40 protein-coding genes and 1 pseudogene (1 of these 41 running past the window's edge) are annotated in these 57,671 nt (G+C 73.3%); 21 read left to right on the forward strand and 20 right to left on the reverse strand.

The features are described 5' to 3' along the window. Positions 1–444, forward strand: a pseudogene (locus GA0070215_RS25340) (AAA family ATPase); the annotation flags it as partial. On the opposite strand, the gene add reads toward GA0070215_RS25340, so the two are convergent. Together add and GA0070215_RS25350 are read right to left on the reverse strand one after the other, a co-directional pair. Beyond that, positions 435–1,421 (reverse strand): adenosine deaminase, encoded by a 987-nt coding sequence (gene add / locus GA0070215_RS25345; RefSeq protein ID WP_091050681.1) that lies wholly within the window; start codon positions 1,419–1,421, stop codon positions 435–437. The pseudogene GA0070215_RS25340 and the gene add sit on opposite strands and share 10 nt — an antisense overlap. Further along, positions 1,421–2,221, reverse strand: coding sequence for a helix-turn-helix domain-containing protein (locus GA0070215_RS25350; RefSeq protein ID WP_244167150.1), 801 nt, complete (start codon positions 2,219–2,221; stop codon positions 1,421–1,423). The genes add and GA0070215_RS25350 overlap by 1 nt, the downstream gene beginning before the upstream one ends. Positions 2,222–2,633: 412 nt before the next feature. Between GA0070215_RS25350 and GA0070215_RS25355 the strand changes: the two genes are divergently transcribed. The 10 genes from GA0070215_RS25355 to GA0070215_RS25400 are packed head-to-tail and all read left to right on the forward strand — an operon-like array spanning position 2,634 to position 16,031. Beyond that, on the forward strand, positions 2,634–3,605 hold the full coding sequence (locus tag GA0070215_RS25355) for a DUF1702 family protein (RefSeq protein ID WP_091050684.1): 972 nt from the start codon (positions 2,634–2,636) through the stop codon (positions 3,603–3,605). 4 nt (positions 3,606–3,609) lie between these two features. Beyond that, the gene (locus tag GA0070215_RS25360; RefSeq protein ID WP_091050686.1) at positions 3,610–5,562 is read left to right on the forward strand and encodes a CRTAC1 family protein; all 1,953 of its coding nucleotides are present in this window, start codon (positions 3,610–3,612) and stop codon (positions 5,560–5,562) included. After that, the gene (locus tag GA0070215_RS25365; RefSeq protein WP_244167146.1) at positions 5,559–6,530 is read left to right on the forward strand and encodes an enediyne biosynthesis protein; all 972 of its coding nucleotides are present in this window, start codon (positions 5,559–5,561) and stop codon (positions 6,528–6,530) included. The genes GA0070215_RS25360 and GA0070215_RS25365 overlap by 4 nt, the downstream gene beginning before the upstream one ends. A 32-nt stretch (positions 6,531–6,562) precedes the next feature. Beyond that, positions 6,563–12,328, forward strand: coding sequence for a type I polyketide synthase (locus tag GA0070215_RS25370; protein WP_091050693.1), 5,766 nt, complete (start codon positions 6,563–6,565; stop codon positions 12,326–12,328). 1 nt (position 12,329) lies between these two features. Then, positions 12,330–12,779: an acyl-CoA thioesterase gene (locus GA0070215_RS25375; RefSeq protein WP_018788286.1), complete on the forward strand. Its 450-nt coding sequence runs from the start codon at positions 12,330–12,332 to the stop codon at positions 12,777–12,779. Further along, complete coding sequence (locus tag GA0070215_RS25380; RefSeq protein ID WP_051090527.1) at positions 12,772–13,332, forward strand: flavin reductase family protein; 561 nt, start codon at positions 12,772–12,774, stop codon at positions 13,330–13,332. Before GA0070215_RS25375 ends, GA0070215_RS25380 begins: the two co-directional genes overlap by 8 nt. After that, a complete protein-coding gene (locus GA0070215_RS25385) occupies positions 13,329–13,892 on the forward strand; it encodes a hypothetical protein (protein ID WP_091050696.1) in 564 nt (187 codons plus the stop codon). The genes GA0070215_RS25380 and GA0070215_RS25385 overlap by 4 nt, the downstream gene beginning before the upstream one ends. After that, positions 13,889–14,575 (forward strand): copper resistance protein CopC, encoded by a 687-nt coding sequence (locus GA0070215_RS25390; protein WP_167361571.1) that lies wholly within the window; start codon positions 13,889–13,891, stop codon positions 14,573–14,575. The genes GA0070215_RS25385 and GA0070215_RS25390 overlap by 4 nt, the downstream gene beginning before the upstream one ends. 23 nt (positions 14,576–14,598) lie before the next feature. Further along, positions 14,599–15,459, forward strand: a complete 861-nt coding sequence (locus tag GA0070215_RS25395; protein WP_026268581.1) for a class I SAM-dependent methyltransferase — start codon at positions 14,599–14,601, stop codon at positions 15,457–15,459. 29 nt (positions 15,460–15,488) lie between these two features. Then, on the forward strand, positions 15,489–16,031 hold the full coding sequence (locus GA0070215_RS25400) for an EF-hand domain-containing protein (protein ID WP_018788291.1): 543 nt from the start codon (positions 15,489–15,491) through the stop codon (positions 16,029–16,031). Positions 16,032–16,101: 70 nt separating this feature from the next. Here GA0070215_RS25400 and GA0070215_RS25405 read toward each other — a convergent pair whose 3' ends face one another. The 8 genes from GA0070215_RS25405 to GA0070215_RS25440 form a co-directional block, all read right to left on the reverse strand. Next, a complete protein-coding gene (locus GA0070215_RS25405; RefSeq protein ID WP_091050704.1) occupies positions 16,102–17,445 on the reverse strand; it encodes a cytochrome P450 in 1,344 nt (447 codons plus the stop codon). A gap of 95 nt (positions 17,446–17,540) precedes the next feature. Continuing rightward, positions 17,541–18,086 (reverse strand): pyridoxamine 5'-phosphate oxidase family protein, encoded by a 546-nt coding sequence (locus GA0070215_RS25410; RefSeq protein WP_018788293.1) that lies wholly within the window; start codon positions 18,084–18,086, stop codon positions 17,541–17,543. Positions 18,087–18,159: 73 nt separating this feature from the next. Beyond that, the gene (locus GA0070215_RS25415) at positions 18,160–19,269 is read right to left on the reverse strand and encodes a DegT/DnrJ/EryC1/StrS family aminotransferase (RefSeq protein ID WP_091050709.1); all 1,110 of its coding nucleotides are present in this window, start codon (positions 19,267–19,269) and stop codon (positions 18,160–18,162) included. A gap of 332 nt (positions 19,270–19,601) precedes the next feature. After that, positions 19,602–20,717 (reverse strand): nucleotide disphospho-sugar-binding domain-containing protein, encoded by a 1,116-nt coding sequence (locus GA0070215_RS25420; RefSeq protein WP_091050712.1) that lies wholly within the window; start codon positions 20,715–20,717, stop codon positions 19,602–19,604. A 107-nt stretch (positions 20,718–20,824) separates the two neighbouring features. Beyond that, positions 20,825–21,808 (reverse strand): NAD-dependent epimerase/dehydratase family protein, encoded by a 984-nt coding sequence (locus tag GA0070215_RS25425; RefSeq protein ID WP_091050716.1) that lies wholly within the window; start codon positions 21,806–21,808, stop codon positions 20,825–20,827. Then, complete coding sequence (locus GA0070215_RS25430; protein WP_244167147.1) at positions 21,805–22,557, reverse strand: class I SAM-dependent methyltransferase; 753 nt, start codon at positions 22,555–22,557, stop codon at positions 21,805–21,807. Before GA0070215_RS25430 ends, GA0070215_RS25425 begins: the two co-directional genes overlap by 4 nt. Then, entirely contained in the window at positions 22,554–23,786 is a 1,233-nt protein-coding gene (locus tag GA0070215_RS25435; RefSeq protein ID WP_091050721.1) for a class I SAM-dependent methyltransferase, read from the reverse strand. Before GA0070215_RS25435 ends, GA0070215_RS25430 begins: the two co-directional genes overlap by 4 nt. A 33-nt stretch (positions 23,787–23,819) precedes the next feature. Further along, positions 23,820–24,644 carry an SAM-dependent methyltransferase gene (locus tag GA0070215_RS25440; protein WP_091050726.1) on the reverse strand — a complete coding sequence of 275 codons (825 nt, stop codon included), beginning with the start codon at positions 24,642–24,644 and terminating at the stop codon, positions 23,820–23,822. 163 nt (positions 24,645–24,807) lie between these two features. Between GA0070215_RS25440 and GA0070215_RS25445 the strand changes: the two genes are divergently transcribed. From GA0070215_RS25445 to GA0070215_RS25455, 3 genes are read left to right on the forward strand one after another with little or no spacing between them, the layout of a single operon-like run. Further along, positions 24,808–25,812: an ATP-binding cassette domain-containing protein gene (locus GA0070215_RS25445; protein WP_051090528.1), complete on the forward strand. Its 1,005-nt coding sequence runs from the start codon at positions 24,808–24,810 to the stop codon at positions 25,810–25,812. After that, on the forward strand, positions 25,809–26,633 hold the full coding sequence (locus GA0070215_RS25450; protein WP_091050728.1) for an ABC transporter permease: 825 nt from the start codon (positions 25,809–25,811) through the stop codon (positions 26,631–26,633). Before GA0070215_RS25445 ends, GA0070215_RS25450 begins: the two co-directional genes overlap by 4 nt. A 57-nt stretch (positions 26,634–26,690) precedes the next feature. Next, positions 26,691–27,167: an SRPBCC family protein gene (locus GA0070215_RS25455; protein WP_018788303.1), complete on the forward strand. Its 477-nt coding sequence runs from the start codon at positions 26,691–26,693 to the stop codon at positions 27,165–27,167. A 68-nt stretch (positions 27,168–27,235) separates the two neighbouring features. Here GA0070215_RS25455 and GA0070215_RS25460 read toward each other — a convergent pair whose 3' ends face one another. The 3 genes from GA0070215_RS25460 to GA0070215_RS25470 all read right to left on the reverse strand — a co-directional run bounded on the left by GA0070215_RS25460 (position 27,236) and on the right by GA0070215_RS25470 (position 30,586). Next, positions 27,236–28,633 carry an NDP-hexose 2,3-dehydratase family protein gene (locus GA0070215_RS25460; protein ID WP_091050731.1) on the reverse strand — a complete coding sequence of 466 codons (1,398 nt, stop codon included), beginning with the start codon at positions 28,631–28,633 and terminating at the stop codon, positions 27,236–27,238. A 561-nt stretch (positions 28,634–29,194) separates the two neighbouring features. Further along, a complete protein-coding gene (locus GA0070215_RS25465) occupies positions 29,195–29,416 on the reverse strand; it encodes a hypothetical protein (protein WP_018788305.1) in 222 nt (73 codons plus the stop codon). A 105-nt stretch (positions 29,417–29,521) separates the two neighbouring features. Further along, positions 29,522–30,586 (reverse strand): sporulation protein, encoded by a 1,065-nt coding sequence (locus GA0070215_RS25470; RefSeq protein WP_167361572.1) that lies wholly within the window; start codon positions 30,584–30,586, stop codon positions 29,522–29,524. A 323-nt stretch (positions 30,587–30,909) separates the two neighbouring features. Between GA0070215_RS25470 and GA0070215_RS25475 the strand changes: the two genes are divergently transcribed. The 5 genes from GA0070215_RS25475 (at position 30,910) to GA0070215_RS29350 (ending at position 41,136) form a co-directional block, all read left to right on the forward strand. Further along, entirely contained in the window at positions 30,910–32,478 is a 1,569-nt protein-coding gene (locus GA0070215_RS25475) for a TIGR02677 family protein (RefSeq protein ID WP_091050738.1), read from the forward strand. Next, positions 32,475–33,866, forward strand: a complete 1,392-nt coding sequence (locus tag GA0070215_RS25480; RefSeq protein WP_091050741.1) for a DUF2398 family protein — start codon at positions 32,475–32,477, stop codon at positions 33,864–33,866. The genes GA0070215_RS25475 and GA0070215_RS25480 overlap by 4 nt, the downstream gene beginning before the upstream one ends. A 13-nt stretch (positions 33,867–33,879) precedes the next feature. Further along, positions 33,880–38,007: a TIGR02680 family protein gene (locus GA0070215_RS25485; protein WP_091050744.1), complete on the forward strand. Its 4,128-nt coding sequence runs from the start codon at positions 33,880–33,882 to the stop codon at positions 38,005–38,007. Further along, positions 38,004–39,290, forward strand: a complete 1,287-nt coding sequence (locus tag GA0070215_RS25490) for a TIGR02679 domain-containing protein (RefSeq protein ID WP_091050748.1) — start codon at positions 38,004–38,006, stop codon at positions 39,288–39,290. Before GA0070215_RS25485 ends, GA0070215_RS25490 begins: the two co-directional genes overlap by 4 nt. 628 nt (positions 39,291–39,918) lie before the next feature. Next, a complete protein-coding gene (locus tag GA0070215_RS29350; RefSeq protein WP_244167148.1) occupies positions 39,919–41,136 on the forward strand; it encodes a polysaccharide lyase family 7 protein in 1,218 nt (405 codons plus the stop codon). A 217-nt stretch (positions 41,137–41,353) separates the two neighbouring features. On the opposite strand, the gene GA0070215_RS25500 is transcribed toward GA0070215_RS29350, so the two are convergent. The 3 genes from GA0070215_RS25500 to GA0070215_RS25510 all read right to left on the reverse strand — a co-directional run bounded on the left by GA0070215_RS25500 (position 41,354) and on the right by GA0070215_RS25510 (position 44,630). Beyond that, a complete protein-coding gene (locus GA0070215_RS25500) occupies positions 41,354–43,564 on the reverse strand; it encodes a hypothetical protein (protein WP_091050753.1) in 2,211 nt (736 codons plus the stop codon). 5 nt (positions 43,565–43,569) lie between these two features. Further along, positions 43,570–44,193: a helix-turn-helix transcriptional regulator gene (locus GA0070215_RS25505; protein WP_091050756.1), complete on the reverse strand. Its 624-nt coding sequence runs from the start codon at positions 44,191–44,193 to the stop codon at positions 43,570–43,572. Between the two features lie 80 nt (positions 44,194–44,273). After that, the gene (locus tag GA0070215_RS25510; RefSeq protein WP_018788313.1) at positions 44,274–44,630 is read right to left on the reverse strand and encodes a hypothetical protein; all 357 of its coding nucleotides are present in this window, start codon (positions 44,628–44,630) and stop codon (positions 44,274–44,276) included. 298 nt (positions 44,631–44,928) lie between these two features. Between GA0070215_RS25510 and GA0070215_RS25515 the strand changes: the two genes are divergently transcribed. Both GA0070215_RS25515 and GA0070215_RS25520 read left to right on the forward strand, forming a co-directional pair. After that, positions 44,929–47,115, forward strand: a complete 2,187-nt coding sequence (locus GA0070215_RS25515) for an ATP-binding protein (protein WP_244167149.1) — start codon at positions 44,929–44,931, stop codon at positions 47,113–47,115. Positions 47,116–47,183: 68 nt separating this feature from the next. Beyond that, positions 47,184–50,627, forward strand: a complete 3,444-nt coding sequence (locus tag GA0070215_RS25520) for an ATP-binding protein (RefSeq protein WP_091050790.1) — start codon at positions 47,184–47,186, stop codon at positions 50,625–50,627. Here GA0070215_RS25520 and GA0070215_RS25525 read toward each other — a convergent pair. The 4 genes in view from GA0070215_RS25525 to eccB are tightly spaced (at most 39 nt apart) and all read right to left on the reverse strand, a layout consistent with a single transcriptional unit that may run on beyond the window. Continuing rightward, the gene (locus GA0070215_RS25525; RefSeq protein WP_018788316.1) at positions 50,614–50,913 is read right to left on the reverse strand and encodes a YbaB/EbfC family nucleoid-associated protein; all 300 of its coding nucleotides are present in this window, start codon (positions 50,911–50,913) and stop codon (positions 50,614–50,616) included. The genes GA0070215_RS25520 and GA0070215_RS25525 overlap by 14 nt on opposite strands. A gap of 39 nt (positions 50,914–50,952) precedes the next feature. Then, the gene (locus GA0070215_RS25530) at positions 50,953–54,261 is read right to left on the reverse strand and encodes a right-handed parallel beta-helix repeat-containing protein (RefSeq protein WP_091050762.1); all 3,309 of its coding nucleotides are present in this window, start codon (positions 54,259–54,261) and stop codon (positions 50,953–50,955) included. After that, on the reverse strand, positions 54,258–56,927 hold the full coding sequence (locus GA0070215_RS25535; protein WP_091050766.1) for a hypothetical protein: 2,670 nt from the start codon (positions 56,925–56,927) through the stop codon (positions 54,258–54,260). Before GA0070215_RS25535 ends, GA0070215_RS25530 begins: the two co-directional genes overlap by 4 nt. Before the next feature lie 4 nt (positions 56,928–56,931). Continuing rightward, on the reverse strand, positions 56,932–57,671 hold the 3' portion of the coding sequence (gene eccB, locus GA0070215_RS25540; RefSeq protein ID WP_091050770.1) for a type VII secretion protein EccB. Its footprint extends 625 nt past the window's final position; the window shows 740 of its 1,365 coding nt (coding positions 626–1,365); its start codon lies off the right edge, out of view; its stop codon occupies positions 56,932–56,934.

Raw genomic sequence — 57,671 nt, forward strand, 5'->3', positions numbered from 1 at the left:
TCTGAGGACTCCGAGTCGAACTACGACCGGATGAAGCAGAAGGTCAACGACGAACTCAAGCAGCACTTCCGGCCCGAGTTCCTCAACCGCATCGACGACACCATCGTCTTCCACCAGCTGCGCGAGAACGAGATCCTCTCGATCGTGGACATCATGATCCAGCGGATCGAGACGCAGCTACGCAACAAGGACATGGGTCTGGAGCTGACCGACAACGCCAAGAAGTACCTGGCGAAGAAGGGCTTCGACCCGGTACTGGGCGCACGGCCGCTACGCCGCACGATCCAGCGCGACATCGAGGACAACCTGTCCGAGCGGATCCTCTTCAACGAACTGACCCCGGGCCAGATCGTGGTGGTGGACTGCGAGGGCGACCCGGAAAACATCGACAAGTCCAAGCTCGTCTTCCGGGCCGGCAAGCCGATGCCGACGGGTCAGCCGTAGGCCCGCCGGCCCACCTCCGCCAGATGAGCACGCGTCGCGTCGTCGCAGAGCGCCCCGGTCACCCCGGCGGCGTACGCCCGCTCGGGCCCGAGCCCGAGACGCGCCGCCAGCTCGTGCTCACGAGCCAGGTCGGTGCCGAACATCGCCGGGTCGTCGGTGCCGACGGTACAGAGCAGACCGGCGGCGACCAGACGGGGTAGCGGATGCGCCGCCTCGGACCCCACCACCCGGGTCCGCAGGTTCGACGTGGGGCACACGTCCAGCACCACACGCCGGTCCCGCAGTTCGGCGAGCAGACCGTCGTCCTCGGCGGCCCGGACACCGTGCCGGATCCGCGCCGGGGCCAGTTCCAGCAGGTCACGCACCGAGTCGGGACCGCCCGCCTCGCCACCGTGCGGGACGAACGCCAGGCCACCGTCGCGGGCGATCGCCACGGCCCTGGCGAACACCTTCGCCGGTGCGGCCAGCTCCGGCCCGCCCAGCCCGAACCCGACCACGCCCCGGTCCCGGTAACGCACGGCCTGGCGGGCGCACTCCTCGGCGTCGGCCGGCGACAGCTCGCGATCCACGTCGGGAGTCAACAGCACACGTACGCCATGCCGCTCGTACGCCTCGGCCGCGCCATCGGCGTACCCCTCGAAGACGGCCGTCCAGCCGACGCCCCGGCGCACCCGCTCGGCCGGCGAGAAGATGCCCTCCAGGTAGACCGCGCCGTGGGCGGCGGCCTCGGCGGCGTACTCCACCACGACGCGCCGGAAGTCGTCGGCGGTACGCAGGCAGTTGGTGGTGAGCACCCACGTCCGGACGAAGTGCGCGAAGTCGGTGAACTCGTAGAGCGGACGCAGCCCCTCGACCGTCTCCGCGGGCAGCCGCTCGCCGTTGCGCCGGGCGATGACCAGCAGTGTCTCCGGCCGTACCGTCCCCTCGAAGTGGACGTGCAGTTCGATCTTCGGGGACGGCTCGACCCACGCCGCCATCAGGCGGCTCGCAGCGGGTGCCGCTCGTCCGCCACCGGCGCCCGCCCCCGCCAGCCGGCCTGCGACACGCCCAGCAGCCAGCGCAGCGGCGTGGCCGAGAGCAGCGGCGGATCGGTGATCCGCACCTGCCGTACCGGCACCGTGAGCGTGGCCAGCGCCGTGGGCCGGGCGTGCTGGTCACCGGCCGGTACTTGCAGCTCCATGTCACCGACCAGGAAACTGTCCGGCGCGCCGTCGACGAGCGCTGCGGTGGCGTCCCGGTCCGGCCGCAACAGCAGGACGCGGGCGCGGTGCTCGCCCGGCGGCACGGTGGCGGGCAGCGCGGCGGGTAGTGGCCGCGGCGCGGCCGTCCACCACTCGTTGCGCCCGCCGTTGCGGGGCGCCACCGCGGCGAGCAGCAGACCCGGCAGGTCAACCGTGTCGAGGTGCACCAGCGCCCGGTGCGCCTGGCCGGCGACGATCGCGCGACCCCTGATCACCGGCAGTAGGGCCGACACCGACACGCCTGCCAACTGGCGGGCGAGCTGGCGGAACCGCTCCGGCGGTAGGCTCACCCAGCGCCGGAACTGGGTCGTGAACGTGCCGACGCTGGAGTACCCGACCTGGGCACTGATCGCCGTGACGGTGAGCGAGGAAACCAGTAGCAACCGTCGCGCCTCGGCCATGCGCAGGGCTGCCAGGAAACGTGCCGGTGTCATCGAGGTGGCCTGCTTGAACACGCGATGAAAATAGAAGGGGCTGAACGGGGCCAGGCGCGCCAAAGTCTCCAGCGGCAACGGCCTGCTGAGTTCTCTTTTCATGTGCTCGATCACCCGGACAATGGCGGCCAGCCGACCGCCGTGATCCTTGCAGTCGGCACCGGAAAACAGCCCCATGGCCCCTCCATCGCTACGTGGAAACCGTGGCCAATGGTGCTGTGCAGCTCTTGAACGAGTCTTGATTGGCTGCGCACCGGCAGCTCCGGCGCACGTGACAGCCGTCCGTCCCTCCTGGTCGAGCCGGTCCGGAAGCCGCTGCCCGGCCTGCGCGCGACCGGCTTCTCCGGCCCGGCGGACCAGCCCTCGGCACCCGCCGGAGGCAACACAGCAACCTGCGAGAAGACAGTGGCCGAGGCTTCCGCAAGTATTGGCCGGAGCGCGCACGCCAATCGAAGAGCTTCGCTGCAGGCGAGCGGCATCCGCATGCGTACACCCACGGCGAATTGGACTTGCCATGGCCCGAATCTTGTTGGCACTGCGACAACGCATCCTGACTCCGGATAAGCGCGAGGCGTTGTTTGACGTACGCGGCTTCCACGTCAAGAGCGACGCCGCGCGGCAGGCCCTGGAAAGTGCCGGGCTGAGTTTCATAGGCGGTTTCGGCGACGCCGCCGGGGCACCTTCGCCCCGGGCCGCCGAGGAACTGCTGGAACGACGCCCGGCACCGCTGCGCGGTTTCGCCTACGAGGGCGCCGCGATGGCGTACGCCCTGATGGACAGCCTGCGCCCCGGCGGCGGCCGGAGTCTGGCACGATTCCTGGCCGGACGCGGCGACGCGCACGCCTACATGGCGCACGTCGGCACCGGGTGGGCCATGGCCCGGCTGCCCCGCTGGCGCTGGCCGGCGGTCCTTCCGCCCGACCCGCTGTTGCGCTGGCTCGCCCTCGACGGCTACGGCTTCCACCAGGCCTACTTCCACACCGGCCGGTACGTCCACGAACGCCACCGCGACCCGGCGCACATCTGGCCGGCGGAGCTGCGGCACTACGCCCCGCGCGCGGTGGACCAGGGCATCGGCCGGGCGCTGTGGTTCGTCGCCGGCGCCGACCCGGCCGAACTGGTCCGCCTGCTCCACCGCTTCTCCGCCGACCGGCACCCCGACCTGTGGAGTGGGGTCGGCCTGGCCGCCAGCTACGCCGGTGGCGCCGAGCTGGGCGAGCTGAGAATGCTCCGCGAGGCTGCCGGCGAGCACCGTCCGGCGCTCGGCCAAGGCGGCGCGTTCGCGGCCAAGGCCCGGATCCGCGCCGGGCACGTCCCGACGCACACCGCTGTCGCGGTCGGGGCGTTCTGCGTCACAAACGTCGAGCAGGCCGCCTCGATCACCGACGCGGCGCTCGCCGACCTGACCGATTCGGCCTCGCGGCCCGCCTTCGCGGTGTGGCGTCAGCGGATCGCCGACCATCTCGTCCTGCTGGGGAGGTGCTGACCGGGTGTCCATGATCCTTGGTTGGGGCCGACGTCACTGCGCCGGGCTGACCGCCCTGCTGCTGATCGTCGGCCTGTTCCTGATCTCCGAGCCGGCTACTGCCACCGACGACGAACGGCGGCGCATGGCCGAGGGCTACCGGTTCACGCCGCTGTCCATCGCGATCCCGGGCGGCCTGCCGCAGCAGAGCATCCGCCGGGTCAACAAGGAGTACACGCACATCGACGCGTGGATCTCCTCGGTGGGCGCCGGGGTAGCCATGAACGACATCGACGGCGACGGCCTGGCGAACGACCTCTGCGTCACCGACGTACGGATCGACCGGGTGGTGGTCACCCCCACGCCCGGGGAGCGCCAGGAGCGGTATCAGCCGTTCGTGCTCGACCCGGCGCCGCTGCCGATGGGCCCGCACATGGCGCCGATGGGCTGCGCACCCGGCGACTTCAACGAGGACGGCCGCACCGACCTGCTCGTCTACTGGTGGGGCCGGACGCCGGTGACGTTCCTGGCCCGCCCGGACGCCGCCGGTCTGTCCGCGGCGGCGTTCCGGCCGGTCGAGCTGGTTGACCGGCCCCCGGCCGCGGACGGCGGCTACACCGGGCCGCGGTGGAACACCAACACGGTGAGCGTTGCGGACTTCGACGGCGACGGCCACGAGGACGTGTTCGTCGGCAACTACTTCCCCGACGGCCCGGTGCTCGACCACACCGTCAGCGGCGGCGTGGCGATGAACAGGTCCATGTCCGCCGCGTACAACGGCGGGCGCGACCACATCCTGCGCTGGACCGGCGCGACCGCCGACAGTGTCACCTTCGCCGACGTGCCGGATCTCTTCGGCGACGACGTCTCCCGAGGCTGGGCGCTCGCGTCGAGCGCCACCGACCTCGACGGCGATCTGCTGCCCGAGCTGTACGTCGCGAACGACTTCGGCCCCGACCGGCTGCTGCACAACCGCTCCACGCCGGGCCGGGTGCGGCTGGCCCTCGCCGAGGGCGAGAGCAGCCGGCTCACGGTGCCCAAGTCGAAGATCCTCGGCCACGACTCCTTCAAGGGCATGGGCGTCGACGTCGGCGACCTGGATGGCGACGGCCTCTACGACATGTACGTCGGCAACATCACCACCTCGTTCGGGATCCAGGAGAGCAACTTCGCCTTCATCAACCAGGCGCGCGACGCCGACGACCTGCGGCAGCGGCTCGCCGCCGGCCGGGCTCCGTTCGTCGACCGCAGCGTCCCGCTGAACCTCGCCTGGAGCGGCTGGAGCTGGGACGTCAAGATCGCCGACCTGACCAACCGCGGCCGGCCCGACATCGTGCAGACCAGCGGTTTCGTCAAGGGCGAGGTGAACCGGTGGGCGCAGCTCCAGGAGCTGGCCACCGCGAACGACACGCTGCTGGAGCACACCTCGTGGTGGCCACGGGTCCGCGCGGGCGACGACATCGCCGGTGGCCAGCCGCTGCGCCTGCACGTCCAGAGGCTCGACGGCGGGTACGCCGACATCGCCGACCGGCTCGGCCTGGCCGCGCCGATCCCGACCCGGGGCATCGCGCTCGGCGACGCCGACGGCGACGGCCGGCTGGACATGGCGGTGGCCCGGCAGTGGGACGCGCCGGTGTTCTACCGCAACGACAGCCCCGGCACCGGCTCGCAGCTCTCCCTGAAGCTGAACCGGCCACCGGCCGGTGACGCCGCCACCGGCTCCCCCGTCATCGGCGCCGACGTCACCGTCCGCACCCCGGACGGTCGCGTGCTGCGCGGCCGCGTCGACGGCGGCAGCGGCCACTCCGGCCGGCGCAGCTTCGAGGTGCACGTCGGCCTCGGTGACGTCACCGGGCCGGTCCAGGTCGACCTGGCCTGGCGGGACCGCACCGGCGCTCCCCGTACGCAGACGCTGACGCTCACGCCCGGCCGGCACGCGCTCACCCTCGGCACCCAGGCACAGGAGGCGAGTTCATGACGAAGCCACGCGACCCGCGAGTGACAGCGCTGCGCCGCTTCGCGATCTCGATCACCGTCCTCAACATCCTCGGTTACACGGTCCTCGGCTTCGAACAGCCCGCGCTCTGGCCGGTGTACGCCGTGCTTACCGCGTACGCCGCGGAGCTGCTGCTGGAGGCGGTGGGCGCGCGGGGCGAGGGCCGCGCCCCCCGGTACGCGGGCGGCGTCCGCAACCTGGTCGAGTTCCTCTTCCCGGCGCACATAACCGCGCTTGCGGTGAACATGCTGCTCTACACGAACGACCGGCTGCTGGTGATGCTATTCGGTGTGCTGGTGGCGATCAGCGGCAAGTGGCTGCTGCGGGCGCCGGTCGACGGGCGGCTGCGGCACTTCATGAACCCGTCGAACTTCGGCATCGCGATCGTGCTGCTGCTGTTCCCGTGGGTCTCCATCGCGCCCCCGTACCACTTCACCGAGAATCTCTCCGGCCCCGCCGACTGGGCGATCGTGGCGGTGATCCTCGTGCTGGGCACGATGCTCAACGCCAAGCTGACCCGCCGGATGTGGCTGATCGCCGGCTGGCTGTCGATCTTCGTGGTGCAGTCGGTGGTCCGGGGCCTGATCCTGGACACGTCGATCCCGGCCGCGCTGGCCACCATGACCGGTACCGCGTTCGTCCTCTTCACCAACTACATGATCACGGACCCGGGTACGACGCCGAGCCGGCCCGCCGCCCAGTTCGCGTTCGGCGGCGGGGTGGCGCTCGTGTACGGCGTGCTGACCGGCGCCTCGGTGACGTACGGGCTCTTCTTCGCCACCGCGATCGTCTGCCTGGTCCGCGGCCTCTTCCTCTGGTCGCTGCACGCCTCGCGCCGCGAGCAGCGGCGCCGCGAACAGGACCACCCCGTCTCGCCCGCAACGCCCGGGACACCGGCCACTACCGGTCCCGTCTCCGCGGACAACACCAAGCGGCCCGTGCCCGCCTGATCCGCGAATCGCACAACCTCAGGAGTCACGACATGAGCAGAATCGCGGTCGTCGGCATGAGCTGCCGCTACCCGGAAGCCGATTCGGTGGCCGACCTGTGGCGCAACGTCCTGAGTGGGCGGCGGGCGTTCCGCCGGCTGCCGCCGGAGCGGATGAGCCTGGAGGACTACTGGGACGCCGACCCGGCCGCACCGGACCGGTTCTACAACCGGAACGCGGCGGTCATCGAGGGGTACACGTTCGACCGGATCCGCCACCGGATCGCCGGCAGCACCTACCGCTCCACCGACCTCACCCACTGGCTGGCGCTGGACGTGGCCGGCGAGGCGCTCGCCGACGCCGGCTGGCCGGACGGCGCCGGACTGCCCCGGGAACGCACCGCTGTCGTGGTCGGCAACACCCTCACCGGCGAGTTCTCCCGCGCCAACGTGCTGCGGCTGCGCTGGCCGTACGTACGCCGGGTGCTGGCAGCCGGGCTGCGCGAACAGGGATGGTCGGACGAGCGGATCGCGGAGTTCCTCGCGGTGACCGAGGAGCGGTACAAGAGCCCCTTCCCGCCGATCGACGAGGACACACTCGCCGGTGGTCTGTCCAACACCATCGGCGGGCGGATCTGCAACCACTTCGACCTCGGCGGCGGCGGCTGGACCGTGGACGCGGCCTGCGCCTCCAGCCTGCTGTCGGTGGTCACCGCCGCACGCGCCCTGGCCGTCGGCGAGATCGACGTGGCCGTCGCGGGCGGGGTGGACCTGTCCATCGACCCGTTCGAGATGGTCGGCTTCGCCAAGGCCGGCGCGCTGGCCCGCGATGAGATGCGCGTCTACGACGAACGGTCGCAGGGCTTCTGGCCGGGTGAGGGCTGCGGCATGGTCGTGCTGATGCGCCACGACGACGCGGTGGCGCAGGGGCGCACCGTGTACGCGTCGATCGCCGGCTGGGGTGTCTCCTCCGACGGGCGCGGCGGGATGACCCGGCCGGAGGCGCAGGGCTACCGGCTGGCGCTGGACCGGGCGTACCAGCGGGCCGGTTTCGGCATCGGCACGGTGCCGCTCTTCGAGGGGCACGGCACCGGCACGGCGGTCGGCGACGCCACCGAGCTGCGCGCGCTCTCCGCCGCCCGGCGCGACGCCGGGGCCACCGATCCGGCCGCCATCGGCTCGATCAAGGCGCTCATCGGGCACACGAAGGCCGCCGCCGGGGTGGCCGGGCTGATCAAGGCGACGATGGCGCTGCGGCACGCGATCGTCCCGCCCACAGCCAATTGCACCCGCCCGCGCCCGGAGCTGACCGCCGCCGACCGGACGCTGCGCGCCGCGCCGGTGGCCGAGCCCTGGCCGGACGGGGCGCCGCTGCGCGCCGGGGTCATCGCGATGGGCTTCGGCGGAATCAACACCCACCTGGTACTGGAGGCCGGCCCGTCCGCCGTGCCGGAGCGCATCCGGCGACAGCAGCTCCGGCTCGCCCGGCACGCCCAGGACGCCGAGCTGCTGCTGCTCGACGCGGCCGATCCGGCCGCGCTGCGGGAACGGGTGGCCACGCTGCTGCCCCCGCTGGCCCGGCTGTCGTACGGCGAGCTGACCGACCTGGCCGGCGCGCTGGCCGGTGAGGTACGCGATCGGCCGATGCGGCTGGCGGTGGTTGCCGCCTCCCCCGCCGAGGCGGCCGACCGGTTCGGGCGCGCCCTGGCGGCGCTCGACCGGGGCGAGGAGGAACTGTTCGCCGACGGGCTGGCGCTGCGGCGCACGCTACGGCCGGCCCGGCTCGGGTTCCTCTTTCCCGGCCAGGGCTCCGGCCGGCGCGTCGACGGCGGCGCGCTGGCCCGGCGCTTCCCGGCCGCCGCCGAGGTGCACCGCCGGGCGGCGCTGCCGGCCGGCGCGGACCCGGTGGCCACCGAGGTGGCTCAGCCGCGCATCGCGGCGGATTCCCTGGCCGGCCTGCGGGTGCTCACCGAACTCGGCGTCGAGGCGCGGGTGGCGGTCGGGCACAGCCTCGGCGAGATCACCGCGCTGCACTGGGCCGGCACCGTCGACGCGGAGGCGGTGCTGCGGATCGCCGCGGCCCGCGGCGCGGTCATGGCCGGCTGCCGGGAACCGGGCACGATGGCCGGCCTGGCCGCCGACGACACCGCTACCGCCCGGTTGATCGGCGCGGAGCCGGTGGTGGTGGCCGGCTACAACGGGCCACGGCAGACAGTGGTCGCCGGTCCGTCCGACGCGGTGCGACGGGTGTGCGAGCGGGCCACCGAGGCCGGTGTGCACTGGGCGGACCTGGCCGTCTCGCACGCGTTCCACTCCCCCCTGATGGCCTCGGCGGCGCGCGAGTTCGGCGACTGGCTGGAAGGGGTCCGGCTCGCCCCGCCGCGTCGGCCGGTGGTCTCCACCGTCACCGGCGCGGAGCTGAGCTCCGGCACGGACCTGATGGCGTTGCTGCGACGGCAGATCACCGAGCCGGTGCGCTTCGCCGAGGCGGTCACCGAGGCCGGCAAGCGGGTGGACGCGCTGGTCGAGGTGGGCCCAGGCCAGGTGCTCGCGCGGATGGCCCGGGACCTGGTGGACGTGCCGGTGTTCGCCACCGGCACCGACGCGCCGACGCTCGCCGGGTTCCTCGGTACCGTCGGCGCACTGTGGGCGCTGGGCGCGCCCGTCGACCACGGCACGCTCGTCAGCGACCGCCCGGTCCGTCCACTCGACCTGACCGCCCGGCAGCGCTTCTTCGCCAGCCCGTGCGAGGCGGCCCCTCCGGTCGTCGTCGACGCGGCGTCCCCGGCCGTCGCGGCCCGGCCGGCTGACGCCGGACGACCCGCCACCGGCAGTGAACGGCAGCCGGCAGCCGATCCGCTGGCCGTGCTGCGCCGGCTGGCCGCTTCCCGCGCGGAGCTGCCGGCCGAGAGCGTCGGCGCGGACATCCGGCTCCTCGACGGCCTGCACCTCAGCTCGATCGCGGTGGGACAGTTGGTCAACGAGGCGGCCCGGGAACTCGGCCTGCCGGCGGTGCAGGCCCCGACGAACTTCGCCACCGCCACACTGCGCGAGATCGCCGACGCGCTGCGGGAACTGGATCCGGCCACCCCGGCCGTCGACCGGCGGGTGGACGGCGTCGCCCCGTGGGTGCGCGGCTTCACCATCGAGCTGGTCGAGGAGCCGGTGGAGCGGATCCCCGCCGGCCCCGCCGGACCGGGTGACTGGCGTCTGTACGCGCCGGCCGGTCACCCGTACGCGGAGGCGCTGCGCGACGCGCTCGCCGGTGCGGGCGTCGGCGCCGGGGTGTTGCTCTGCCCGGACGAGGACGAAGAGGTGGACGTCGACCTCGCGCTGCGCGCCGTCCAGGCGGCGGTGGCCCAGCGGCCGGGCAACCGCCTGGTGGTCGTCCAGCACGGCCGGGGCGTCTCCGGGCTGGCCCGTACCGCCCGGCTTGAGGGCACGAACCTGCACGTGACGCTGGTCGAGGCGGCACCCTTCGACGACCTGGTGCAACGGGTGGTACGCGAGGTGGCCGCCACCGACGGGTACGCCGAGTCGCACCACGACGCGGACGGCACGCGACGTGTTCCCCTGCTCCGGCCGCTGCCACCGCCCGGCCCGGTACACGGCGGACCGGCCGGTCCGCAGCTGCGACCGGACGACGTGCTGCTGGTGACCGGCGGCGGGAAGGGCATCACCGCCGAGTGCGCCCTCGCGCTGGCCCGGGACACCGGTGCCCGGCTGGCGCTGCTCGGACGGGCGGACCCGGCCGGAGACCCGGAGCTGGCCGCCAACCTGGCACGGATGCGGGAGGCGGGGGTGCGTCTGCGGTACGTCCGCGCCGACGTCACCGACCCGGAGGCGGTACGCGCCGCCGTGGCGCAGGTGCGGGAGCACCTGGGTCCGGTCGCCGGTGTGCTGCACGGCGCCGGGGTCAACCGGCCCGCAGCCCTCGCCGCACTGGACCCGGACACGCTGCGCGCCACGCTCGGACCGAAGGTGGACGGCCTGGCGAACATCCTCGCCGCCGTCGAGGCGGACGGGCTGCGACTGCTGGTGACGTTCGGCAGCGTGATCGGGCGCGGCGGCCTGCCCGGCGAGGCCCACTACGCGCTGGCCAACGACTGGCTGGCCCGGCTGACCGCCGAGACCGGCCGCCGGTACCCCGGATGCCGCGCGGTGTGTCTGGAGTGGTCGGTCTGGTCCGGCGTCGGCATGGGTGAACGGCTCTCCGCCGTCGAGTCCCTGCTGCGCGCCGGGATCACCCCGATCCCGCCGGACGAGGGCGTACGGGCGCTGCGACAGGTACTCGCGCTGTCCCGACTGCCTGCCGCGGTGGTGGTCACCGGCCGGACCGAAGGGCTGGACACGCTGCGCCACGAGCGGCGGGAGCTGCCGCTGCTGCGCTTCCTGGAACGCCCGCTGGTGCAGTACGACGGGGTGGAGCTGGTGGTCGAGGCGGACCTCTCGGCAGAGAGCGATCCGTACCTGACCGAGCACGACCTCGACGGTAACCTCCTGCTGCCCGCGGTACTCGGCATGGAGGCGATGGCGCAGGTCGCCACGGCGCTCAGCGGCGCCACCGGTGTGCCGGTGCTGACCGGCGTCAGCTTCCCCCGGCCCGTGGTGGTGGCACGCGGCGGGCGCGTCACCGTCCGGATCGCCGCCGTACAGGCCGAAGCGGGCGTGGTGGAGGTGGCGATCCGCAGCGACGAGACGGGCTTCGCGGCCGACCACTTCCGGGGCACCGTCCGCTTCGAGCCGGACGAGGGCGACCGGGAGGCGCCCGGTGTGACCGGCGGGCTGCCGCCGGTACCGCTGGAGCCGGGCCGGGACCTCTACGGCGACCTGCTCTTCCAGGGCGACCGGTTCCGCCGGCTGGTGCGCTACCACCGGGTCGCATCCCGACGGGCCGAGGCGGACGTCGCCACCACCGAGGATTTGCGCTGGTTCCACGCGTTCCTGCCGCAACGGCTGCTGCTCGGCGACGCGGGCGCGCGGGACGCCTTCCTGCACGGCATCCAGGTCTGCGTACCGGACTCGACGCTGCTGCCCGTGTCGGTGGACCGGGTGGAGCCGGCCGGGCCGAAGCTCGCCGCCACCGAACAGATCCGTTTCGTGGCGGTGGAGCGGGAGCACCGGGACGACACCTACCGGTACGACGTGACCGTCCTCGGCGCGGCCGGGGTGGTGGTGGAACGCTGGCTCGGCCTGCGGCTGCGCGCGGTACGCCACCGACCGGCCGCCCTGCCGTGGCCGCCCGCGCTGCTCGGGCCGGTGCTGGAGCGGCGGCTGGGCCAGCTGCTCGGCGCCGACCTTGCGGTGGTGGTGGAACCGCGTCCGGACCGGACGGACGGACCGCGCCGGGAGGTCACGGCAGTGGCCGTCGGGCGGGCCGTGGGGCGGCCGGTGCGTCTGCGGTACCGGCCGGACGGACGGCCGGAGGACGTCAACGGCCGGCACGTCTCGGCCGCCCACAGCGGTGCCGCCAGCCTGCTGGTGGCCGGTGCCGGGCCGCTCGCCTGCGATCTGGAGGTGGTCCGGCCCCGGCCCGCCGAGGTCTGGACCGACCTGCTCGGCCGGCACGCCGGGCTGGCCGGGCAGATCGCCGCCGACCGTGGCGAGGACGCCGACGTCGCCGCCACCCGGGTGTGGTGCGCCAAGGAGTGCCTGGTCAAGGCGGGGCTGCCGGTGGACGCCCCGCTCACGGTGGCCGGCGTCGACGGCGAGTGGGTGCTGTTGCGCAGCGGCCGGGTCACTGTGGCCACCGGCCCGGTCCGCGTCACCGGCGAGCCGCAGCCGGTGGTCGTCGCCGTCCTCACCGCGACGGGGGTGTGACGTGTCCTCCTGGTACGAGTACCGCCACGTGGTCGGCTTCGAGGAGACGAACCTCGTCGGCAACGTCTACTACGTCAACTATCTGCGCTGGCAGGGCCGCTGCCGGGAGATGTTCCTGCACGAGCATGCCCCGGCGGTGGTCGACGACCTGCGCGCCGGGCTGAAGCTGTTCACGCTGCGGGTGGACTGCGAGTTCCTCGCCGAACTCGACGCCTTCGACGAGCTGCGCATCCGGATGAGCCTGGCCGAGCTGACCCAGACGCAGCTCGGCCTGGCCTTCGACTATCTGCGCGACGGCCCCGGCGGACTGGTGCCGGTGGCCCGGGGGCATCAGCGGATCGCCTGCATGCGGGAGGTCGCCGGGCAGGTGGTGCCGACCCGCGTGCCGCCGCCGCTGGTGCGGGCGCTGGCGCCGTACCGGGCGGCCGAGGGGGTGTCCGGTCGTGCCTGAGCGCGCAGTGGACGCGCCGGCCGCCGGGGCGCTGCGTACGGTGCTCGGCGAGTTCGTCACCGGCGTGACGGTGCTGACGGTGGGTGGCGCGCTGCCGCACGGCATGACGGCGAACTCGTTCACCTCGGTCTCGCTGGACCCGCCGCTGGTGCTGCTGTGCGTGAGCCGGGACAGCCTGATGTCCGCCTGCCTGGCCGATGCGGACGGGTTCGGCGTCTCCGTGCTGGCCGCCGGGCAGGAGCACCTGGCCCGGCACTTCACCGACCGGCACCGGCGGCCCGGACACGCACAGTTCGCCACCGTCGGCTGGTCGCCCGGCGAGCGGACCGGCGCGCCGCTGCTGCACGGCGCGCTGGCCTGGCTGGAGTGCCGACCGTGGCGCTGCCACGACGGCGGCGACCACGTGATCGTGGTGGGCCGTCTGGTGGCCGCGCGCACGGGCGCCGACCGCGACGCTTTGATCTTCCGGCGGGGCCGGTTCGACAGGTCCGGGGACCCCCACCCGGCCGCCGGCCGCCGGCACATCCAACAGCTCCTGAAGGAGGCGCAGTGACCCTGTCGGAGAAGCGCGACGCCGGCGGGCCGAAGCTCGATCTCAACGGCAGCCGGCACCGGGCGGCCCTGCACATCTTTCTTGTCGTCGTCACCGCCCACTGGGCCGAACACCTGGTGCAGGCCGCCCAGATCTGGGTGTTCGGCTGGTCCCGGCCGCAGGCGCGCGGCGTGCTCGGCATGCCGTTCCCGTGGCTGGTCGAGAGCGAGTGGCTGCACTACGGGTACGCGCTCGTCATGCTCGCCGGCTTCTGGCTGCTGCGCGGCGGCTTCGTCGGCCGTGCCCGGACCTGGTGGACGGCGGCGCTGCTGATCCAGGTGTGGCACCACCTGGAGCACCTGCTGCTGCTGGTGCAGTCGCTCACCGGCAGCAACCTGGCCGGGCAGCCGGTGCCGACGAGCCTGCTACAACTGGTGACGCCCCGGGTGGAGCTGCACCTGTTCTACAACGCCGTGGTGTTCCTGCCGATGATGGTGGCGATGTACCTGCACCGCACGCCGCTCGCCGACGAACTGGCCCGGATGCGGTGCAGTTGCCGCCGGGCGGCCGAGGTCCGGTGAAACGCGGGCCGGGGCCGAGGTGGCTGGCGGCGGGACTGCTCACGCTCCTCGCGCTCGGCATCGCCGGACTGATCCTGGCGGCTCAGGTGCGACCGGCGCGGTTGGTGACCACCGACCCGCCGGCCGGCGCCCGGCTGACCACGGCGCCGACGGCTGCGACGTTGACGTTCACCGGCCCGCTCGACGGCGGGCAGACGCACGTCTGGCTGGTCGGCCCGGGCGCGGCGTTCGCCGCGACCGGCGCGCCGCGGTTCAGCGGGACCGACGTCGAGCTGCCGGTGACCGTGGTGGGCGACGGGCGCTACCGACTCGGCTACCACGCCCGGCTCGCCACCGGGCAGACCGCCACCGGCGTGGTCCCGTTCACCGTCGCCGCCGGGCTCGTCGCGCCGTCGCAGGCGGCCCGGACCGTCTCGCCGCCGGTCACCGCGCCGCCGGAGGGGTCTGCCGGGGGCGGCCACCATGGGGGTACGGGCGGAGCGGCCGGGCTGGTCCTGCTGCTGCTGCCGGTGGCGACCGGCGCGATCCTGCTGCTGCTGATGGCACGCGGGCGGCGTGACCGCCCGGCCGGGTCGCCGGACGGGGCCGGGCCGGGCCGGCGACGGCGGGCCTGGGTGCTGCGGGAACCCCAGGACGCCGACGAGCGGTCCGCCGACCACGAGCCGGCCCGATCGGGTCGGTGACCTGACGGACCACAGGAGGAGCGATGTCCGTACCGACAGATGCCACTGCCGTGAAGGCCGAACAGCGGCGGACCTGGGACGCCGTCAGCGACGGCTGGACCCGCGAGTGGGAGACGTTCGAGCGGGGCGGCGCCGCACTCACCGCGCGGCTACTGGAGCTGGGTGGCGTACGGCCGGGTCACCGCGTCCTGGACGTCGCGACCGGGCCGGGAGAACCGGCGCTCAGCGCCGCCGACGTCGTCGGTCCGAACGGCACCGTCACCGGTGTCGACCTCTCCCCTGCCATGCTCGCGGTGGCCCGCCGCCGGGCCGCGGGGCGGCGCAACGTCAACTTCCTCGTCGCTGATCTCGAGACGGTGGAGCTGCCGCCACGCGCCTTCGACGTGGTGCTCAGCCGGCTCGGCCTGATGTTCGCCGTCGACCCCGGCGCCGCGTTCGGCCGGATCGCCCGGATGCTCGTGCCGGGCGGCGTGCTCGCCGCGGCGGTGTGGGCACCGCCGCCGCGGGTGCCGCTGATGTCGCTCGGGTACGGCGTGCTCGCGCGACGGCTGGACCTGCCGTCCGGGCCACCGGATGTCCCCGGACCGTACCGCCTCTGCGACCCGGAGGCGCTGGCCGCCGGACTGACGGGCGCCGGCCTGCGGGACGTGACTGTCGACGAGTACCCGGTCCCGTTCCGGTTCCGTGACCCGGCCGAGTACGCGCGGTTCACCCGGGCGGTGGCGCCACCACCTGTCCGCCGCCGGGTAGAGGCGCTCGACGCGGCCGGGCGGGACGCGCTCTGGGCGGAGGTGGCCGCCGCCGCCGGGGGACGCGCCGACCCGGACGGCCTGGTCGACCTGACCTCGACCGCGCTCACCGTCCGGGCGACCGCCCCGGCCTGACCCCCATCCATCGCCACGAGAGGATCGAGATGACCACCGAACTGCAACGCCGCAAGCTGGAGAAGGTGTTCGCCTCGTACGACGCCGACGGGGACGGCGTCGTCGACGGGCTGGACATCACCGCGATGGCCCAGATCTGGTGCGACACGTACGGGGTGGAGCCGTACTCGCCGGGTTGGCGGCGCATCCACGGCGCGGCGGCCCGGATGTGGCGCGGGATGCGCGGCAGCGACGGGCCGGACGGCGAGAAGCGGGTGACAGTCGCCGAGTGGGTGGCCTGGGCCGACAAGCCGGAGTTCCCGGAGTTCGTGACGAACGCGGCGGTGCCGTTCAGCCTGGCCGTCTTCGACGTGGCAGACGCCGACCGGGACGGGCGCATCAACCACGCGGAGATGTTCGCGGCGCAGAGCAAGAGCGGCATGCGGTCGGAGGAGACCCAGCGGATCTTCGACCGGCTCGACACCGACCGGGACGGCTACCTCACCAGCGAGGAGTACGGCCGGGCGGCGCACGAGTTCTATCTCAGCGCCGACCCGGACGCGCCGGGCAACGTGATCGCCGGGGAGCTCTGAGCGTCCGGTCCCCGTACCCGTCGACGCCCGGCCACCCGCCCAAGCGGGCCGGTGGCCGGGCGTCCACCGGTCAGCGGGAACGGCGGCGCGCGGTCATCGGCAGCGCGTCGACGGGCATGGTCATGGCCGGTACGGGCTTCGGCTCGTGACCCGGCACCGGCTCCAGGTGCCAGCGGGCGGCGATGCTGGCCAGCGAGACGATCATCTCGGTCCAGGCGAACTGGTCGCCGATGCAGCCGTGCACGCCGGTGGCGAACGGCATGAAGGCGCCGCGCGGCAGGGCCCGTGCCCGCTCCGGTAGCCACCGGTCCGGGTCGAACCGCCCGGGCTCCGGGTAGATGCCCGGGTTGTGGTGCACGGCGTGGAAGCTGTAGAGCACGTCCGAGCCGGCCGGGATCAGGTAGCCGCCCAGCTCGGCGTCGCGGGCGGTCACCCGGTTGTTGAACAGGCCCTGGGTACGCAGCCGCAGTGTCTCGGAGAGGATCTGGCGGGTGTACCCCAGCGCCGCCACGTCGGTGTAGCCGGCGGCGCGTCCGTCGAGCACCCGGTCCACCTCGGCGTGCAGCCGACGGCGTACCTCGGGGTCCGCGCCGACGTGGTGCAGCGCCCAGCAGAGCGTGTTGGCGATGGTGTTGCTGCCGGCGATGAAGAACGTCATCACCTCGTCGTGGACCTGCTCGTCGCTCATCGCGGGCCGGCCGTCGTCGTCGCGGGCGAAGAGCATCATCGACAGCAGGTCGCCGTGGTCGGTGCCGGCCGCGCGGTACTCGGCGATGACCCGGCGGATGGTGGTCCGCAGGTACTCGGCTGCGGCGTCGTAGTCGCGGTTGGCCTGGGTGGGCAGGCGGGTCAGCACGCCTGTCACGTCGGTGATCCGGCGGAACAGCCCGCCCAGGACGGTGGTGGTCGCGGCCATGAACCGGGTGCGGTCGAGGCTGCGGTCGCCGGCGAAGACGACCTCCACGACGTTCGTGAGGGCCAGCTCGTCCATCTCCTTCTCGACCGCGATGAGCCGGCCGTCCCGCCAGGAGTCGAGCTTGGCGGCGACCGTCCGGCTCATCAGCTCGGTGTAGTGGATGACCTTGTTGCGGTGGAAGGCGGGCTGGATCAGCGCCCGCTGGCGGCGGTGGAACTCGCCCTCGGAGATGCCGAGGCCGTTGCCGAACATGGACCGGAAGCGGTCGGTCATCGGCCCGCCTCGGACGAAGGTGTCGCCGTCGCGGAGCAGCTCGCGAATCAGTGTCGGATCGTTCACCACGTACGCCGGGCGTTTGCCGAGCGCGATGGTGACGACCGGCTCGCCGGACTGGAGTTCGAGCAGGAACTCGGCGGGCCGTCGCTTCATCTGCAGGCCGTGCCCGACGACTGGCAGGCGGCCGGGCGCCGACGCGGGTGTGCGCAGGGTGCTGGTCATGGTGCGTTCCCTCGGTGTCGGGCCGGCGCGGCGCGCCGCGTCGGCGGGGGACGGGCCGGCCGCGCCGGCGGGTAGGACCGCGGCCCGGGACGGGATCAGCCGGTGAGCAGCGCGCCGGTGGGCGCGGACCGCCCGGCGGCGTGCCAGACCCGCGACGATCCGATGGTCTGCCCGTTGGCCAGGTCCTGAAGGGTGATCTGGACGCGCCAGGGGTCGAACTGGAGCACCTCGAAGCCACCGTCGGTAGGGCCGTCGGGCCAGACCGCGTACGGGTCGAAGCCGCGTCGGGTCGCCTCGGTGGCGACCAGGTCCCAGACGTGACGCTTGGTGTCACCCGGCTCCAGCCAGGTGGCGCGGCAGTCGACGAACACGGCGTCGTGCGCGGGCGTCCAGTAACTGCACGAGACGTACGGATTGCGGTTGAGGTGGGCGGTCTTGACCGGGGTGCGGGAGGTGCTGGCCCAGCCGGTCGGGCCGACATCGCCGACCTCCCAGGAGACGTGCATGATGCGGCTGCGCGGCCGGCCCCGCCCGTCCACTGTGGCGACGGTGCACCAGCCGATCTCGGTGGTGAGCCGTAGGAAGTCGTCACGGAGGTCGGCGAAGTCTCCGACCGGGGTGCTGAACGTGGAAGGCTCCATTCGACGATGGTAGATCCGCACGACCGGGGTTTGCTATATGATTCTCAATTCTTGCGGTCCCGGGCTCCGAACCTCACCCGGCCAGCAGGACCTTGCGCAGCGCGTCGATCACCCGGGCCTGGGTGTCCGGATCCAGGGACGGATACATGGGCAGCGAGAAGATCTCCCCCGCCAGCCGCTCGGTGACCGGGAGCGACCCGTCCGAGTAGCCGAGGTGGGCGAAGCCGCGCATGGTGTGCACCGGCCAGCGGTAGCTGACGTTCAGCTCGATGCCGTGCGGACGCAACCCCTCCAGGAGTTCGTCGCGCCGCGGGTGCCGCACCACGTAGAGGTAGTAGACGTGCTCGTTGCCGGGCGCGGTGACCGGCAGGGCCAGCCCGGTGCCCGCCAGCCCCTCGTCGTAGCGGCGGGCGATCTCGCGGCGGGCGGCGACGTAGCGGTCCAGCCGGCTCAGCTTGCGGCGCAGGATCTCCGCCTGCACCTCGTCCAGGCGGCTGTTGCGCCCGGGCGTCTCGACCACGTAGTAGCGGTCCTCCATTCCGTAGAACCGCAGCCGGCGCAGGCGCCGCTCCACCTCCGGGTCGGCGGTGATCGTCGCGCCGCCGTCGCCGTACGCGCCGAGCACCTTCGTCGGGTAGAACGAGAAGGCGGCGGCGTCACCGAGTGACCCGGCCACGCGGCCGTGGTGGCGCGCGCCGTGGGCCTGGGCGCAGTCCTCCAGCACCGCGAGGCCGTGCTCGGCGGCGAGCGCCCGCAGTGACGCCATCTCGACGCACTGCCCGTAGAGGTGAACCGGGAGCAGCACCCGGGTACGCGCCGTGATCGCATCGGCGACCTGGTCGACGCGCATGAGACAGGTCGCCTCGTCCACGTCCACGAAGACCGGCACGGCACCCACGGCGTCGATGGCGAGCACTGTCGGCGCGGCGGTGTTGGCGACGGTGACCACCTCGTCGCCGGGGCGTACGCCCAGCGCCCAGAGGGCGAGCGAGATGGCGTCGGTGCCGTTCGCCACGGAGACGCAGTGCGGTACGCCGTGGTAGGCGGCGAACTCCCGCTCGAAGCCGCGCACGCTCTCCCCGAGCACCAGCCGGCCGGAGGAGAAGACCTGATCCACGGCGCCGAGGACGTCCTCGCGCTCGCTGGCGTACTCGGCCAGGTAGTTCCAGACTCCGACGGTCATGGCGGCGGACCTCCCTGGGAGCGCGTCGTCGCCGCGGTGCCTCACCCCGGCATCACCACCTCGCATCCTAGGCGGCGGCCCACCGGCTAGCTATATGTTCGTCAACCAAAAGTGGTACCTGCGGCCCCGGCCCACCGGCCCGCCGGCCCACCGGCCCACCGGCCCACCGGCCCGATCGGACGGAATCGCGGCGGCCGTGGCGCCGCCGACCACGATGCCGGGCGAACGCGGCACAGGCGCCGACGCACTACACCCCGACCAGCGCGGCCGACGGCGGGAGCCCGACGACCGGCGGCGGGCGGCGGGCTGCCACGAGCCGCCCGCAGCCGGTGTCACGCCGGCGCGGCCAGCCGAGACACCACCTCGGCCGGTGACGGCAGCGCGGCGATCTCGGCCCGTACCTCAGCGGCCACGCGGCCCAGCTCCGCGTCGGTGAGCAGCCGGCCGACAGCGGCGACGTCAAGCTCATCCATCGCGTCCAGCACGTGCGCCAGCCCCCGGGTGCGCAGTAGTTCCCCGGTGACCAGCTCGTCCGGCGCTCCGGGCAGCACCATCTGGCGGACGCCGAGCGAGGCGCAGGTGAGGGTCGTGCCGTCACCGCCGTGGTGGATCGCGGCGACGCAGCCGCCAAGCAACTGGTTCAGCGGCACCCAGCCGGTGGTACGCACGTTCGGCGGCAGGTCGGCCGGCGCCGCGGACTCCCCGATCGCCAGCACGAACTCGGCGTCGATCTCGGACGCGGCGGTGAGCACCCGCTCGATACCGGCGGCGAACCGTTCCGGCCCGCCGAGGGTGCCGAAGGTGACAGCGATCCGAGGCCGGGTGACCGGCTCCCGGAGCCAGTCGGGCAGGACCCCGCCCCCGTTGTACGGCACGTAGCGCATGGAGATGTCGGCCGGCCCGCCCTCGACCAGGCTGGGCGGGGCGATGTCCACGGTCGGGATGCCCTCGGGCAACGCCACCCCGTGCCGGCGCATCGCCACCGCTCCGGGCAGCTCGCGCAGAAGGTCGGGGGTGAACCGGGCCAGCCCGAGGCTGTGCGCCACCGCCGGCACCTTGAGCTTCGCGGAGACGACCGGGCCGACCGCGAAGATCGGGTCGTACACCACCAGATCCGGCTGGACCCACTCGCCGAGCGCGACGTGGGCGTCCACGAACGGGTCCCAGGCCGAGACGATGTACGGCTTGCGCTCCTCCATCTCGCCGATCGGATCGGTGCCGATGGGCTCGAAGAGGCGTGGCACGTCCCTGATGAACTGTGCCTGCATGTCCGAGGTGGTCCGTCCGGGCACGGCGTCCAGGACCGAGAGCCCGGCCCGGGCGACCGCAAGCGCGTCACCGGCGGTGACGAAGACGACCTCGTGCCCGGCCGCGCGGAACGCCCACCCGAGCGGTACCAGGGGAAACGCGTGGCCGATGGCCGGACCCGGCATGAACAGTACGCGCATGACTCCTGCCCTCCCTGTCGCCGAGGCGGAACGGCCGACGCCGTCCCGCCAAGCCGGTGGCACCGGTCGCGCCACCTGTCGATTCGTCGCCCGGACCGGCGGCGGCGCTACGGCGCCCGCTGCCGCGGTTCCCCCGCCGACATCGGCTCCGCACGCCCGGCTACCCGGCGCAGCTCGTCGTGCCAGAAGTCGGTGACCGCCCGCCGCAGGTCGCGGCGTGGCCACCAGCCGAGCGCGGTGGCGGCGGGCGCCGGGTCGACGCACGACCACCTGACGGCAGCCCGCCAGTCGTCCGGACCGGTCCGCTCGTCCACTGTCGCCGGCACGCCGCTGACCTCCACCAGGAGCCGCACCAGCGACCGCACCGGCACCGCCTCGCCCCGGCCGATGTCGAGCACCCGGCCGGTCACCGGCCGGGCGGCGGCGGCCAGCACCGCCCCGGCGGCGTCCCGGACGTCGACCACGTCGCGCCGGGCCACGAGCGGCGCGAGCGTGACGCGCCCGGGGACGCCGGCCCGTGCGGCCGGTGCCAGCGCGGCGGCCACGCGGCCCAGCAGGCTGGTCGCGGGCAGCCCGGGGCCGAGCGCGTTCACCAGGCGCAGCACCACCGCGTCGACGTCACCGGCGTCGGCCGCCGCCAGCACAGCGCGGGTCGCGGCGAGCTTGGCCCGGCCGTACGCGGTGTCCGGCTCGGGCGCGGGGCCCGGTCCGCCCGGCGACTGTGGGCCGTACTCGAGCACCGAGCCCAGGTGGATCAGCCGTGGGCGCCAGGAGGCGCGGCGCAGCGCGGCGAGCAGCTGCCCGCTGAGCCGGGTGCAGCGCTCGGCCATCCGGTCCGGCTCGAGTCCCCAGCTACTGCCGGTGGCGTCGACCACGGCGACCGGGCCCTCGGCGTCCAGGAGCCGCGCCAGCGTGCCCGGATCGGCGCCGGCCAGGTCGAGCGCGGTGAACCGGTGCCGGCCCGGTAGGGCCGGGGCGCGGCGGGCAACCGTCAGCACGTCGTGACCGGCGTCGGCGAAGGCGTCCGCGACGTGACGGCCGACGAATCCGGTGCCGCCCAGCACTACCGCACGCGGCCGGTCACCGGTCACTGCGCACCGGCCGGACGGGCGATCCACAGGCCCCAGCGGAACGGCGGTGCCCCGACGTGCGCGGCGGCGAGCCCGGCCCGGGCGAACGCGGCGGCGAAGTGCTCCGGCCGGAACAGCGTCAGCTCGGTCGTCGCGGTGTCGTGCCCGATGCCCGCCGCCGGGTCGGCGTACGCCTGGTGCACCGTCATCCGGATCTGGTCACGCGCGCCGTCGAGCCAGGTCGAGTGGGACAGCCGGACCACCACCCGGTCCTGTTCCTGCACCATGTCGCGGGCGATGTAGCCGGGAACGAACTCCTCCGGCGTGTACCAGGGCTCGACCAGCAGCACGCCGCCCGGGGTCAGATGGGCGGCGAGCCGCGCCACCGTCCGGTCCAGTTCGTCGGTGCAGCGCAGGTGCGGGACCGCGAAGAGGCAGACCAACACGTCGAAGGCGGCCCCCAGGTCCAGTTCACGCATGTCGCCCTCGTGCAGTGTCACGCCGGGCACCCGGCGGCCGGCACGGGCGAGCATCTCCACCGACAGGTCCACCCCGGTCACCGCGGCGAAGTGGGCCCGCAGGTGTTCCAGGTGCAGACCGGTGCCGCAGGCCACGTCGAGCAGCGAGGCGGCGGCCGGGTTCCGGCGCCGGACCAGCCGGGCGAGCGTGGCGGCCTCGGCGGTGTGGTCGCGGCCACGGTGCCGCATCACCAGGTCGTAGACCTCGGGGTATCCGGCGCGGTAGAAGCTGTCTGCCACTGGCGCCGTCACCGGACGCGAACGGTGGGCACGTAGTGGATCCACCGGCCTCCGGCGGCCCGGAAGCCGGTCTCCTTCGCCACGATCTCGTCGGCGTGGTTCCAGGCGAAGAGCACCGCGTAGTCCGGGTACGGGTCGGCGAAGGCGGCGGGTGGGCGGACCGGGATGTGCGCGCCGGGGGTCAGCCGGCCCTGCTTGGCCGGGGTGCTGTCGCAGACGTACGAGATCAGCTCCGGCCCGAGCCCGCAGTAGTTGGTGACTGTGGCGCTCTTCGCGGTGGCGCCGTAGGCGGCGACCGTGCGGCCCTCCTCCCTCAGCGAGCGCAGCAGCGCGACCAGCTCGGTCCGGGTCCGCGCGACGTCGGCGGCGAACCGGTGCAGCGCCTCCTCCCCGGTCACCCCGCGATCCCGCTCCTCGCGCAGCAGGTCGGCGACGGCCGGGGACGGGGTACGCCGCCCGGCGTGGGCGAGCGTGTAGCGCACCTCGCCCCCGTGCACCGGCAGCCGCCTTACGTCCACGAGGTCCAGCCCGGAGCGGGCTGCGGCGGCCCGCACCGAGTGGGCGGTGAAGTAGTAGAAGTGCTCGTCGTAGATCTGGTCGAAGGCGGTCCTGGCGAGGATGTCGCCGAGGTACGGGTCCTCGAACACGAGGACGCCGCCGGGGGCGAGCAGCAACCGCGCCCCGCGCAGCACCGAGTCCAGGTAGGGCAGGTGGCAGATCGTGTTTGCGGCGTAGATGACGTCCGCCGGCCCGTCGGTGGCGTGCACCTCGGCGGCGGTCTCCTCCTCGAAGAAGTCGGTACGCACCCGTACGCCCTGCTGCCGGGCGAGTTCGGCCACCTCCGCCGACGGTTCGAAGCCGAGGTGGCGTACGCCCGCAGCCGCCACGGTCCGCAGCATCACCCCGTCGTTGCAGCCCAGCTCGACGCAGAACGCGCCGGGCCGGGTCAGCTCGGTGGCGAGCAGTTCCCGGCCGGTGCCGGTGAAGTGCGCGCGCATCACCGACGACAGCGACGAGCGGTACGGGTAGTCGCTGTGGAACATCCGCTCGCGGGGCACCTCCTGAACGAGCTGGACCATCGTGCAGTCGGCGCACCGGCCCAGCCCGAGGCGGTAGAAGAACTCGCCGGCCAGGTCGGCCGGGCGGGGAAACGCGTCGGAGAGGGGCTGCCGGCCGAGGTCGAGCATCTCGCTCACCGGGCCGCCGCAGATCCGGCAACCGCTGACGGCGGGGGCGGTCATCTGCCTGATCCCTTCGGGTGCGGCGCGGCCGGTTCAGTGCGGCCGGTGCGCGGCGATGACGACGCAGCCGACCTTGGTACGCAGGACGTCGAGCACGGTCGGCATCTCGGCGAGGAAGGCGTCGATCTTCTCGGCCCCGTGCGCGGCGGCGAGCGTGTCGCGCCGCTGCCGGACCCGCTCGTGGTACGCGGGAAACGAGCGGCTGATCTTGTCGCCACAGCTGAGGAACTCGTCCACCACGAAGCCGGCGTCGCGGACCAGGTCGAACGCGGCCATCGGCGGGCCGGGTGGGGCGAGGGTGAAGTCGGTGAGGATCTGCCGGTCCCGTTCGGTCAGCGGCGCGTCCTCGGCGAGGTCGGTGAGCACGAGCCGGCCGCCGGGCCGGAGCACGCGGTGGATCTCGGCGAGCCACTGGCGGCGGTCCTGGGCGTGCACCAGGGACTCGAAGGCGAGTACCTTGTCGAAGGAGGCGTCCGGGTAGCTCAGCGCGGCGGCGTCGCCCAACTCGAAGCGGACCTGGCCCCGCAACCCCGACTCGTTGACCCGTTCCCGGGCCCGCTTGAGGTGCTCGCTGCTGTTGGTGATGCCGGTGATGTCGGCGTCGCTGCGCTGGCCGAGCCGGATCGCGGGTTCGCCGGCGCCGCACCCGACGTCGAGCAGCCGCTCGCCGGGGCGCAACGCGAGCCGGTCGCCGACGATGTCGGTGAACCGGTTGATGGCCTCCAGAAAGGGGGTGCGGTCGTCGTCGCCCTCCCACCACCCGAAGTGGATGTTCCCGCCGAGCACCTCGACGGCCCAGGCGCCGTCGTCGTAGATCTCCGCTACCTCGTCGATCTCGGTCAGCTCGCGTGTGGACACGTCCGCTCCTCACTCTCGGCGGCAACCTGCTGCTTGAGAATGCTATAGCTACACACCGACGACTGTCCATGCGACGGTTCCGTGGCGATGGAATGGGTACGACGCACGGATCAAGAGGCGTGACCGGAGCGAAACGTCCTGCTACTATATGTTTGTGAACACAATGTCGCGTACGGCTGGCTTGTCCGCGCAGCAGACCGACACTCCCGCTGTCGAGGTCGCTCGATTGCGCAAATCCTACGGCGAGGTGCGCGCAGTCGACGGGGTCGACCTGCGCGTGTCGGCCGGAAGCGTGTTCGGGTTGCTCGGCCCCAACGGCGCCGGAAAGACGACGATCGTCCGCACCCTCGCCACCCTCATCCCGCCCGACAGCGGCGAGGTCCGCGTGCTCGGTCACGACGTGGTGCGCGAGGCCAGGGCGATCCGCGACCGGATCGGGCTGACCGGGCAATACTCCTCGGTCGACGAGGAACTGTCCGGCCGGGACAACCTCGTCCTGCTCTCCCGGCTGCGCGGGTTCTCCTGGGGCGCGGCACGCCGCCGCACCGGCGAGCTACTCGCCACGTTCGGTCTGGAGGAGGCCGCCTCCCGGCTGGTCCGCACCTACTCCGGTGGCATGCGCCGGCGGTTGGACATCGCCAGCAGCATGATCGTGACGCCCGACCTGATGTTCCTCGACGAGCCGACGACCGGGCTCGACCCGCACAGCCGCAACCAGGTGTGGGAACTCGTCCGGGGCATGGTCGGCGAGGGCGCCACGGTGCTGCTCACCACGCAGTACCTCGACGAGGCCGACCAGCTCGCCGACCGGATCGCGGTGATCGACCACGGCCAGGTCATCGCCGACGGCACGCCGGTGGAGCTGAAGCGGTCGGTGGGTTCGAGCGTGCTGCGGGTGCGGTTGCGCGACGCCGGGCAGCGGGACACGGCCGAGCGGATGCTCACCGAGGCGCTGGGCACAGCGGTGCACACCGGGGCCGACCGGCTGGAGCTGACTGCGCAGGTGGCGGCCGAGGAGGAGGCCACCCTGGCACTGGCCGGCCTGTCCGGCGCCGGCATCGGGCTGGCCGAGTACGCCTTCGGCCACGCCACCCTGGACCAGGTGTTCCTCGCCCTCACCGGGCACCCCGCGGACGGCTCGCGGGCCGAGACGGAGGAGGCGGCGTGAGCAGCGTGGTGGAGGCCGGTCCCGGCCGTGGGATGTCGGCGCTGGCCGCTGCGCGGCCAACCCGTCCCGGCGCGCTGTCGTCCACGTTGACCTTCGCGTGGCGGGCGGTGCAGAAGGTACGCCGCGACCCGACGCAGATCCTCGAGGCACTCGGCGTGCCGATCATGTTCACGCTGGTCTTCGGTTTCCTGTTCGGCGGCGCGTTGGCCGGCTCGACGTCGGGCTACATGCAGTTCTACATCCCGGGCATCGTGGTGTTCACCGGGATCATGATCAGCATGCGGATCGGCGCGGTGGTCAACCTGGACAACTCCCGGGAGGTGACCGACCGTTTCCGCGCGCTCGCCATCTGGCGTCCGGCGGCGATCGTCGGCACGCTGCTCGGCAACAACGTGCTCTACGTGGTCGGTTGCGCGGTAGCCGTGGCGGTCGGCCTCGCGGTCGGCTTCCGGCCGGACGGCGGCGTGCTCGGCCTGCTCGCCACGATCCTGATCACCCTGGTGTTCGTCTTCTCCTTCTCCTGGGTGTACGTGGTATGCGGGCTCGCCCTGAAGTCACCGACCGCCGCACTGAGCGCCTGCCAGGCGATCGTCTTCCCGGTGTCGTTCGTCAGCAACTTCTTCGTGCCGCAGGAGACGCTCCCGGGCTGGCTTCAGGCCGTGGTGAACCTGAACCCGTTCGCGCTGACCATCACCGCCGCGCGTGGACTGGCCCATGGCACGGCGACCGCCGGTGAGGTCGGCGCGGCGCTGGCCGGCTGCGCGGCGCTCGTGGCGATCTTCGCGCCGCTCTCCCTGTTCCTCTACCGGCGACGGGCCTGACCCCCGCCACCACCTGCACGCAGTACCGATGACACGAGAAGGGAACACGGCTAACCCGTGGACAACGACCGTCTGACTCAACCGCCTGCCGTCACCGCGCAGATGCTCATCCGCAAGCCCGCCGCCGAGGTCTTCCAGGCGTTCGCGGACCCGGCGGTGACCACGAGATTCTGGTTCACCAGGAGCAGCGGCCGGCTGGAACCCGGCGCCACTGTCACCTGGGACTGGGAGATGTACGGCGTCTCCACCGTCGTGACCGTCAAGGAGGTGGAGGAGAACCGCCGCATCCTGGCCGAGTGGGATCCGGAGTCCCCCACCCGGATCGAGTGGCGGTTCCTGCCGGGCGAGGGCGACACCACGCTGGTCCGGATCACCGAGACCGGCTTCGCCGGCACCGCCGACCAGGCCGTGAGCAAGGCGATCGACTCGATGGGCGGGTTCACCATGGTCCTCTGCGCCTGCAAGGCGCTGCTGGAGCAGGGCGTGCTGCTCAACGCGGTCGGGGACGCCCACCCGGCCGGCTTCGAGGACTGACGGCCGTCGCGGCGGGCGCACCGGGGCGGCTCGGTGCGCCCGCCGCCGGCCCGGCCCGTCGTCGCGGCTCAGCCGGCGTCCAGCAGCCCGCGCAGGCAGGCGATCAGGCTGCGGGCCGAGACGTTCACGTAGTTGCTGTGCCGGAGCAGCTCCGAGAGCTGGTGCAGGGTCACCCAGCGATACTGGTCGGTCTCCACGTCGACGTCGTCGGTCTCCACCACCAGATAGTTGCTGCGGGCACGATAGAGCCGTCCGCCCTCCTCGGAGAGGACCGCGCTGAACCGGATTCGCTCCGGCGGCGCGCCGAGCACCTGGTCCAGGAAGGGCGGACGCGCCGCGGCGGGCAGGTAGTCGAGCGTGGCGGGTGTGCACTGGACGGTCGGCGCCAGCTCCACCACGTCGACGAAGCCCGCTTCGACTCGGGCGTGCGCCAACACATGCAGCACGCCGTCGATCCGGGTGGCGAGGAACGCCACCACCCCCTGGCCGCAGGGCCGCAGCATCGGCTGCGACCAGCTCGTCACCTCGCGTCCCTCGGCCTCCACGTCGACGCCGATGACCTCGAAGAACAGCCCACTGTCGTGGCGCAGCGACACCTCGCCGAGGTGCCACGCCGCCTGACCACGCAGTGCCGTCCGGTCGGTGCGTACCTCGGTCCGGCTGCGCACGCCGGTGATCCAGGACAGCAGCTCGCCGGTGCGGTGCCGGCTGCCCACCTCGGGCCGGCAGGAACAGTGCAGCGCGGCGGTGAAGGCGTCCCGCGCCGGGTCCACCGCCCGGGCCGTCAGCTCCGCCGGCAGGCAGGAGAGCACGGTACGGACGTCCATGTTGACCAGGTCGTCGTGACGCAGGAGCCGGTGCAGCTGGGCGAGGCTGAGCCAGCGGAAGCCGGGCGGCGGCGCGATGTCCTCGTCGGTGAGGACGACCATGTTGCGGTTGCGCTTGCGTAGGAACCAGGACCCATGCTCGGACTGGCGGACGTCCACGAGGACACGGCGCGGGTCCGGGTCGCGGAAATGGTGCAGGAACGGCACCGGGCGGCCACCGTGCACGCCGGTCCAGTTGCTCCGGGTGGCCTGGACGGTGGGTGCGAGCTGGTGGCCGTCCTGGTTGCCGGGCTCCGCCTTGGCCTGCACCAGCACGCGCAGCGTGTCACCGTCGCGGCGGGCGAGCAGGCCGAGGATGCCCACCTCCGGCTGGTGCAGCACCGGCTGATCCCAGCGGGGCACCGCCGCGCCCGGCATGTCGACGGAGAGCCCTTCCACCCGGAAGAACCGGCCGCTGCCGTGGGCCAGCACCCCGGTGTCGGCGTCCTGGTGCCAGCCGCTCAGGCCGGTCAGGGGCACCACGTCCACGCGCATCGGGACGCGGCGGCGCCAGCCGGTGAGCCACTCATGGACGTCGGCGTCCGGGCTGGCTAGCCGGTCCTGCCGCGGCAGCCACGTCGGCGCGGTCGTCTCCGTCACGCGTGCCCCCTTCGTCGACACTCACCCGCAGTTCACTTCTATATTCTATAGCTTTCCTGGGAAGGGAGTCGGGGATGACAGACGTTCCGCTCGAGACGTACGGGCGGATCGGGCGTCAGGAGTGACCGGCGATTGGTGCCATCTGGAAGGCCCCACACCTTGTCCTGATCCACCGCGGCGCGCTCCATGGCGGCGACCTCCTCACGACGTCCGGGCGCCCCCGGGCGGCTGGTCGAGCGCATCGAGGCTGTCGCCCGAACAGTGCGACATCGGCAGGTCCGCACCACACGACGGCGCCGGCGCGAGGGCCGATCGCGCGGCGCGCGCCGGGCCGGTGCGATTCCGACGATCGGGGCTCGTCATCGACGGGCCGGGTGCACACGGTTCCCGGGTGACGAAGCGCGCCGAGATTGTCCAGCGGCATGGCGGACCGCTGCCGCGATTGCCGCCGATGCCGGCAGCACGGCGGTGTGGCGGTCGATGGATGCGGCGGCGGCCGTAGAACAGCCGATGCCCGGCGGCTCGGAGGGTTCTCCTGGGCCACCGGGCATCGGCGGGGTGCTACTTGGCGCCGGTGAGGGCAACCAGGGCGTTGGCGGTGCGGAAGTACGGGTTGCGGCCGAGGTCGCCGACGGTGGTGATGTTGAAGGCGTCCTTGAGCAGCTTGGCGTCGCCGTCGCTGACCCCGGCGAGGGCGGACACCGGGGCGTCGACGATCTCGGTCAGGGTCTTGTCCTGGTAGGCCTTGTCGACCAGCTTGGTGAGGTCGGCGGTGACGGGCATGCACACTCCTTCTACGTCCCGATCGGGCATTCCGACCAGGTGCGGACGAACCTACAGAATTAGATCATGAAGCGACCACTCGGATCCACTGTGGATCGCAGGCTCTCATGCCTCCTCGTCGCCGCCCTCGTCGTCACCGAAGGAATCGAAGACCTCGTCGGCGACCATGCCGCCGGCGAAGCCGAGCGCGGCGCCACCAACCACACCGGCAGCGACGGCACCCATGCCGGGGCCGCCGCGCCGCTCGTGGTGCTCCTCCTCGTGGTGCCCACCGGAGTGGCCGAACCCGGTGTGCCCGTAGGCGGGTTGCCCGTAGCCGGGCGGCGGAGGCGGGTAACCCGGCGTGCCGTAGCCCTGGACAGGCGGGGCGTAGCCGTGGCCGGCGTGCCGGCTCTGGTAACCGTCGAGGGCCTGGTGGACCCAGCCGTCGACCTGCGCCGCCCAGTCGACCTGGTCAGCGCCGGCGTGCGCGGCGTGGTAGCGGCCGAAGGAGTCGTGGCCGCCGGCGAAAAGCCCGCCGCGCTTGTCGAACTCCAGGACGACGTCGACGCCGTACTCGTTGGCGACGAAGGTCAACTCCACCTCGTTGACGACGTGGGCGTACTGGGGGGCGGCGTAGAACTCGATCTCCTGGTAGAACGGCAGGCTCTGGTGCAGGCCCGAGATGTGCCCCCGCTCCAGGTCGGCGCCCTTGAACGCGAAACCGAGCCGCCCGAACGCCTCCAGGATGGCCTCCTGGACCGGTAACGGATACACGGACACCGGGTCGAGGTCGCCCTTGTCGAGCGCACCGCGGACGGCCACCTCGGTACGCAGGCCCATGGTCATGCCGTGCAGGTGCTGCCCGTACAGGTCGGTCACCGGGGTCTCCCACGGCACCGCCACCTGCAACGGCAGCGACAGCTGCTGACCCTCGCGCAGGTGCAGGCCACCCGCGACCTGCACCCGGTGGAACTCGACGAGGGCGTCGTACTCCTCGTCCACGCCCTCCATCTCCACCCGGGTGACCAGGCCGACGGTGATGTGGTCGATCTCCACATCGTGGCTGCCGCCGGTCAGGTTCACCTGCCCGCCCAGCACCAACCCCGGGCGGGTGTTCGGGTTTGACAGGACCGTATCGACGCTGGGGCCGCCCACCCCGAACGCGCCCAGCATCTTCTTGAACACCACGAACCTCTCCTCGACGACCATCGGGCGCGCGACAACCGCAGGCCCGGTGGCAATTCCACACGGAACCCTTGAGACGCAACGAAATCAGCGACGTCCATGATGGGAGCAGTCGCGCCGGAAAGCTACCAACGCCACCTGAGAAATAGCTGAGTGCATCCGCATGACTACTCTCGGGTAGCGTCACGCCCGGCCCTCCCGAAGTGCGATCACGGGCGCAGATCCCGCGAGCACCTCGCGTACCCTCGGTGCCTCGCGCGTCCCGCCGCCCTCCGGGGTCGGCTGGGTAGGGTGGGTAACCGTTCGCGTCCCGGTGGAGGAGAACGATGACCACGCAGCCATCCAGGCCCACGTTCGGGCTGGACGACTTCGGGCTGGACGACCGGATGCGGCTGTTCGGCTACGTGACGGCGGAGAACCGGCTCGCGTACCTGTGGCTGCTGCGGGCGTTCGACTCGGCGCGGTCCAGCTATCACGTGGTGCTGCACACCTCCGACGTGGCCGCGGCGTTGGCGGCGTTGCGCGAGGCGGGTGCCGACTGCCCGGATCCGACGGGGTTGGAGTTGCCGCGGCTGCTCGACGCTCTGGTGGAGTGGGGGGTGCTCGACCGGGGGCAGGACGGCTCCCGCGCCACGACACTCGCCGAGTACCGCAACCGGCACTCGGTGTACCAGTTCACCGAGGCCGGATACCGCGCGCACCGGGCGGTGGAGGCGGTGTTGTCGGCGAGCATGGACGACTCGACGCTGTCCCGGCTGGTCTTCGCCGACCTGCTGGCGGACCTGAACGCGCTCGCCGTCGCCAACGAGGCCGGGGACGCCGAGGAGGTCTACCGCAAGTTCAACCGGCTGGACCGGGCGTTGGCCGACATCGCCGAGCGGGCAGCGCGCTTCTACCACATGCTGGGTGACCTGGGGCGGACCAACGACGTGCGGCCGGAGGTGTTCCTCGCCCACAAGGACGCGCTGCTGGCTCACCTGCGGGACTTCCACGACGAGTTGCAGCGGTACACGCCCCGGCTGCGCGCGGCGGTGCACGAGGTCGAGGCGACCGGTCTGGACCGGCTGATCGAGGCCGCCGCCGAGGCGGACGAGCGGCTGTTCCACACTCCGGTGCAGCGGCTGGAGGACTGGCGGCGGCGTTGGGCGGGGCTGCGGTCGTGGTTGGCGCCGCCGGGACCGGAGCAGCCCAGCGAGGCGGACCGGTTGTCGGACGCCACCGTCGCCGCGATCGGCGACGTCCTCGCTCTGCTGCGCCGGGTCACCGAGGCGCGTCGCGGCGGGGTGAGCCGGGAGTCGCAGCTGCGGCACCTGGCCGCGTGGTTCACCCACACCGGCGGCCTGGAGGCCGCGCACGCCCTGTTCGACGTCGTGTTCGGCCTCGGCGCACCGCGCCACGTCGGGGTGGCGCATCCGGATCCGGAGGCGATCGCCGGCCGGTTGTCGTGGTGGGAGGCTCCGGCGGTGGAGCTGTCCCGCACGCTGGTGACCACCGGTCGGGCCCCGGGGCAGGGCCGGGGGCGGCCGGCCCGGCTGGACCGGGTCGACGAGCGCCGGCACCGGCTGCGCGACGACCAGCTCGCCCGGGAGCGCCGGTGGGCCGGCGCGGCGACGGCGCTGGCCGCCATGGGCGTCGACGACCACCAGTTGGACGGGTCGCAGACCCAGGTCCTGCTGCGCCTGCTCGACATCGCGCTCGCCGCCCGGGTGGGTGGTGGGGCCGGGGTGCCCCTGGCGGCCGCCGCGCACGGCGTCCGGCTGACCCTCACCCCGACGCCGGGCCGGTTCACCACGGTGCGCACCGCCGGGGGCCGGCTGCATCTGGACGGGTACGCGCTGACGGTCACCGCCGCGCAGCACACCGCGGTCCGCCGACCCGAGCTGGTGCCGGCGTGACCGCGGAACCCCACGCTCCCCGGCCGGCGGTGCACCGGTTCGCCGTCGACGTCCCGGAGTTGGAGTTGGCGGACTACCAGCGGGCGGTGCGGTTGGTCCTGCGTCACCCGCTGATCACGGCGACGTGGCCGGACGAGCGGGCGCTGCCCCGGGTACGGCGGTTTTCCGCCGCCCTGCGTCGGGATCTCGCCGAGGCGTTCGGGTACCGGCTGGAGTTGCACGGTTCCACGGCCCGGCTGGTACGGGCGAAGGACCGGCTCGACGGCACCCAGCCGGCGGTGTCGCGCACCGGGCGGCCGTTCGACCGGCAGCGCTACGCGTACCTGTCGTTGTGTCTGGCCGTGCTGGGCCGCGCCGGGATCCAGATCACCCTCAGCGAGCTGGCCGACTCGGTGGCCGGCGACGCGAACCGGATCACCGGCCTGGGACTGGATCCGGACCATGGCCCGGACCGGCGGGCGTTCGTGGACGCGGTCGGCTGGCTGGAGGAGCGGGGCGTGCTGCGGCTGGCCGACGGCTCCAGCGCCGCCTGGGCCAGTGACCCGGGCGCCGGGGAGGCGCTGTACGACGTGGCGCGGGACGTGGTGTTCGCGCTGTTCCGGCCGACCCGGGTACTGCAGCACATCGGCTCGGTGTCGGCGCTGCTGGACCGGGCGATGGGCAGCAGCGGCAACGCCGAGCGCCGGCAGGCGGCCCAGGCGGCCCGGCGGGCGGTGGTGGAGTCACCGGTCGTCTACCACGCCGATGTCGAGCCGGCGGTCGCCAACCATCTGCGCGGCTCCGCGCTCGCCGCCGACCTGGCCCGGCTGACCGGCCTGCGGGTGGAACGGCGGGCCGAGGGCGTGCTGCTGGTGGACACCGCCGGGTTCACCGCGGAGCGGTTCCCGGGCACCGGCTCGGTGGCGCAGGCCGCGGTGCTGCTCGCGGTGGAGATGGCCGACCGGGTCGCGGATCCCGACGGCCGCCGGGTCAAACGGCTGCCCCCGCCCGGCGGGCTCGCCCGGCAGCGGGCGCTGGCGAGCCACGTCGACACCGGCCTGCCCACGGCCACCCTGGTACGCCTCGACGACGCCGGTCCGGACGAGCCGTGGACCGCCGACGACCGGGATGACCACGACGAGGCCGACGGCGCGGGCCGGTTACCGTTCATCACCGACAGCTTCCTGCGCACGGCCGTCGGGGAGATCCTGCAGCGGTACGGGACCGCGTTCGGGGCCCAGTGGCACACCGACCCGGACCGGCTGCGCGTCGAGGCGGTCGCGTTGCTGGAACGGTTCGGCGCGGTCACCGTCGTGCCGGGCGGGGTGCTCGTCCGACCGCTGGTCGGCCGCTACCGGCACACCGTCGCCACGGTCAAGCCCCGCGCCACCACCGAAACCCTGTTCTGAGGAAAAGTCGATCGTGATCGAGCAACGCGCCGTCCACCGGTTCGCCCCGACCCGGGCCGGGATCATCAACCTGTGGGACTACCGGGACGAGGAGTTCAGCTTCGTCGACGGGTGGCTGGTGCTGCGTGGGCCCAACGGCTCCGGCAAGACGAAGGCGCTGGAGGTGCTGTTCCCGTTCGTCCTCGACGGGCGGATCGAACCGCGCCGGCTCAATCCGTTCGCCAGCGAGGACCGGACGATGAAGTCGAACCTGCTCTACCGGGGGCAGGAGGTCACCCACGCGTACGTGTGGATGGAGTTCGGCGACGGCACGCAGTACGTGACCGTCGGCATCGGGTTGCGGGCGCACCGGCACGTCGACCGGGTCACCCGCTGGCACTTCGTGATCGACGGCCGGGTCGGGGTGGACTTCTCCCTGCTGGACGCCGACGACCGGCCACTGACCCGCCGCGACCTGATCGACCGGCTGGGCGCCGACGCGGTGCGGGACTCGGCGGAGGACTACCGTCAGCTCGTCGACGCCCGGCTGTTCGGCCTCGGCCCGGCCCGCTACGAGCAACTGCTGGACCTGGTGCTGACCCTGCGCAAGCCGCAGCTGGCCAAGGACCTCAACCCGGTCGAGTTGTCCCGCACGCTGCAACGAGGGCTGCGCCCGGTCGAGGACCACCTGCTGGTGGAGGCCGCCCGCTCGTTCGACGACATGGAGGCGGTCGCCCGTACCCTCGAAGGGCTGGTGGCGGCGGACGGCGCCACCGCCGCGTTCCTGACGGTCTACTCCACCTACCTGCGGACCCACGCGCGGGCGGCCGCCGATGCCCTGACCGCCCGCCGCGACGCGGTCACCACCCGGTCGACCGCACTGGGCGACGCCCGTGCCACGGCCGAGGCGGCGGCCGAGGCGGAGTCCGCGGCGGGTGAGCGGCTACGGGCCGTCGAGGGCGAGCCCGGCCGGCTCCGCGCCCACCTGGACAGCCTGAAGGCATCGGCGGCCTACCAGTCCCACGAGCAGCTCGCCGACCTGCAACGGCACGTGCACGACCTGGCTGAGGCAGCCGGGCGGGCCGACGAGGCCGTCGCCGCCGAGGAGGATGCGGTGGCGCGGCGGCGTACCGAATCGGAACGGGCGACGGTCGCGGCCCGAGACACGCGGACGGCGGCCGACCGGCTCGCCGCCGATCTCCTGCTCGACGCCGAGGCGGCCGGGATCGCCTGGCACGCCGAAGATGCCGCTCCGGACGACCTGGCGGCCCGGATCACCGCGCGGGCCGCCGCCCGCCGCGACGACGTACGCGCGTTGCGAGCGCAGGTGGCGCGGCACGACCAGGCCGACCGGGACCACGCCCGGGCCGCCGCCGACGCGGCCGGTGCCGCTTCCGCCGCCGACGACGCCGAGCAGGCCGAGCGGCGCGCCGAGGACGCCGTCGCTCAGGCCCGCGCCCGCCTGCGCGCCGAGATCGAGCGGTGGGCGCAGGGCAACGCCGGGCTGCTGGCCGACCTCGCGCGTCCGGACCTGGCCGCCGGGCTGAGTGCCGCCGTGGACACCACCGGTGAGCCGGGCGCGCGGACCCTGCGCGAGGTGTACGCCGACGCCACGGCCACCGCGGTGGGTCAGCGGCGGGACCGGCTCGCGGCGCTGGCGGCGCAGCGGGCGGCGCTGTCCGACCGGCGGGCCGAGGTGGCCGCCGAACGGGACCGGATCGCCGCCGAACACGACGACGCGCCACCCGTGCCGGTGACCCGGCCGGCGCGACGCGCCGGCCGACCTGGCGCACCGCTGTGGCGGCTGGTCCGGTTCGCCGACGGGGTGACCGGCGCGGACGCGGCGTCCGTCGAGGCGGCGCTGGACGCGGCCGGGCTGCTGGACGCCTGGCTGCATCCCGACCCCGGGACCGCGGCGACCGCGCTGGCCGGCGACGACCTGGACGCCTACCTGCTGCCGCTGCCGCCGCACCGGCGGCCCACCGGGGCCACCCTCGCCGACGTGCTGACCCCTGAGGAACAGGACGACGTGCCCGCCGCGCGGATCACCGAGGTACTCACCTCGGTGGCGCTGGCCGACATCACCACGCCCGGCACCTCGCCGGTCACCATCGGCGTGGACGGCCGGTACGCCCAGGGCATCGCCGCCGGCCGCTTCGCCAAGACCTCCTGCGAGTACATCGGCGCCACCGCCCGGGCCGCCCGCCGTGCCGCCCGGGTCACCGAGTGCGAGCAGGCGCTGGCCGTCATCGATGCCGACCTCCACGCGGTCGACCGCGACCGCGCGTCCGTCGCGGCGCTACTGGCGGCGGTGGACGCGGCCGCCGCGCACCTGCCGGCAACCGCACCGGTCCACACGGCGCTGCGCGAGCTGGACCGGGCCGCCGCGACGCTGCGCGCCCGGCAGGAGGCCAGCGCCTCCGCCGCAGCCCGCCTCGACCAGGCCCTGGCCGAGCGGGCCACCGCCGTTGCCGCGCTGCGCCGGAGCGCGGCAGAGCGGTCGCTGCCGGTCGACCGGCTCGACGACACCGCCGAAGCGGTGAGCCGCTTCGAGCGGGGTGGGGTACGCCTGGAGGGCGCACGGACAGCCGCCGCGCGTGCCGCCGAGCAGGAGGATCAGGCCCGGCAGCGGCACGACGAGGCAGTCGACCGACTCACCGCCGCGACGGAGACCGCACGCACGGCCCGTACACGGCACCAGGAGAAGGCAGAGGCGTACCGGACGTTGCGCGACAGCGTGGGCGCCGACGCGGAACGGGTGCTGGCCGACGTGGCCCGGACCGCCGACGCGATCGTGGAGGCGGAGCGGGCCGTCGAGCAGGCTCGCACCTCGCTCGGCGCCGCCCGGGAGCGGCGGGCCGCCGCGCTGACCCGGGTGGAGCTGGGTGAGCAGGCACTGGTCGTCGCCGTCGCCGAGGCGCAGCACGACGCCCAGCGGCTGCGCCCGTACGCCCAACCGGACCTGCTCGGCCTGCTGCGCTGCCCCACCGAGCTGCGCTGGCCGACGCAGACCCCGGACGACGAACTGCATCCACAGGTGGCGGCCCTGCACGAGGCGATCCTCGCCGCCACCCGGGAACTGAGCCCCACCGAGACGTCACTCAAGCAGAGCGCCACCCGGCTCACCACCGCGCTGACCGACCTGCAGGCGCAGCTACCCGCCGCCGGCCTCGACCACCGACCCGAGTGGGACACCGACGACGGGGTCATCGTGGTCCGGGTCGCCGACGAACAGGGCCTCACCCCGGTCGCGCACTTCGCCGAGCGGATCGCCCGCGAGCGCCGCGACCAGGAGCAACTACTCACCGACTCCGAGCAGCGGGTGCTGGAGGACGCCCTCCTCGGGCAACTCGCCCGGCAGATCCACCACCGCACCATCGAGGCCCGCGACCTGGTGGCCGCGATGGACAGCCAGATGCGGGCCCGCCGGATGTCCTCGGGGCTCACTGTCGGCGTCGGCTGGCGGCTCGCCGACGACCTCGACACCGAGCAACGCGACGTGTGCAAACTGCTCGAACGTGATCCGGCCCGGCTCGGCCCGGCCCAGCTCACCACCATGCGCCGGCACTTCGCCGCCCGGATCAAGACGGCGCGGGCCGCCGCGCCCGAACAGCCCTACCGCGAACTGCTCGGCGACGTCCTCGACTACCGGCAGTGGCGCACGTTCGCGTTCACCCTGCACCGGCCCGGCGGCGACACGGAGGCACTGACCCGGGCCCGACACAGCCAGCTCTCCGGCGGCGAACAGTCGGTCTCCCTGCACCTGCCGCTGTTCGCCGCCGCCAACGCGCTGTTCGGCTCGGCCCGACCCGACGCACCCCGACTGCTCGGCCTCGACGAGGCATTCGCCGGCGTGGACGACACCGGCCGGGGTGAGCTGATGGCCCTGGCGAAACAGTTCGACCTGGACCTGTTCATGACCGGCTACGACCTCTGGGCCACCCACCCGGCGGTCAGCGGCGCCGCCCACTACGACCTGTCCCACTCCGCCGTGGAACACGCCGTCTCCACCGTGCTGCTGGTCTGGGACGGAACGACAAACATCGCCGACTTCGACGGAACCCTGGCCCGAGCCCTCGGCTCCCCGGAGACCCGCCGCGCCCCCGGTGGTCGTGGCGGACTCGAACGGGCCGGCGTCCTGCTCGACCTCACCGACGAATGACCGACGGGCGCGGCGAACGGCCGCCCGACCGCTCCGCCGCACACCCGTCGCTGGTGCCGGCCGGGCGGGACCGGCCGGCCCGCCCGGCGGATCTCGTCGAGCAGCCCGGCTGGCGGCGATTGCTGGCGGCCGCCCGGCGCAGCCTGGAACGCACCGGTGGCCGGCTCGACACCACCGTGACGCTTTCCGACCCCGACGACGACGAACGCCTCGTGATCATCGGCATCACCGGCACCCACCGCTCGGCCGCGGCGGCACGCCTCAGCGTCCGACTCAGCGCGGTGGACGAGCACCTCCACGCGGCGCACGGAGTCGGCCTGATCGAGGTGCTCACCACGACGGCCCCGCTGCGCAACCGGCCGTCCGACCTCAAACGCGAGGCGGTGGCCCGTGACGCCGTCCTCGCCGTGGCCCACGAGGGCCGACACGCCGGCACCGCCTGGTACGCCGAATGGCTCGACGGCCTGCGCCGCGACGGCACCCTGACCCGCATCGTCCGCACCGGACTACCGTTCGAGGAGGTGATCCGCGTCCTGGACGCGCTGCCCGCGGCCGACGAACCGATTCCGGTCTTCGCCGACCGGGTGCTGGACGACACGAAGGCCCTCACCGACGGGCCGCTGCGCGGGCTCGTCCTCCGTGCCGTCGCCGCCTGGCAACAGACGGCGCTCCCGGTCGGCGGCGAGCGGGAACGGGCGTTGTGGGAATCGGTCGGTCTGGTCCCGGACGATCTCGCCAGCCAGGTCCTGGTGCTCAACGCACCGGCCACCGGCGGGCTCGTCGGGCGGTGGCTGACGGAAGCCGCGCAGGCCGGCGTGCCGATCCGGGTCACCCTGCACCAACTGCGCCTGGCACCGCTCACCATGAACTGCGACGAGGTGTACGTCTGCGAGAACCCCGCCGTGCTGCGCGCGGCCACCACCGCGCTCGGAGCCCAGGCCCCACCGCTGATCTGCACCGAAGGAGTGCCGTCGGTCGCCGTTCACACACTGCTGGGCACCGCTCACCGAGCAGTGATCCGCTGGCGCAACGACTTCGACTGGATCGGCGTACGACTGACCGCGGCGGCTCTCCAGCGGTACCCGGGCGCGGTCCCGTGGCGGATGACCGCCGCCGACTACCTGCCGGCGGCGGGCACCGGCACCGCCCTGCTCGGTACGCCCACCGAAACACCCTGGGACCATCCGCTCGGCGAGTCGATGCGGCAGACCGGCCGAGCGGTGATGGAGGAGCGGCTGCTCGACCGGCTCCTCGCCGACCTACGCCTGGCCGGAGCCGGGTGACGACCCGCTGGCATCCGTCCTGGTAGAAGGTCGCGGACACGGTTCGAACACAGGCTCGCCGCAGATCTGGACGACGCGGCCACCAACAAGATGAGCGCCCTCTACGGGCTCCGCGAATTCATCGATAAAGACGATTACTCCGATCCGGTCGCCACATCCGCAAAGCCTCCCCATCCTCGCGCGATACGCCGACCGCGGGTTCGGTCCGCGCGTCTTCACCGCTCGATCCAGTCGACTTCACCCGGTACGGCGTCAGGGCCCAGCGCCGGAAGAATTCGGGGGCCGATCCGCGCTGACCGCTGCGCCGCTATTCGAGTCGACTCCGTCACGGGAGCCGCCCTCGTCCGGCGTCACGTCACGTCACGTCACGTCGAGACGAGACGCAATACTCCACGAGAAAATGGCCCGGTGTGACGTGCGACATGCCGAGTAACAGCGTTCTGTGACGGTGCACTGACCCGCCGATGATACCTAATACACTTCAAAGACAGATTTAAGTTCGCGTTGCCCAATCCTTTCCGCATGGACTGGAACCTCTCCTTGCGGGCGCAGGAGATGCGGCTTAGCCTTTGTCTCGCACTAGTGCAATCCTGTCCATGTCAGTAATGACATCCCCTTAGGGAAGCTGATGCAACGAAAGATCCTGCTGGGTATTCCAGTGGCGTTGGTGGTCGTTGGCGCCGCGGCGGTCACGCTGCCCGCCCAGGCGACGACCGGCGTACCAGTCTCCTCCATGACTGCCAGCACGCACGACGGTAATGTGCCGGCCAACACGGTGGACGGTGATTTGTCGACTCGCTGGTCTGGCAAGGGTGACGGCGCGTGGATCCGGTACGACCTGGGGTCCAGCGCGAAGGTCGCTTCGATCGGGATCGCCTGGCATCGGGGTGATCAGCGGAAGAGCACGTTCCTGGTACAGGCGTCTGCCGACGCGAAGTCGTGGCAGACGGTGGTCGCTCGGCGTGAGAGCAGCGGAAAGACGAAGGATTTCGAGGTCTATGACTTCACCGATCGTGCCGCCCGCTACGTGCAGGTCGTAGGCTTCGGCAATTCCGAGAACAACTGGAACAGCATCAGCGAGGCAGCGGTCTACGCAGCCGACGGCGACACCGGCACCGAACCCGGTAGCGGTGACACCGGCACCGAACCCGGTAGCGGCAGCGGTGGCACCGGGACCGACTGCGCGAGTCCGTCGGATGTGCTTGATCTGACGAACTGGAAGGTGACGCTGCCGACGGGGTCGGGTAGCAGCCCCACCGAGATCAAGCAGCCTGCCCTGAAGGGGTACACGGTTTCGCCTTCGTTCGTGGCGTCGGCGGACTGTGCGTCGGTGCAGTTCCAGGCTCCGGTCAACGGTGTGACCACGAGTGGTTCGAGCTACCCGCGTTCTGAGCTGCGGGAGATGGCGAACAACGGGTCGAGCCAGGCGAGCTGGTCGTCGACCTCGGGTACGCACACGATGGTGGCGGAACTCGCATTCGACGCATTGCCGCAGGTGAAGCCGCATCTGGTGGGCGCGCAGATTCACGACGGCGGCGACGACATCACTGTCTTCCGTCTCGAGGGCACCAACCTCTACGTGACGAACGGTGATGACAGCAATTACAAGTTGGTCACCAACGACTACAAGCTGGGAACTCGTTTCGAGGCGAAGTTCGTGGTCAGCGGTGGGCAGGTGAAGGCCTACTACAACGGGCAGTTGCAGACCACCATCACCAAGAGCTTCTCCGGCGCATACTTCAAGGCCGGCGCCTACACGCAGGCGAACTGCTCCAAGTCTTCGCCGTGCAGCAGCAGCAACTACGGCCAGACCAGCATCTACAAGCTCACCGTCACGCACTCGTGAGACACGCTGCCCGGGGGCTTCGGCCCCCGGGCAGCCAGGCCGTGAGCGGTCCCGGGCGGGTTGCCCGGGACCGCTCACCGTCGGGAGACGTCACCGCATGCCGCCTCGCCGCCCACTCTGTGGCACGGGCCTGCGGAAACACCGTCCCTCAGTGCCTTGTTCCAGAGACTGCAGCTACGCCGACCCGTCGGTCACCCGACCGTCGACAGCGACGGGATCAGCGGACGCCGGGAATGGCACCGAACCTACCCAGGTCGGCCGCATCGAGCGTGGCGTCGTGCCGGGTGGCCGTCAACTGCGGGATCGACTGCCGCAGCGAGGTCAGCGCCAGGCTGTCGAACGGCACGTGGTCGCGGTCCGGCTCGTCCGCGACCAGTTCGCGGAGGAACAACCGGCCAGGCCGGTCCGGTGCCGGGTCGACGGCAGCCAGCACCTTGAACGTGGTTCCGGGCCGGAACAGCACACGGACGGGTACGCCGTTGGCCGGTTCCAGCATCCGTGTGAGGCGGCCGCCAACCGACCAGATCAGTACGTCGACCGTGCCGGGCAACGCGACGGCCTCGACCACGGCATTGGTGAAGCCCCGGTCGGTGAGCGTCCGGTGGGCGGCGACCGCGCGTAGCCGGTCCACGGTCAGGTCGGCGCGCAGCAGGGCGGGGCCGCGGTGGACCGGCAGGCGGTCCAGACCGGCGGCCACGCACCGGGCGAAGCTGATCCGCCGGCCGGGTCGGCCCGAGCGCAGCGCCGCGTCGAGGCCGGCGCCGGCCGGCGACAGATAGAGCCGTACCGCCGCCGTGCCGGCCGCAGCGTGCGGTTCCTCGCCGAGGGTTCCGGGCACCTCCTCGGCTGCCGCGGCGGCCTGGTCGGTCGGCACGCGACGCAGCCACGCCCGGTCGGCCTCCTGCAGGTCGGGGCCGGGCGTCGCCCGGGCTTCCGGGTCGGGCGGAGACTGGATCGACAGTGGTTCGGCTGCCGGCCCGCAGACCGGTACCGAAGTGGCCGGCACGGCGCTCACAGGTGGGAAGGCGACCGGCCCGGTGCCGACCGGCACCGGGCCGGCGGGACGTAAGGCGGTTGGCGGCGCCTCCGTCGGCGGCCGGAGCGGCACGTCCAGACCCAGGTCGAAGGCGGTGAACCGGTAGGTGACGTTGCCCGTCGCCGGGCGGTCGGCCGATTCGCTCGCCGGGCCGGCGGTCGCTGTGATCCCGGAGGCGAGGTGCAGCACGCTGCGCGCCCGGGTGGCGGCGTCCAGGCGGGCCACCAGGTCGTCGGCGAGTTCCCGCAGCCGGGGCACCAACGCCGGGTCCGCGTCGTCGACCACGACGGTGTGCACGTCGGGATCGGCCAGGCGGGCCCGGACGCGGGCTCCGTGCCTGGGTGCCTCGGGCGGGCGCACCCAGAGGCCGGACTGGAGGATCTCCACCACCGCATCGTCGGTGTAGCGGTGGACCCGGGGGGCGACCACCTCACCGAGCGCCTCCGGTGTCCGGTGGCTGACGATGTGCGGCAGGCAGGCCGCGGTGCCCGGCCACGGCCACGGCCGGGGTCGGTAGCCCAGTTCGCGGGCGTGGACCTGCCAACCGGGGCCGCCGTCGACGGGAACGGTGTGGATCCGGGGATGCTCCGGGTCGCCCACCGGCAGCCCTGAGTAGCAGACGACCGGTGTGTCCAGCGTGTCGGCGAGTGCCTGGCCCAGCGGCGCACCGGCCGGTAGCCGGACCGGCCCGTAGGCGACGAACCGCGTCTGCCGACGAGCGGCGGCGGGCAGCCGGCGCCAGAACCGGGCGACGTCGTCCAGCGGCAGGGGCGCGGTCTCCGGGCAGCCCAGCACCACGGTGAGCACCTGCGGCTGGCAGGGCACGCTCAGCGCCAGTCGCCGCCAGTGCCTGGTCACGCCCGGGGCGTCACGGGTGTCCCGCAGCCACACGCCGCCGGGTAGCGGCTCCACCACGCGGTACGCGCTGGTCGACAGGTACGCGCTGGCGGCACCGTCCCACTCGGGACGCGGGTGCCGCTTGCCCGTCCAGACCGGGTTCCGGCCCGGACGGTGACGTACCCAGCCGCTGTCCCGCCCGGCGTGGACGAACAGCACACCGGCCGCGCCCGCGACGAGGTGCCCGTGCGGCGCCACCACCGGACGTCGGAGCCGGTCGGCGAGCCACTGACCGGCCAGGGCCGTCACGTCCGGCGCCGCGCCGCAGACGACCAGCCGGATTCCGCGGCGACGGCGTGGCAGTTCGCGGGCCACGGTTTCCCAGATCCCGACCGGCAGCGCGTCGTGCAGGTCGAGCAGGACGATGTCGTGGTCGGCGTCGCCGGCCATGCCCAGGGCGAGTGACCGCGCCTCGGCGCTGATCCGGTCGCGGGCGTGCAGCACGAGGGCGCTGCCGACGACGTGCCGCCCGACCGCCGGCCCTGATCGCACCATCAGGTTCAGATCATTCCGGAACGGAATGCGTACGCTACCGCGTGCGACCGGTTACGCAGCTTGAGCCGGTGAGTCAGACCGTAGATCACATTCTTGACGGTCCGCTCCGAGTAGCAGAGCTCCCCGGCGATCTCCTGGGTGTCCAGCCCGTCGGCCATCAGCCGCAGTACGTCCACCTCACGCGGGGTGAGACCAGCCGCGTTGAGCCCGTTGGGAGCGAACACCTCGCGCTGCAATCGCTCGACGTGCTTGAGCAGCTCGCCGACCATGCTGGACGGTAGCACCCCGCCCCCGCTGGCGGCGGCCAGCACGCTGTGCGCGAGCCGTTCTCCGCTGACCGCCGCGCGGGGCAGGACCGCCACCACCCGGTTCTCCACCGCGGTGAGCAGCTCACCTTCGTTGATCTCGTCAATCACCAGGACGACCGGCAGACGGGTCTCCAGTGTCCAGCGGCGTAGCAGCGCCACCGCGCTCGAGGTCAGCCGGGCGCTGGCGTAGACGAGGACATCGGCCTCCGCCCGCTCCTCCGCGGGCAACAGGATGATCTCCTGGCCGGCCTGCAGGAAGCTGGCGAGTCCCGCGTGACTGAGCGGATCCGACGCCTGCAGGACCACCCGAACTCGTTCCACTGAATACCTCCGCGTGTCGTGGGGACGCCGCGACAGTCTGGGCGGACGGTCTTCAGAAAACCTTCACGCCCCGACGACGGTCAGTGCAGCGGTCCGGTCGGTGGTGGGGGTCGGCGCGCCCGGCGCAGCGCCTCGATGTACTTCGGGATCTCCTCGGCGACCGTCTCCCACCAGCCGGGAGCGAGTTGGTCGGCGAAGACGGCGTCGACCAACTCCGCCGCGGGCTCCGCGGGAAGCTGACCGATCCGCGGAGTGGGCGCCTGCCGCCACCTCTGGATGACGCGCAGCCGGGCACGGACCTCCGTCAGGACGCGTTCCAGATCGGCGATGGCCTCGTCGGCCCGGCCCGCGTCGAGGACCAGTCGGCCCTCCTCGGCGAGCGTCCGGAATAGTTCGCCCGCGAACGGGCTGGTCGAAGCATCGGGGTAGGCCACCACCGGTCGAGTCCACCAGGCCGGTCGGTCCGTTGGGAACCCGCCGAGACAATCGCTGCCCTCGCCTCCGCCTCGGGTTGCCCCGGATCCCGGTCGCCCCAGGCTTCCGGCCGGCGAACATTGCACGACAGGTTCCTTACATCCCGGCCATTCGGTGGCAGACCAGGACAGCCGCCACTAGAAATGGGAGCGTGCAAGCCGGAGCGACGAGGTAGCAGTGTCTGATGAGTACGGCGTTTCCGCCGAGCCCGGTCGGTTGGATCTCCGGCTCCTGGGACCGGTCCAGATCCGGCGGGACGGTATGGAGCGTCCACTGGGGTCCGGCCGTCGCATCGCGGTGCTCTGCGTGCTCGCCCTGCACGCCGGCCGGGCCGTCAGCCGCGATCGGCTGGTCGCCGCGGTCTGGGGCGACGACCCCCCGGCCAGCGCCACCGGCAACGTCTACACCTACATCTCAACCCTGCGGCACCTGCTGGAGCCGGGCCGTGACCGGTGGACGGGCGGTCGACTGCTCACCTCGGGCGGCGGGACCTACCAGCTGCACGTAGCCGCGGATTCGGTCGACGTGGTCCGGTTCGAGGCGCTGCGGGAGTCGGCCCGCGCGCACCGGGCCGCCGGTGACCCCGTCGCCGAACTGGCCGCCGTGGAGTCCGCACTGCGGCTGTGGCGCGGTGTGGCGCTGGCCGGCGTGCCGGGCCCGTTCGTCGAGGCACAGCGGCGCCGCCTGGCCGAACTGCGACTCGCCACCCGCCAGCGGTACGCCGATCTGCTGACCGTCGCCGGCCGCCACGACGAGGCGCTCCGGGTCCTGCGCGAACTGGCGGCGACCCACCCGGCCCGGGAGAGCGTACGGGCCACGCTGGCCGTTCCGCTCCAGGTCGCCGCACCTGGTGTCGAGGCGACGCGTACGCACGCCGCCGCTGCGACGGCCCGCCCCGGACCCGGACCGGCGAGGACCGGCTCTTCCGAGCGTCCCGTCCTGGTCGGCCGGCGCGACGAGGTGCGGCGGTTGCGCCGGGCCGCCGCCGGAGCCGCCGCGGGTCACGGTGCCAGCATCCGCGTCGAAGGCGCCGCCGGCATCGGCAAGTCGGCCCTGCTCGCGGCGGCACTGCGGGGTGCCGCCCGCACCGGCTGGGCGGTCGGTGACGAGGTCGCCCAGCGTAGGCCGCTCGGCGTCCTGCTGGAGTGCCTCGGGTCCGCCCTGGCCGGCGAGCCGACCGGGGTGGCTCTGGTCGCGCAGCTCGCCGGCCTCGATGCCACCGGCTCGGACGCGGAGGTGGCGGACCGGGCGGTCGAGGTGATCCGCCGGGCCGTCACCGCCGCACCTCTCGTCCTGGTCGTCGACGATCTCCCGTGGGCCGATCCCCTCACGCTGCGGGTCTGGGCGATGCTCGGCGCGCAGGCCCGCCGGCTCCCGCTGCTGCTGGTGGCCGCCGCCCGCACCGGTGCGACCGGTACCGAGTCGGTGCCCGCCCACGAGCGCATCGAGTTGGCGCCGCTCGGCAGCGACGCGGCGGCCGCACTGGTCCGGGCCGCCGCCGGCGAGCCGCCCGACCCACAGCGGCTGGCACGGATCCTCCACGACGCCGCAGGCAGCCCCTACTATCTGCGGCACCTCGCCGCCGCCGTGCCGGGCGACGTCGACCTGGCCGCCGCGGTCGACCCGCATCTCGCGCCGCTGCCCGAGCAGGTCCGCCACCGGCTTCGGACGGTCGCCCTGCTCGCCGGGTACGGGCTGACGGCAGCGGGGACCGAGCCGGCGGGCTGCACCCTGGCCGAACTGTCCGCGGTCACCGATCGGTCGCGCGGTGACCTGCTCCGCACGCTCGGGCCGGCACTGGCGGCCGGAGTCCTCGCCCACGGCGGTGACCGGTTGGAGTTCCGGCACCCGATCGTCGCCCGGGCCCTCTACGAGTGCACACCCGCCGCCCTGCGGGGCACCCTGCACCGGTCCTTCGCCGAACGACTCGCCGCCTGCGGCGCGCCGCCCGAACGGGTCGCCGCGCAGCTGCTCGCCGGGGAGGTACCGCTCGACCGGGCCACCGGCGAATGGCTGGCCGGGCACATCGAGCTGCTGGCCGAGCGGGCACCGCGGATCGCGATCGCCGCCCTGGACCGGGCCCGCACCCAGGCCGACCTCGAGCCTGCCCGGCGGCTGTCACTGACCGCCTGGCTGGCCCGGTTGCTGCTGGAGCAGGAGCGTAACGCCGTGGCAGCGGCCAGCTGGGTCGCCGCCCGCACCACCGACCTCGATCTCGAAGGGGAGATGCGCTGGGTGGCAGCCCGCTCGTACGAGCAGCGCGGCGAGTTCGAGGCCGCCGCCGACATCGCCTGGTCGGCGCTACGGGAACACCGGCTCCCACCACACTGGACCGGCCGGCTCAAGGACCTGCTCACTCGGATCCGTCCGCACCTGCCTGGTGATCCGACCGCACCGCGCATGTCGCGCTCGGCGCTCGTCGGCGGGCAGATTCCCGTCCTGCGGTGAGCCGCGCCTCATCCCCCGCCGCCAGGCCGACAGACGGCGGCGTCGGCGGGCCCGCCCCGGACGACCGGCTGCGGGTCAGTGTCCTGGGCCCGGTCCGGGCGTGGCGCGGCGCGCGTGAACTCACCCTCGGGCCGGCCCGGCAACGCGCCGTGTTCGCGCTGCTCGCCACCGCCGCCGGACGGCCGGTCGGGCGCGACGACCTGATCAGCGGCGTCTGGGACGGCTCGCCACCACCGACCGCGACCGGCAACCTCTACACGTACGTCTCGGGTCTCCGGCGCAACCTCGGCGACGACCTGATCCTCTCCGGACCGTCCGGGTACGTCCTGCGGCTGCTCCCCGGTGAGCTGGACAGCTTCCGGTTCACCGCACTCTGCGCCCAGGCGAGCGACACCGGCGACCGGGAGCCGACGGTCGCCGGCAGCCTGCTCGACGAAGCGCTGCGGCTGTGGCACGGTGAGGCGTACGCCGGGCTTACCGGTCACCGGTTCGAGGTGGAGCGGGCCCGGCTCGCCCAGCAACGGCTCGACGCCGTCGAGCAGCGGGCCCGACTGCTCTGCGAGTTGGGCGACGAGTCGGTGGTGGCCGAGTTGACCGGGCTGGTCCGCGACCATCCGCTGCACGAGCCGCTGCACGAGCTGCTGATGCTCGCCCTGGACCGGGCCGGTCGGCGGGCCGAGGCGTTGGAGGTCTACCACACGGCCCGACGTACCCTCCGCGACGAGCTGGGCGCCGAGCCGCGTCCCGCCTTCACCGCCCGGTACGAGCAACTGCGCACCGCCGCCGCACCGCAGCCGGTCACGCCGCGCCGGCTCCCCGTGGTACTGCCCCCGCAGGTGTTCCAGGCGCTGCGCGACCGGCCCGCCGGCCACCGGTTCACCGGGCGGGACGGCGAGTTGAGCCGGCTACGCGACAAGCTCCGGGCGGTCACCGACGGGCAGGGTGCAGCGGTCTGGGTCGAGGGCGAACCGGGCATCGGCAAGAGCGAACTGCTCGCCGCCGCGTTCACCGACGCCGGTGAGCGGGGCTGCCAGCTCGCCTGGGGCGTCGCCGCCGGACCGGACCTGCGCGCACCTTTGGCGGTGTTGGCCCGGGCGTTGCGGCTCGACCGCGCGTCGGGGCGGTACCGGGTCACGGTGCCCGCGGCCGGGCCGGAGACCGACGGGACCGACGAGACCGACGAAGCCGACCCGGCCGCTCCCGTGCCCGGGAGCGAGCAGGTGCTGGCGTACCTCCGGGGGGCCTGCGCGACCGCCCCGCTGGTACTGGTCGTGGACGACCTCCAATGGGCCGACGCGGCCACCGTACGGGTGTGGAGCCAGCTGGTCGCGGTCACCCGGCGGTTGCCGCTGCTGCTGGTCGCGGCGGCCCGGCCCCACCCGCGACACCGGGAGCTGGCCGAGGTGCGACGCCGCGTGCAGGCCGGCGGCGGGCTGGTGCTCCAGCTGGGTCCCCTGCCGCCGGAGGCGGTCGAACAACTGGTGATCAGCCAGGCCGGCGCTCCGCTCGGGCCGAATTTGGCCGCGGTGGTGCCGGCCAGCGGCGGCAACCCGCTGTGCGCCCGGGAGATGACCGAGGCGCTGCTGCGTAGCGACGTCGTACGCGTCGACGGGGGCCTGGCCGACATCCCGGACACCGTCGCGGTGTCCGCACCGGACTCACTGGTCAGGGCCATGTGCACCACGGTCGAGGTGCTGGCTCCCGACACCCGGCAGGTGCTGCGGGCAGCCGCCCTGCTCGGCGCCGGTTTCGCCGTCGGCGACCTGGTCGCGGTGACCGGTCGCGCCGCCGTGGATGTGGTGTCCGGTCTGGAGGAGGCGCTGGCCGCCGGTGTCGTCGTGGCCGTCGACCGCGACCTGGCGTTCCGGCACGGGTTCCTGCGTCAGGCGCTCTTCGAGCAGATCCCGGTTGCGGACCGGCCGGCGCTGCACCGGCAGGCCGCCGAGGCGCTGCACCGGCACGGCAGCCCGGTGAGCCGGGTCGCCGAACAACTGGCCGCGCGGCCGGTGGTACTCGACAACTGGGTGGTCACCTGGCTGGTCGCCCACCTCGCCGAGTTGGCCCGGCAGGCTCCCCGCGTCGCCACCGACCTGCTGCGTCGGGCACTGGACAGCGGACTGCCCACGCCACCACAACGCGCACAGCTCCTGGTCGGGCTGGTCAGGCTGGACTTCCGGCACGCCGGTTGGCCGCTGGACGAGGCCCGTGAGGCCGCCCGTTCGGCCGTCGATCCGGCTGACCGGGCCGAGATGCGGCACCTGCTCGCCACGATGCTGAACCGACGCGGGGACGCCGGCACCGCGATCGGCATCCTCACCGACGCGATGGCCGACAGGTCCGTCCCGGAGCTCTGGCGTACCCGGCACCGGATGCTGCTGGCACAGATCCGCCAGGGACCGCTGGACGACCTCGACCAGGCGGACCGCACCGCCGGGGCGCTGCACGGCGAGGCGATCGCCGCGGGCCAACCGTACGAGGCGGCACTCGCCCTTCAGACCAGGTGGCTGACCAACTCCGTCCGGCGTGACCACGAACAGGCGCTGCACTACCTCGACCAGGCGCTGGACCTGCTGGTCGGCCGCCCGGCGTTCGCCGGCATGTACTTCCACCTGCTCGACAACCGGGTGTTCACGTTGCAGAACCTGGACCGGTTGGACGAAGCCGAACAGACCCTGCGGGCGGCCACCCGCTATGCGATCCGGCACCGGCTGCCGCGCAGCCTGCAGGTCGCCACCGCCGTCCAGCACTACTGGCGCGGTCGGTGGGACGACACGTTGACCGAGGTCAACTCCGTCACCGACGACGCCCCGGGGATCACGTTCCTGGGTACCCGGGAGCCGGCCGCGGTCGCCATGCTGCTGCACGGTGTGGCCGCGCTCGTCGCCGCCCGCCGGGACGAGCCGGAACTGGCCCGGGCGCACCTGGAGTCGGCCGAGGTCCTTCCGTCCAGTGACGCCGAGCGGGAGTGCCGCGACTTCCTGCTGGCGGCCCACGCGACCGTCGCCGAGCGCGACGGCCGACCGGCCGACGCGCTGGCGGTGCTGGAGCCGTTACTGATGTCCGGGTACGCCCCGATGCTGCTGCGCCACCAGTGGCTGCCGGCCCTTACCCGGCTCGCGCTCGCCACGGGCCGGGTCGAGATGGCCGAGCGGGCGGTGGCCGTCTGCGCCGACGAGGCCGCCAGAGAGGTCCGCCCGGCGCGGGCGCATGCGGCGGTGGCGCGCTGCCGGGCGTTGGTGACCGGAGACCCGGCCCCCGTCCTCACCGCGGCGGCCCGCTACCGCAGGACCGGCCGGGTCACCGAACTCGGTGCCGCACTGGAGGACGCGGCGGTGCTGCTCGCGGCGAGCCGCCAGCCGCATGCGGCGGCCCGGACCGGCGGCGAGGCGGCCGAGCTGTACACCCTGCTCGGTGCCCGGTGGGATCTGCGCCGGCTGCGGCGCAGGCTCACCGAATACGGCATCGACCCGGCCGGCGGCCCGGTCCGCGCCGACCTGCTCAGTGCAGGGTGATCTCGACCGGACCGAGCTTCTGCTCGGCGAGGGCGCCGGCGGACGCGGCGGCGGCACGAACCGCCTGCGCGATCGCGTCCTGCAAAGCTTCGGGGTCCCGCCGGTCGAACACGTCCGGATCGACGCGGACGGCCTGGAGTCTGCCGAGGCCGCTGACCACCATGGTCACCGCGCCGTCGGCGGACCGTCCGGTGACGACCGATCTGGCCAGGGTGTCCTGCGCGTCCCGCATCGACTGCTCGAAAGCCTGTGCCCGGTCGAGCAGTTGCTGTAGTTCGGGTGTCATTGCGCCTCCGTTGGATCGGTTCCGCGGCCGTTGGGCGGCTCAGCCGACCGCGGCCAGGCCGACGGCGGGCTCGCTGGTGGCGACGCGTCGGGCGGTCACGCCGTGCAGGTCGGCGAGGGCCAGCGTGCGGGACGCCGCGGTGCGGGTGAGCTGCCACGAGTACAGGTGCGCGGCCCGGACGGTACGTGCGGGCAGTCCCGCCGCGAGACCCACCAGGGCGGCCCGGACATCGTCGGGGACCTCGTGACCGCGGCGCACCAGATGCCGCACGACGATCTCGGCCAGTTCCTCCGGGGAGTAGGCGGGCATCGACCAGTGCTGCCCGAATATCTCACCGACGGCGGGAACGGCCCGGCTCAGCGCGGTCGCCGTTTCCGGTTCGGCGAGCAGCACGACGACCGGGTCGCCGGGGGTACGGCGGGTCTCCGCGACGAGGTGCTCGATGATCTCCGGCCCGGCGCCGGTGCCGTCGTCGGCCCAGTCGACCAGCAGCACCCCGCCCTCGGCGTCACGCAGCGCCGCCTCGACCAGGCTGCGGGTCTGGCCCGGCCACTGCGGCGTCAGGTCGTGGCTGCCCACCCGGATCAGCTGCCCGACCGGGACGAGGTCCAGTTCGGACAGGCCCGCCGCGTAGAGGCGGGCGATCTCGCTGCGCCCGCTGCCGGACGGGCCGGAGATCACCGTGTTGGCGTGTCTGCCGTACCCGCGTCGCCGGTTCCGCAGCTCGCAGAGCTGGAGCAGGGTCGCGCCGACCGCGTCCCGCACCGGGGCGACACCGACCAGGTCGCAGACCCGCCGCCAGCTCCGGGCGGCGTTGATCGCGGCGGCCGGATTGCGGGCGGAGTCCGGCTGGTCGGACTCCGCCACCGGCATGGTGTCCAGCAGCTCCAGCTCCGGAACCAGGTCCAGCGCGGTGAGCCGGTTGAGTTCGCTGTCCTTCGACGGTGGGGTGGTGGCCAGCCGCGACGCCTGATTGTTGATCATCGCTTCGAAGAGCTTGCGGGCCACCCGGCCGTTGCCGAAGGTCGCGTTCTTCGGCACCCGGGTGAAGTACGTCCGCAACGCCTCGACCGCGTCGTCGGTCAACTCGTAGTAGTGCTTGCCGCACAGGTTCGAGGTGATCGTCACGAGTTCCTCGACCGAATAGTTCGGGAACTCGATGGTCCGGGTGAACCGGGAGGCCATGCCGGGGTTGGAGGCCAGGAATCTCTGCATCAGCTCGGAGTAGCCGGCCACGATCACCACCAGCTCGTCGCGGTGGTCCTCCATCATCTTCATCAGCGCGTCGATGGCTTCCTGGCCGAAGTCCGGTCCCGACCCGCCCGACCCGGCCGACAGCGTGTACGCCTCGTCGATGAAGAGCACCCCGCCGAGCGCCTTGGTGACCAGCTCGGTGGTCTTGATGGCCGTCGAGCCGATGTACTGGCCGACCAGGTCCGCACGCGCCGCCTCGACCATGTGGCCCTTGGTGAGGATGCCCAGCTCGGCGAGGACCGACCCGTAGAGCCGGGCCACCGTCGTCTTACCGGTTCCCGGCGGGCCGGCGAAGACCAGGTGACGGCTCATCGGCGGCATCGGCAGGCCCATCTCCTGCCGCACCTGCGCCATCTTGATCAGGTTGATCAACGCAGTGACCTCGTGCTTCACCTCCCGTAGCCCGATCAGGCCGTTGAGTTCGCCCAGCGGTCCGCCCAGCTCGGGCACGGCCGGTGGCGGACCACCGTCCTGCTCGTCCCCGCCGGACGGATCTGAGGACGCCGGCCCACCGGCCGCCGGGGACACCGGTTCCGCCGGCCGGTCGGAACTCAGTCCCTCGACCGTCAGCTGCGCGTCGGCGACCCGCCGGACGTCCTCCACGCCGCTGTCCTGCACGACACAGCGGAGCAACGTCACCGGTTCCGGGGTGTCCACGTCGACTCCGACGGTGCCGTTGCCGAGCAGCTCGCAGTCGGTCAGATCGCCCCGGCCGCCCCGGCCGAACGCGACACCGGCATGCCCCGCCCGCCGGACGCGGGTCTCGGTGGCCGAGATCACCCCGGCGGGGCCGACCTCGATCCCGGTGCCCGCCGCCTCGACGACCTCACTGTCCCGCAGCCGCAGCTCGCCGTGCTCGACACGGACGCCGGTACCCCGGATCAGGGCGGTCCGCAGTTCCAGGACGGCACCCCCGCCGACGACCACCGCGCTCGCCGCCGTACCGGTGATCCGTGCCTCGTGCACCGCGCCACGCGCCCCCTCGGTGACTTCGAGCGCGAGCGCCGGACCCGCCGCCACCACCAGGTCGGTACCCTCCAGCGCGGCACCACCGGCGACCCGCAGTCCGGCTCCGGAGCTGATCTCGGCCCGCAGCCGCTGTACCACTGCCGACGCGGACTCGTCGACGACCGCGAGGTGGGTCGTGGTACCCCGGATCGTCGCCCCCGCGAAGCGGGGCGCGGACGATCCGGCGACGCTGATGCCGATCGGCGTGTCGGCGAACGTGCAGTCGGTGAAGACCGGCCGGGCCGCTCCGGTGACGTGCACGGCGCTGTGTCCGGCGCCGCCGAACAGGCAACCCTCGAAGCGGGGCGCAGCGCCGTCGGCGATGTGCGCTGACTGCACCGCCGCGCCGGTGAACCGGGAGTCGGTGACGACCACGTCGACGGCGCCGCGAAGGAACAGGTCGACGTTGCTGCTGTCGGTGACGGTCAACCGGCCCATCCGCGCCCAGCCCCGCTGTTCCACCACGACGGCCGGTTTGCCGGCCCCACTGATCTCGGCCTGCTCGACGGTCAACCGCCCGTCGCCGTTGACACAGACGCTGTTGGCGCCGGTGTCCCGCACCGCGCACCGCCGCAGGGTCAGCACACCCGTCTCGGTGACGACCACCCCTGACCCGGCCACCTCGCTGATCACCGTGTCCTCGATGGTGCTGGGCGCCGCCGAGGTGACCACCACCCCGCTCCCGGCCGGGCCGCGGATCTCGCAGCCGCGCAGGGCCACCGAGCCCTGCAGCCGGGCGAGCAGCGTCGTCCAGGACGCACCGCTGATCACGCAGTGGTCGAGCGCGGCCTCACCGGAATAGACGTCGACGGCGGCGAGGGCGGGATCGGCACTGGCCAGGGTGATGCCGCGCAACTGGGCACCGTCCCCGTGCACCACCAGTACGCTGCCCTCCTCGACCCGCACCTCCACCGAGCCCGGTTCGGCCGCGCTGATCGTGATCCGGTCGCCGACGACGATCTTCTCGGCGTACCGGCCGGGATGGACGGTGATCGTCGCCCCGGCCCGGGCACGGGCCACCGCGGCACCGATCGTCGGGTACGCGCCGGGCTTGCCCCCGCCAACCACCAGTACCTGTCGGGTCATCCCCCGCTCACCTCCTCATCCGCCGGGCGGCGGTCCAGGCCGGGCAGCACGCCGAACCGGTCCCGGGCGGCCGAACCGACCCGCCGGGCCGGTTCGGCCTCGGCCCACCGGTTCAGGCTGCGCCGCAGCGATGTCGCGGCGAGTTCGTCGAAGGACGCCCGACCGGGATCGACTCGCCCGTCCGGACCGATCTCGGTGGCCCCGATCTCGCGCATCAGGATGGCGCCGCGCTGGTCGCCCGCCGGCTCCCGCAACTCCAGGATCTTGAAGTGGGTTCCGGGCAGGAACAGCACCCGGTCCTCGACCCGGTCGTCGCCCGCCGGCTCCAGCAGCGCCGTCCGACGGGCGGTCATCGACCAGATCAGTACGTCGGTGTCGCCCGGCTGCCCCGAACAGGGCGCGGTCAGCGCGGTGACGAACGACCAGTCGGTGACCGGCCGGCGCTGCCGGTAGTACGCCCACTCCGCGGCCAGCGGCGAGGTGCGGTAGATCGCCGCGCCCCGGTAGGACGGCAGCCGGGACAGCCCCGCGACCACGCACCGCGCGAACGGTACGTGCGGGCCGATGGTCCCGGACCGCAGGCCGACGTCGACAGCAGCGCCCCGCCCGGACAGGTAGAGGCGGACCGCCACCGAGTCGGCGAGGATGTCGTCGGCACTGACACCTCCCGAACCCTGCAGCCCCGGATGCTCGGACATGATCCGGGCGACCGAGCTGGCCATCGTGTCGAAATCCCGACTGAGCGCGCGACGCAGCCAGGCCCGCTCGTCGTCGAGCTGGCGGCGCTTGGGCAGGAGCGCGGACGCCGACGCGGCGGGCACCGGCTGGTGCCGTACCCCCAGGTCCACCGGGCCCGGCGCGGGTCGGGGTGGCGCAGCGGTGACAGCTGGGGGCGGCGCTGCGCCGGCCGGCCGGTCCGGCGCCGCAGCGGGCGGCACCACCAGCTCCGCGGCGGCCATCCCCGGCGGGGCGACCGGAGCCGGCGGGGCGACCGGAGCCGGCGGGGCGGCGACCGGCTCGGTGCCGGCCACCGACCGGGCCGTCACGGGGGTCACCGCCGGCTCGGGCACCGCGACCGGCCCGATCGGGACCGGCGGCGGCCCGGCCGGTTCCGGGTGGGACGACGGCTCCGCACGCACCGGCACGGCTGCCGGAGGTACGGGCGGAACGGCCACCGTCGCCGGCTCCGCCACCGGGACCGGCGGTGCGATGGGCGCGGCCACCGGCGGAACCCGGTCCGCTACCGGCGCGGGGACCGGTCGCACCGCCACCGCCGGATGGACGACGGCCTCGGCCATCGGTGCCGGGACGGCCGTCACGGCCGGCTGCGGTGCCTCCCGAGGCGCCCGGATGACGATCGGCGGTGCCGTGGCGACCAACACCGCCTCCGCCCGGCCCGCCGGCCGCTGCCGTACCAGCTCCGACGTCGACAGCAGCGTGTGCTCCGGGCCGGTGCTGCTCTCGACCCGGGCCGCGAGGTCCTCGGCGAGTTCACGCATCCGGCCGGTACGGTCGGCCACCGAGTCGTCGAAGACCAGCCTGCTTCCCTCCGGGTCGAGCCGCAGGTCACGGATCTGGTCGGCGTTCGGCGGAACCTGCGCCGAACGCACCCACAGCCCGGCCTGGACCACCTCGATCACGGCGTCCGGGGCGTACCAGTAGGTCCGGCTCTCGATCTCCTCGACGTGGGGCAGCGGGGCACGGTGGCGCAGCACCGCCGGACGCCGCCCCTTCACGGTGTCCCGCGAACGCGGGACGTAGCCGAGCTCCAGCGCGAACGGCTGCCAGCCCAGCACGCCGTCGGCGCGTACCGCCCGGATCTCGTACTTGTACGGAGCACCGATGGGCACGCCGGTGTAGCAGATGACACCGGTCGCGAGCAGGTCGGCGAGGGCCTGGCCGAACGCCTCGCCCTCCGGCAGACGGACGTCGCCGTACTGGACGAACCGGGCCCGGTCCCGGCTCTGCGGATCGAGGCCACGCCAGAAGCGGACCACGTCGTCGAGAGAGAGCGGCGCGGTGCCTGGGCAGCCGAGCAGCACCGTCATCACCTCCGGCTGGCACGGAACGTCGGTGACCAGCCGCTGACGATGCTCGGCCACCGTCTCCGGGTCGCGTACGTCGTGGATCCAGACGCCACCCGGCAACGGCTCGATCTCCCCGGTCGAGCTGGACGCCCGCCGCTCGGTCGCCGCCTTGTCCCACATCGGGGCCGGGTAGCGCTTGGCGTCCCAGGTAGGCGGTTTGCCCGGACGGAACCTGATCCACCCACTGTTCGGTGTGGAGTGCACGAACAGCCCGCCGCCCGCGCCCCGGATCAGCTCACCGTCAGGGGCGATGACGGTGCGGTTCAGCCGCTCCGACAGCCACTGCCCGGCCATCGCAGCCGTGTCGCCGTACGACCCACAGGCCATCAGCCGGATGCCTCGGCGGCGTCGGGGCAGCACGAGCGCCATCGACTCCCAGGATCCGATCGGCAGGCTGTGTCCCAGATCGAGCACCACCACGTCGTTGTCGGCGTCCTCGACCACGGTCAACGCCAACGACTGCGCCTCGGCGCTGATCGTCTCCTCGGCGTGCAACACCATCGCGTTACCGACGGTGTGCTGGACGACACCGCCGGCCGGGCCGCCCTGGCCGCGCAGCAGACCACGGATCACGGACATGCCTTCACCCTTCCGCCAGGCTGGTAACGGCTCCACGGCTCAACACCGGACCCTGGGGCAGCACCGACAGCAGTTCCTTCGGGAACGGCACGGGGCTGACGCCGGAGAGCTTCAGCGCCGCCACCGTGGATTCGTCGGCCAGGCGGTGGACCCGGCCCTCGTCGGAGATGAACGCGAGCTGGCGGGTGGCCGCCGGTGAGGCGGCCGGCACCGGCAGCACCAGCATCCCCGAGCCGCGGCGGACCTGCACGGTCGCCGTCCCGTCGGCGGTGACCCCCGAGTCCCCCGGTGCAGCGAGGACCACCACGCCGGCGACCGTCTCGGGCCCGACCTGGATCTGTCGCACGCAGACGGCCTGGTCGGCGGTCTCGGCGAGCCGCCACGACGCGACGTCGGGCAGGCGGTCGAGCAGCGTCCGGTCGGCCGAACGGCGGGCGTCGACGATCGCGGCCGACCCCACCTCGACCGGGGGCTGGGTGGTCGCGGCGTCGGCGATCAGGAACTCGGTACGGCTCATCGGTGCCAGCCCGTCCCGGCGCAGGACGAAATGCTGCGCCGAGCCGGTCTCCGCGCGCTGCCGGAACAGCGTGCCGACGGGGTACCGCCGCCCGCCGACCGGAGGTCCGGTCTCGCCCGCCCCGGCGATCTCGGCGGGAGCCAGCGCCGGGCCGCCCCGAAGCCAGTCGAGCCACATCTTCGGGGCCGGCGGCGGGTCGAGCGCGGCAGCACCGAGGGCCACCAGCA

The sequence above is a fragment of the Micromonospora marina genome (assembly GCF_900091565.1).
In the GTDB taxonomy this organism is placed as follows: domain Bacteria; phylum Actinomycetota; class Actinomycetes; order Mycobacteriales; family Micromonosporaceae; genus Micromonospora; species Micromonospora marina.

Excerpts from the sequence above, each read along its gene's own strand:
- GA0070215_RS25435 (WP_091050721.1), bottom strand. The coding sequence starts at position 23,786 with ATGACCGCCCCCGCCGTCAGCGGTTGCCGGATCTGCGGCGGCCCGGTG.
- GA0070215_RS29350 (WP_244167148.1), top strand. The coding sequence starts at position 39,919 with ATGCAACGAAAGATCCTGCTGGGTATTCCAGTGGCGTTGGTGGTCGTT.
- add (WP_091050681.1), bottom strand. The coding sequence starts at position 1,421 with ATGGCGGCGTGGGTCGAGCCGTCCCCGAAGATCGAACTGCACGTCCAC.
- GA0070215_RS25355 (WP_091050684.1), top strand. The coding sequence starts at position 2,634 with ATGGCCCGAATCTTGTTGGCACTGCGACAACGCATCCTGACTCCGGAT.
- GA0070215_RS25475 (WP_091050738.1), top strand. The coding sequence starts at position 30,910 with ATGACCACGCAGCCATCCAGGCCCACGTTCGGGCTGGACGACTTCGGG.
- GA0070215_RS25365 (WP_244167146.1), top strand. The coding sequence starts at position 5,559 with ATGACGAAGCCACGCGACCCGCGAGTGACAGCGCTGCGCCGCTTCGCG.
- GA0070215_RS25525 (WP_018788316.1), bottom strand. The coding sequence starts at position 50,913 with ATGACACCCGAACTACAGCAACTGCTCGACCGGGCACAGGCTTTCGAG.
- GA0070215_RS25420 (WP_091050712.1), bottom strand. The coding sequence starts at position 20,717 with ATGCGCGTACTGTTCATGCCGGGTCCGGCCATCGGCCACGCGTTTCCC.
- GA0070215_RS25370 (WP_091050693.1), top strand. The coding sequence starts at position 6,563 with ATGAGCAGAATCGCGGTCGTCGGCATGAGCTGCCGCTACCCGGAAGCC.
- GA0070215_RS25535 (WP_091050766.1), bottom strand. The coding sequence starts at position 56,927 with ATGTCCGTGATCCGTGGTCTGCTGCGCGGCCAGGGCGGCCCGGCCGGC.
- GA0070215_RS25405 (WP_091050704.1), bottom strand. The coding sequence starts at position 17,445 with ATGACCAGCACCCTGCGCACACCCGCGTCGGCGCCCGGCCGCCTGCCA.
- GA0070215_RS25500 (WP_091050753.1), bottom strand. The coding sequence starts at position 43,564 with ATGGTGCGATCAGGGCCGGCGGTCGGGCGGCACGTCGTCGGCAGCGCC.
- GA0070215_RS25515 (WP_244167149.1), top strand. The coding sequence starts at position 44,929 with ATGGAGCGTCCACTGGGGTCCGGCCGTCGCATCGCGGTGCTCTGCGTG.
- GA0070215_RS25415 (WP_091050709.1), bottom strand. The coding sequence starts at position 19,269 with ATGACCGTCGGAGTCTGGAACTACCTGGCCGAGTACGCCAGCGAGCGC.
- GA0070215_RS25490 (WP_091050748.1), top strand. The coding sequence starts at position 38,004 with ATGACCGACGGGCGCGGCGAACGGCCGCCCGACCGCTCCGCCGCACAC.
- GA0070215_RS25530 (WP_091050762.1), bottom strand. The coding sequence starts at position 54,261 with ATGACCCGACAGGTACTGGTGGTTGGCGGGGGCAAGCCCGGCGCGTAC.
- GA0070215_RS25410 (WP_018788293.1), bottom strand. The coding sequence starts at position 18,086 with ATGGAGCCTTCCACGTTCAGCACCCCGGTCGGAGACTTCGCCGACCTC.
- GA0070215_RS25445 (WP_051090528.1), top strand. The coding sequence starts at position 24,808 with ATGTCGCGTACGGCTGGCTTGTCCGCGCAGCAGACCGACACTCCCGCT.
- GA0070215_RS25465 (WP_018788305.1), bottom strand. The coding sequence starts at position 29,416 with ATGCCCGTCACCGCCGACCTCACCAAGCTGGTCGACAAGGCCTACCAG.
- GA0070215_RS25400 (WP_018788291.1), top strand. The coding sequence starts at position 15,489 with ATGACCACCGAACTGCAACGCCGCAAGCTGGAGAAGGTGTTCGCCTCG.
- GA0070215_RS25350 (WP_244167150.1), bottom strand. The coding sequence starts at position 2,221 with ATGAAAAGAGAACTCAGCAGGCCGTTGCCGCTGGAGACTTTGGCGCGC.
- GA0070215_RS25395 (WP_026268581.1), top strand. The coding sequence starts at position 14,599 with ATGTCCGTACCGACAGATGCCACTGCCGTGAAGGCCGAACAGCGGCGG.